This is a genomic window from Thioclava atlantica (assembly GCF_000737065.1).
Taxonomy (GTDB): Bacteria; Pseudomonadota; Alphaproteobacteria; order Rhodobacterales; family Rhodobacteraceae; genus Thioclava; species Thioclava atlantica.
In genome coordinates this window covers 55714-113384 of the sequence record NZ_AQRC01000010.1, presented here as the reverse complement: position 1 = coordinate 113384, position 57671 = coordinate 55714, and the positions used below count along the sequence as shown (strand labels likewise).

Below are 57671 nucleotides of genomic sequence, written 5' to 3'. Positions count from 1 at the left end.
GCCGCGGCGGGCAAGCGCATGAGCGCTCTGAATCCCGACGATGCCTGCGCCAATGACGATGACACGCTCAGCCATCGGAGCTTCCGGAGCGGGCTGAAAGGAGACGGGCGAAAGGGGGTAAGCGCATGATTTCCCTTGCTCTGGCAGATGAGCCGAACGCTATCGGCGGCCCGTGAAAGCGTCAAGCGACGGCGCGTCCCGAGGTTCCGACTGGACTGCCGCGGCTCAGGAGAGTGGCGGGGCGGTCGACCGACCTCGCCCTTCACACGAGAGCCACGGGTCCGCTTTCGGGCTTTCAGAAAACTCTAGGGAAAACCCGCAATTGGAGGTAACGTAAATGTGAGGCGCTTTGCGGGAAGGGTACCGAGAGGGCGCTGACGATAAATAGAGATAGTCTTTAGGGATGGTGGGGGCCATGAAGGACTATGCGATTGCCGGGGAGCCACCCGGCCGGATGCGTGCGATTGAAGCAAGCATGATCGGGGCTGTCGCACAATGGTGCGAATGTCTGCACGGAACCAATCCGTTGCGAACGTCACTGAGATATCTGACCGACAGTATCGGGGCGGAAGCCGTGATCTTGGCGCGCCATTGCCGTCCCTCAGAGGCGCCAGCCAAGGTGCTCGTCCATGATCGCGCCCGCTCGGGCTGCCGGGTCCCGATCGACCGGAGCCACGCAGCGCTCCTGCTCGGCCGTTTTCTCGAGACGGCCAAGCCGGGCTCGACCTGGTACGGTTCGGTGCGCGACGCGGAAATGCATCCTGTCCTTTCCGCAGCGCTCGCACGGCGTCATCTTCAGGATATCGTGGTGATCCCGCTCGAGATCGGCGAGCGTTCCATCGACACGCTCGAGCTGTATTTCACCGAGAAGGTCCGCCATTACCAGCAGGCGGTTCTGAGCACCCTTGCGGAGACGCTCAGCCGGACCTGGCAAAACCGGGCGCGAGGGCTGTTCACCGATACGCTGCTCAAGGCGGTCGCCGCGCAGGTTCCGGTCACCGCAGGCGCGCCGATCCTGAGCGCGGACAATCCCGCACGTCTGAGCCGGGCGGAATATCGGGTCTGCCTGCTGCTGAGCCACGGCCATTCGCCAGAGCGGATGCGCTCGGAGCTCGGGATCAAGGAATCGACCTTGCGCAGCCATCTGAGCAATCTCTACGCGAAGACCGGGGCGCGGAACCTCGCGGAGCTGACCTTCCAGCTGGTATCGGATCTGCCCTTCGACCTGGCCGGCGGCCCAGGAGGACGGTTGGCATGAGCGCGCAGGAGCTCGCACTGGTTTCGAGGGCAGGCGCGCGCGCGGTGCAACCTCCGATCGGTATGCCGACTTTGCTGCCTCTTTGTCACCCCTTCGCGGCGCGGTTCCGCGCGGCAGGATTTGCGCCGGCCCCGGAGGTCTGTAAGGTTTCTCAGTGATTTGTGCCGGATCAATGTGCTACACTTCGATCCGAGCGACAGTTCTCGGGTGCAAGACGAAAAGGGGATAGGCGATGTGGATGCGGTCAGACCGTGTGCTGGTCGGAGGGGTCATTCTCGGGGCAGGATTGCTGTTCGGAACGGTGGGAACGAGCATCGCCCAGGATGCCGGGTCCGCCGTCGCGCCCGCAGCCTCGCAAACTGCGGCGCCAAGTGCCGATCAGCGCTCCGCGCGTGAGCGTGGCGAGGCGAAGATCTGGGGCCTCGACGGCGAGGCGAAAGACCCCGCAGCCGGGGTCGCCCTCCTCGAACAGGCGGTTGCCGAGGGCGATGTGAGCGCGATGCGGACGCTCGGCGATATCCTGATGTGGGGCGGGCCGGTGCCCGCCGATCCGCAGCGTGGCGTCACATTGCTGGAACGGGCGGTGAAGGCGGGAGACGGCCGGGCGCGCACCATTCTGGGCAAGCATCTGCTGGGCGGCTGGGTCATTCCACGCGATGCCGCGCGGGGCAGGGAACTGCTCGAGGAGCGTGTGGCCGCGGACGATCCGGACGCCCAGACCGCGCTTTCGCAATTCTACCTCTACGGCACCGGCCTTCCGAAGGACTGGACCAAGGCGCGCGCGCTGGCCGAGGCCGCCGCCAAGGCGGGCAAGGGCGAGGCGCTGTGGAAATTTGGCGAGATGCTGATGTGGAGCGAGCGCGATCCGCAGGCAGCGCAAGCAGCGCTCGAGCGTGCGGGCGAGTTGGGAGAGGCCGGCGCTTGGGCCACGCTCGCGGAAGGGGCGATGTATGGTTTTCTCGGCGGGAGATCGACCTCGCGCGCGAAATTCGCGGGGTATGCCGCGAAAGCGAGGGCGGCCGGCAATGACCGCATCGAGGTTCTCGACGCGATCCGCCAGATGTGGGGCATCACTTTGCGCGCGAGCGGCCCGAAGACGATCGAGAGGCTCACTGAGGCGGCCGATGCGGGAAATGGTGAAGCCGCGCATTACCTCGTCGCCTTGCTGCGCGACGGTAACCAGCTCAATATCCGCAAGGACCGCCCCGCCGCGCAAGCGGCGCTCGACAAGTACAAGACGCTTTTCACCGATGGCGATTACGAACGCTATGCGCTCTCCATCGAGGCTGCGCGTCGGCGTGACCCGGCGGGGCTTGCCGCGATGGCGGAGCGGGTCCAGGCGGAGCCCGGTGCGCTGAGCGGCGACGGGGCGAAGCAGCTCTACGCGGCCAATCCCAATCTCGCGATCTACCTCATCCAGCAGGATCTGAAGAAGCAGGGCCTCTATTCCGGCCCGCTCGACGGGTTGGCCGGAAAGCGGACAATCCGGGGGATGGCGCGCGTGTGCCGGACGCTGCCGGGCGATCTCGATTGTCGCGAAAAGATCCTCTCGCCCTCCGTCGTGGGTGCAATTCTGACACGAGAATGACCGATTTTCGCCCAGCCCTTGCGGTAGATCATTTCAAGATGTTCACATAGTTGTTAACTTTATTAACGGCGAATGGGACAGGGCTGTTCCTGCCTGCGCAATCGGTGCGGGTGAGGAGAGGGTGGCGAGAACGAGGATTTGTATGTCGGACAAGCGCGCTTTGGAGGCTCCGTTCCCGCGCAAGGGAGCGGCGAGCGGTGACGATCTCCCGACGGGGCGCACCGTCCTGATCGCGGGCGGCGCCGGGTTCATCGGTTCCAATCTGTCCCGGCGCTTGCTGGCCCGGGGCGATCGCGTGATCTGCGTCGACAATCTCGAGACCGGGCGGACCGAGAACATCGCGGGGCTTTTGACCAACCCCTCCTTCGCCTTCATCCTGCATGACATCATCGAAGCCTTCACGGTCCACGGCCCGGTCGATCGCATCTACAACCTTGCCTGCCCTGCTTCGCCGCCGAAATATCAACGAAATCCGCTGCATACGCTCGAGACGTCGTTCATCGGGGCGCTCAATCTGCTCGACATCGCCGAGAAGAAAGGCGCGCGTATCCTGCAAAGCTCGACCTCCGAGGTTTACGGCGACCCCGATATCTCGCCCCAGGCGGAAGACTATCGGGGCCTGGTGAACACGGTCGGCCCCCGCGCCTGCTATGACGAGGGCAAGCGGGTCACCGAGACGCTGTTCTACGAGGCGCATCACAGCAGCGATATCGACGTGCGCATCGCGCGGATCTTCAACACCTACGGTCCGCGGATGGACCCGGAGGACGGGCGCGTGGTGTCGAATTTCGTGGTCCAGGCGCTGCGGGGCGAGCCGCTCACCGTCTATGGCGAGGGCACCCAGACGCGGTCCTTCTGCTATGTCGACGACATGGTCGACGGTTTGATGGCGCTGATGGAAGCCGATGAAGTGGAGCCGACGATCTTCGACCCGGTCAATCTCGGCAATCCGGGCGAGTTCACGATGCTCGAACTGGCCGAGCTTGTGCTCGAATTGACGGGCTCGGCCTCGACGCTCAGCTTCCATCCCCTGCCGCAGGACGATCCGCTCCAGCGCCGCCCCGATATCAGCCGCGCCAAGGCCTTGCTCGACTGGGAGCCCAAGGTGTCGCTCTACAAGGGGCTCGCTCCGACGATCGCGTATTTCCGCGAGGAGATCGCCCAGCGACAGCAAGAGCTCGGGCGCACTGCATGAGCAAACCCGCGGTCCTCGTCACGGGCGGAGCGGGCTTCATCGGCTCTCATTGCTGCAAGGCGCTGGCCGCGGCGGGGCGTGTCCCGGTCGTCTATGACGATCTCTCGCGCGGACATGCGGATGCGGTGCTCTGGGGGCCGTTCGTGGAGGGCGATCTGCGCGACCGGGATCTGCTCGCGCGCACGCTGGCCGCGCACGAAATCGGCGCGGTGATCCATTTCGCGGCCCTCGCCTATGTCGGCGAGAGCGTGGGCGCGCCCGAGCGCTATTACGACAACAATCTGTGCGGGATGGTGTCGCTTCTCGGCGCGGCCGAAGCGGCGGGCATCGACAAGATCGTCTTCTCCTCGAGCTGCGCGACCTATGGCGTGCCCGACAGGCTGCCGATCTCGGAAGACCTGCCGCAAGCGCCGATCAACCCCTATGGTCGGACCAAGCTCGCCTGTGAATGGATGTTGCGCGATGCGGAGGTGGCGCATGGCCTGCGCTTTGCCGCGCTGCGCTATTTCAATGCCGCGGGGGCCGATCCCGCGGGCGAGATCGGCGAGCGGCACGATCCCGAGACGCATCTGATCCCGCTGACACTGATGGCAGCCTCGGGGCAGGGCGGGCCGCTGAAGATCTTCGGCACCGATTACCCGACGCCCGACGGCACCTGCATCCGCGACTATATCCATGTCGATGATCTCGCCCGCGCGCATCTGCTCGCGCTCGATCATCTCGAGGGCGGCGGGGGGAGCCTCGCGCTCAATCTCGGCACCGGGCAGGGCGCCTCGGTTCATCAGGTCGTGGCCGCGGTCGAGCGGGTGACCGGGCGCAAGGTGCCCGTGGAACTCGCGCCGCGCCGGCCCGGCGATCCCGCCGAACTGACCGCCGATCCCTCCCGCGCGGCCGAGGAACTGGGCTTCACCGCGCGCTACCGCGATCTCGACGAGATCGTCGCCCATGCCGCGCCCTGGTTCGGGCATTAGCGCGCAACTGACCAACCGTCATCCGGGCTTGAGCCTCGCGCCGCGACCTCTATCTTGCCGGTAAGTCAAATCAGGAGGCATTCATGGCAAGTGACGGCATCGACGCGCAAACTCTCGACAAGCTCGCGGAGGTCGCGGTCCGGGTCGGGCTCAACCTTCAGCCCGGGCAGGATCTGGTCCTCACCGCCCCGGTCGAGGCATTGCCGCTCGTGCGCAAGATCGCGGCCATCGCCTATCGCGAGGGTGCGGGCACCGTCACGCCGCTCCTGAGCGATGCCGAGGTGACGCTCGCGCGCTTCGAGAACGCGCAGGACGAGAGCTTCGACCGCGCACCCGGCTGGCTCTATCAGGGCATGGCCAAGGCCTATGAGAGCGGTGCGGCGCGCATGGCGATCGTGGGCGAGGATCCGATGCTGCTCTCCGAGCAGGACCCCGAGAAGGTCTCGCGCGCGGGCAAGGCCAATTCCATCGCCTACAAGCCGGCGCTCGAGAAGATCTCGAATTTCGATATCAATTGGTCGATCGTGAGCTATCCGACCCCGGCCTGGGCCAAGCGCGTCTTCCCCGACCTGCCCGAGGATCAGGCGGTGGCGAAACTGGCCGCGGCGATCTTCGCGGCCTCGCGCGCCGATCAGCCCGACCCGGTCGCGGCCTGGGAGGCCCATAACGCCGCCCTGCGCACCCGCCGCGAATGGCTCAACGAACAGCGTTTCGCGGCGCTGCATTTCAAGGGCGCGGGCACCGATCTGACCGTGGGTCTCGCTGACGATCACGAATGGAACGGCGGCGCCTCGGTCGCCAATAACGGCGTGACCTGCAATCCGAACATTCCGACCGAAGAGGTCTTCACGACGCCCCATGCCGCGAAGGTCGAGGGCGTGGTGTGCGCGACCAAGCCGCTTTCGCATCAGGGCAGCCTGATCGAGAATATCGAGATGCGGTTCGAGGGCGGGCGCGTCGTCGAGGCGAAAGCGTCGCGCGGCGAGGCGGTGCTGCAAAAGCTGCTGGAGACGGATGAAGGCGCGCGGCGGCTGGGCGAGGTGGCGCTGGTGCCGCATGGCTCGCCGATCTCCAAATCGGGCCTGCTGTTCTACAACACGCTCTATGACGAGAATGCCGCGTGCCATATCGCGATGGGGCAGTGCTATTCGAAATGTTTCCTCGGCGGTGGCGAACTGAGCCCCGAGGACATCGCCGCGAAGGGCGGCAACAGCTCGATGATCCACGTGGACTGGATGATCGGTGGCCCCGAGACCGATATCGACGGGATCACCGCCGATGGCGCGCGGGTTCCGGTCTTCCGCAAGGGCGAATGGGCCGTCTGAGCGCGGCCTTTCACGCTCGACCGACACCGGCAGGAGGCGGCGCTTCGCGATTCGACGGAGCGCCGCCTCTTTCACATCTGCGTGGCGACTGAAATTTCGGCGCTGTGGGTGGGCGTGATGAAAATTTGGGCGTTTCGTCCGGACGAGGCCCGGTTTGCGCTCCCCCTCGCGAGGCGCGTTTCAGGCGAGGATTGACGCTGAAACCGCGACGCGAGAACCTTATTCTACAGGGGCAGAAAGGGATTTGCTCCGAATTCAGATTTGAGCTCGCGTTCATTCCTGCACACAAAGCAAACCGCTCGGCCCGGCGCCTCTCTTCCTCCTCCTCCCTTGGAAGCGCGCCCTGGCTGAGCGGTGTTTTGTTCGACAGGGCGCTTTGCGTCACATCCCGCCGGTTCCGAGGCTCCGCGAGATGAGGGCCGCCCGCCTGTCGCTCAGCGAGGGATGCAGCAGGGCGTTCTCGATCGCGGCCACCTGTTCGAAGCTGAGATTGCCGAGCGAGGCGTTGCCCGCGAAGGGCTGAATGCGCGACTGATCGAGCAGGCTCAGATGCGGATCGGCGGGCAGGTAATAGGCCGGGTTCGGCCCGGACGGTGCCTGAGCTTGGGTATTGGGCATCAGTTCCGGAGGGCGCAGGCTCGCGGCTTGCGCCGCGGTGGCAGCTCCCGCCGCGAGGGCGAAGGTCAGGAAAAGACCGCTCATGGTCGTCATGGTCTTCATTGGCATCCTCTCTTCCGTGTAATGCGAAGGTGGGGACCTTGGATTCGGGGCCGGCGGCGCTCTTCGCCATCCGGGCCAGCGGTTTCGCAAGGTCTTCCATCCCGCAGGCGGTGTCTGCCTGAAGAAATACGGCCAGAACCGGCAAGCGGTATAGTCCAAACGGGCCGGCCGAGCACACGAGGCCCGCAACTTCCGGTGAGGTCACCTCGCAATCAGTTTCCCTTAAGGTCAATCATGAGGGATTCCCTTTGCCGGTTTGTTTTGGTACATACGAAAAAAAGGAGCTGAAAAAGCTTCCAATAAAACAATCGGGCAGGATGGGGCAGCATGAAGGCCGGCTATCAGGGCACCTTCGTCATTTCTTGGGGCCAGACCGAAATCGACGGCACTTCCGCGCCGCCGCCTGAAATCGTCACCGTGGGGGCGTGCTGGCGGTGGTCGGGAAACGCGGTCTGCGTCGACGGGCCGAACGACCGGCTGATCCTGCGCAATGCGCGCGGCGAGGAAGAACGGCGCGTCAAGGCCGCGCGGGCGGTACGCAAGCTTCTCGGCGAGGTGGTGGGGCGGCGCTCCTCTGCGTGGGAAGCGGATGAAGGCCAGACCCCGGACCAGAGCTTCACCGTGACCGACGGCTATCACGCCTATGTGGTGACGCTGCTCGAACTGCCCGAAAGCGGCACCCGCATCCTGATGTTCGCAAGCCGGATGCCGCCGGCCGATACCGATCTGTGGGTGGTCGAGCGAGCGCTCGACCTGCGCCCGAAGAGTGCCCGGAAAGGGCCGGCCGGGGTGATCTGCTTCACCCCCGGCACGCTGATCGAGACCGAGCATGGCCGCCGCCCCGTCGAGGCGCTGCGCGAGGGCGACCGGGTGCTCACCCGTGACGACGGCGCGCAGCCCGTCTGCTGGATCGGCCAGCGCCGGATCTCCGGGGCACGGTTGCATGCCTTGCCGCATCTGCGCCCGGTGCGGATCTCCGCGGGAGCCTTCGGGATCGAGCGCCCCGACCGCGATCTCATCGTTTCCCCGCAGCATCGGATGCTCGTGCGCGGCCAGGCCGCCCGGGCACTCTTTGCCGAGGAGGAGGTGCTCGTGCGGGCTTGCGACCTCGTGAATGGTCGCCAGATCCGTTTCGAGGCGCCGCTGCCAGAGCTGCATTACATTCACCTGATGTTCGAGCGTCACCAGGTGCTGCGGGCGAACGGGCTCGAGACCGAGAGCTTCCACCCGGCCTCGACACGGCTCGAGATGATCGCACCGGCGCAGCGCGCGGGGCTCGAGGCGCTCGTCCCCGAAGTGGCGCAGAACCCGCTCAGCTATGGCGCCTATGCGCGGCGTGCGCTCAAGCCCTCCGAGGCGGTGATCCTGCGCCATGATCTCGCGGCCTGATCGGCGCGCCGGAGACTCACCTCACGCACAGGGTGATGCGCATTATGCGCCTTTTCTCACGGGCTTCCGCGGCATAGCTTCAGGCGTAAGGAGAGTTTCATGACCAGACCCATTGTCGGCATCATCGGAAACCGAGGCCTCGTGAATGACCGCTACCCCGTCCACGAGGGCGGGCAGCTCAATTCCGAGGCGGTGAGCAAGGTCTCCGACTGCATCCCCCTCCTGATCCCGGCCGATCCGGAATTCGTCTCGATCGACGAGCTCTGCGAGGTCTGCGACGGCTTCCTGCTGACCGGCGGGCGCCCGAACGTGCATCCCGAGGAATATGGCGAGGCGCCGACCGAGAAACACGGCACCTTCGACCGCGCCCGCGACGCGATCACCCTGCCGCTGGTGCGCCGCTGCGTCGAGACGGGCCAGCCCTTCTTCGGGATCTGCCGCGGCTTCCAGGAGGTGAATGTCGCGATGGGCGGCACGCTGCATCCCGAGATCCGCGAGCTGCCGGGCCGGATCAATCACCGGATGCCACCCGAGGGGACGCTCGAGGAAGGCTTTTCGAACCGTCACAAGGTGCATTTCACGCCGGGCGGGAAATTCGCCCGTCTTCTGGGTGCCGAAGAGGTGATCACCAACACGTTGCACGGGCAGGGGATCTGCCAGCCCGGTCCGCGGATCGTGATCGAGGGCCGCGCCGAGGATGGCACGCCCGAGGCGATCTGGGTCAAGGACGCGCCCGGATTTACGCTTTCGGTTCAATGGCATCCTGAATGGAAAGCCGCCGAAGACCCGGTGTCGCGCCCGCTTTTCGAAGCGTTCGGCGATGCCGTGCGCGCCTGGGCGCGCGGTGAGCGCCCGGCCGCCTGCGTGGCTTGACCTCGCGCGCCCGACGCGCCATTCACATCCCGTCCGCAAGAAACCGGGGGAAGCGATGAAACGCTCGCGCGTCAACGAGATCATGGCCCAGGCCGAAGAGATGATTCAGGAATTCGGCTTCCGCCTGCCGCCCTTCGCGTGGTGGAGCCCCGCCGAATTCAAGGCCCGCCTGCCGCAGGCGCAGCGCATCGTCGAAGCCGCGATGGGCTGGGATATCACCGATTACGGGCAGGGCGATTTCGACAGGCTCGGCCTGTTCCTCTTCACCCTGCGCAATGGCGATCTGCGTGACCTCCAGGCCGGGCATGGCATGGCCTATGCCGAGAAGCTGCTGATCTCGCGCCGGGACCAGATCAGCCCGATGCATACCCATGTCATCAAGGCCGAGGACATCATCAACCGCGGCGGTGCAAATCTCGCGATCGAGCTTTACGGCTCCGACGCGGAGGGGAATTTCGACGAGACGGCCGGTGGTCGGGTGATGTGCGACGGGGTTCCGCGCATCTTCACCCCCGGCGAGGTGCTGATCCTGCGCCCCGGCGAGAGCGTGACCCTGCGCCCCGGCGACTGGCATGCCTTCTGGGGCGAGGGCGGCGACGTGCTGATCGGCGAGGTCTCGACCGTCAATGACGACAAGACCGACAACATCTTCCGCGACCCGATCGGCCGCTTCTCCGAGATCGAGGAAGACGAGGCCCCGCGCCACCTGCTGGTCAGCGATTACGACAAGTTCCTCTGATCAGAGGAACCTTCCGGCCTCCTTGCGGGCGAAGGGCTTGAGTCTTTCGCCATGCTCGGCGAGCCAGGCCCGGACCCGCTCGGGATCCTTCTTCGACAGATCGCGCAGCCACCAGGCGATCGCTTTCTGGATGAACCAGTCGCGATCCTCGGCAAGCTGTGCCGCCCAGCCCAGAACCTCGTCGCGCACCGCTTCGTCTTCGGGCTTGGGATTGCGCTGCTTGGTCCAGGGCAGGGTGAAGACGAAAGCCGCGCGCCGGGTCCACATGTGATCCGAGCGCACCCACTCCGCGACCTGATCGAGCCGTGCAGGCTCGGCCATCAGTCGCCGCCCGCCCGCCTTCGCCACATGATCGGCGATCGCCCAGGCATCGAATTGTGGCACCCAGGACGCGATCAGATCCCAGGCGGCCTCATCGGGCTTGAGCCGTGCCTGCGTGAGCAGCTTCGCCGCCGCGATCCGGGCCTCGTGAATGTCGCTGTCCCAAAGCCCGCGCGCCAGTTCCACCCGGCCCGGCACGTCCAACTGCCCGCGCCAGAGCGCGACCATGTCGTCGATCGCGGGCACCGAGCCCCCCAGATAGCGCCGCTCGGCCTTGTGATAGGCGGCCATCTCGGCGGCCTTTTGCGGATCCTCCCAAGCCTCGAGAGCATAAAGCGCATCCTCGAGAGAGGGTGGGGGCGCGAGTGTCTCTTCGTTCTCCTCGGCCTCCGCATAGCTTTCATAATCCGCATCCGAGGCCGCATAGGCCTCGGCCTCGGCAGTCAGCCGGGCCTCTTCCTGCGGGTCGAGCGGGGCGAAATCCTCGGTGCGGGGCCGGGCGATCCGCTTCTTGCCGCGCTTGCGGCTCATTCGACCGTCACCGATTTCGCGAGGTTGCGCGGCTGGTCGACATCCGTGCCTTTCGCGACCGCCGTGTAATAGGCCAGAAGCTGCGCGGGCACCGCATAGAGGATCGGCGCGAAAGGCTCGGCAATCTCGGGCAGCTGCAGCGTCGCCCAGGTGCCTTCGCCCGCCACCGCAAGCCCTTTCGCATCCGAGGCCAGCAGCACCATCCCGTGGCGCGCCATCACCTCCTGCATGTTCGACACGGTCTTGTCGAAGAGCCGGTCATGCGGCGCCATCACGATCACCGGCACCATGCGGTCGATCAGCGCGATCGGGCCGTGCTTAAGTTCGCCAGACGCATAACCTTCGGCATGGATGTAGCTGATTTCCTTGAGTTTCAGCGCGCCTTCGAGGGCGAGCGGGAACATCGGCCCGCGCCCGAGGAAGAGAATGTCCTGCGCCTCGGCCAGTTGCTCGGCCAGCCGCGCGATCGGCTCGGAAAGCGTGAGCGCCTGGTTCATCAGGCCGGGCAGGGTGAGCAGCGTATCGCTATGGGCGGCGATCTGCTCGGGGCTGAGCGTGCCCCGGTCGTTCCCCGCCTTGAGCGCCATCACCGCGAGCACCAGAAGCTGCGCGGTGAAGGCCTTGGTCGAGGCCACGCCGACCTCGACGCCCGCGAGGATCGGCAGCGCGATATCGGCCTCGCGCGCGATCGAGGAGGTGGGCACGTTCACCACCGCGACAGTCTTGGCGACGCGCTCGGAGCAATAGCGCAGGGCGGCGAGGGTATCGGCCGTCTCGCCCGACTGGCTGACGAAGACAGCGAAACTGCGCTCCGAGAGCGGCGGCTCGCGGTAGCGGAATTCCGAGGCGACGTCGATTTCGACCGGGATCTGGGCGAATTGCTCGAACCAGTATTTCGCGACCGCACAGGCGTAATGGGCGGTGCCGCAGGCGATGAGCGTGATCCGGTCCACGCCCGAGAAATCGAGGTCCGCGGGCAGGTTGAGCCCGGTCTTGGGCAGGTAATGGCGCAGGGCGTCGGCCAGAACCACCGGCTGTTCGGCGATCTCCTTGGCCATGAAATGCTTGTAGCCGCCCTTTTCGACCTGGGCCTGGCCCAGATCGATCCGGCTCTCGTCGCGATTGGCGCGCCGGCCGGCATGGTCGAAGATATCGGCGCCTGCGCGGGTGATGAAGGCGTAATCGCCCTCTTCGAGATAGGTGATGCGGTCGGTCATCGGCGCCAAGGCGATGGCGTCGGAGCCTACGAACATCTCGCCATCCCCGTGCCCGATGGCGAGCGGCGAGCCCTTGCGCGCCGCAATCATCAGGTCGTCCTCGCCATCGAAGAGCCAGAGCAGCGCGAAGGCCCCCTCGAGCCGGCCCAGCGTTTCCACCGCCGCCTCGCGCGGGGACATGCCGCGCTCCATGTAGAGGCGGGTCAGCAGCGCGACGGTCTCGGTATCGGTCTCGCTCTCGGGGGAGATCCCGGCCTCGGCCAGTTCGGCGCGCAGGTCGCGAAAGTTCTCGATGATGCCGTTATGGACGACCGAGACGGGCCCCGAGCGGTGCGGGTGGGCGTTGACCGCGGTCGCCGCGCCATGCGTCGCCCAGCGGGTGTGCCCGATCCCCGACTTGCCCGCCAGCGGCTCGTGTACCAGCAGGTCGGACAGGTTCCACAGCTTGCCCACCGCCCGGCGGCGGTCGAGCTTGCCATTGTTCACCGTCGCGATCCCGGCGCTGTCATAGCCGCGATATTCGAGCCGCTTGAGGCTCTCGACCAGAAGCGGTGCGACCTCGTGCTTGCCAAGAACGCCAATAATTCCACACATTTAATCTGCTTTCTTCATGCGCCGTGCTTTCTCGGCGCGCAATTTTGAGAAAAGTTTCGTCGCCACGCCGGGACGGTTCACCTGCTTGGAACGCTCCACAGCGATCGCCTCGGCGGGGACGTCCTCGGTGATCACCGAACCCGATCCGGTCAGCGCACCATTGCCCACCGTGACCGGCGCCACGAGCATCGTGTCGGATCCGATGAAGGCGTTCGCGCCGATCGTGGTGCGGTGCTTCATCACCCCGTCGTAATTGCAGGTCACGGTGCCCGCCCCGATATTCGTGTGCTCGCCGATATCGGCATCGCCCAGATAGGTGAGGTGGCCGACCTTCACGCCTTCGGCAAGGATCGAGTTCTTCACCTCGACGAAATTGCCGATATGCACATCCTCGGCCAGTTCCGCGCCGGGACGCAGGCGGGCGAAGGGACCCACGGTCGCGCCGCGCGAGATGTGGCAGCCCTCGAGATGGCAGAAGGCCTCGATCACGGCGCCGGATTCGATGGTGACGCCGGGGCCGAAGACCACGTTCGGCCCGATCACCACGTCGCGCCCGATCCAGGTGTCGAGCGCGAACCAGACGGTGGCCGGTTCGACCATCGTCACGCCGTTCTCCATCGCCTCGGCGCGCATCCGCTCCTGGAAAAGCGCCTCGGCGCGGGCCAGTTCGGCGCGGGTGTTGATGCCGAGCGTCTCGGTTTCGTCGCAGGTCACGACGCGCGCCGAAAGCCCCTTGGTCCGGGAGGCCGCGACGATGTCGGTGAGGTAATATTCACCCGCCGCATTGTCATTTCCGAGCCCCGCGACGAGCTCGCCCAGAAGTACCGCATCGCAGGCAATAACGCCGGAGTTGCAAAGCGTTATCGCGCGTTCCTCATCCGTTGCATCCTTGAATTCGACGATCCGTTCAAGCGTGTCGCCCGTCGCCACCAGCCGCCCGTAGCGTCCCGGATCGGCCGCCTCGAAACCAAGCACGGTGACGGCGGCGTCGGACGCCGCGAGCCGTTCGAGGGTCTCGGGGCGGATGAAGGGCGTGTCGCCGTACAGCACGATGACGCGGCCCTCGAACCCGTCGAGCGCGGGCAGGGCCTGGGCCACCGCATGGCCGGTGCCGAGCTGCTCCTGCTGCAGCACGATCTCGGCCTCGGGGTCGATCTTGGCGACGGCTTTTTTCACCAGATCCGCGCCGTGGCCCGCGACGACGACCACCCGCTCGGGCTCGAGCGCCCGACCGGCCGCGAGCGCATGCGCCACAAGGGGCGCGCGACCCACCTGATGGAGCACCTTGGGCAGGTCCGAATTCATGCGGGTGCCTTGCCCCGCGGCGAGAGTGATCAGTGCTGTGGCCATGAGAGATGCCTTTTCTTCTGCTCGCCCCCGTTTTACGCATTGGCAACCTTGCCGCAAGTGGGGCGTCTTCACGCTTCCTTTCGCGGTGTTACGGGACGCAAATTCAGGCCGAAGGAGAGCCCATGCGCACGGTGGTATTCGATCTCGACGGGACGCTGGCGGATACGTCGGGGGACCTGATCGCCGCGGCCAATGCCTGCTTCGCCCTGCGCGGGCACGAGGCGTTGCTCGATCCTGCGGGTGATGCGCTGATCGCCTTTCACGGCGGGCGCGCGATGCTCAAGGCCGGCTATACCCGGCTCGGGCTTGCCGCGGCGCAGGTCGAGGATCTGGTCGAGGCCGATTACCTCGCGCTTCTGGCCCATTACGGCGCCAATATCGACCGCCATACCCGGCTCTATCCCGGCGCTGCGAATGCCGTGCGGACGCTTCGCGATCAGGGCTTTGCGACCGCGATCTGCACCAACAAGCCCGAGGGGCTCGCGCGCGATCTGGTCGACCGGCTCGGGGTCGCGCCGCTCTTCGATGCGCTGATCGGCGCCGATACGCTGCCCCTGCGCAAACCCTCGCCCGATCCCTATCTCGCCGCGGTCGAGCGGGCGGGCGGGGCGGTGGCCTCCTCACTTCTGGTGGGCGACACGAATACCGATCGCGAGACCGCGCGGGCGGTCGGGGTTCCCTGCATCCTCGTGACCTTCGGCCCGGAGGGACAGGGCATTTCGCGGCTCGCGCCCGAGGCGCTGCTCGATCATTTCGACGCGCTGCCGGAAATGGTCGTGCGGATGCTCGGCTGAGCGCGCTTGACAGGGGCGCGCCCGCGCCGCAGCTTGCGCGCGCATTGCCCGAGGTCTCATGGACAGCCCGCCTCTCGATCCCGTTCGCCGCCATGCCATCGCCTTCGTCCTGATCGCGGTGTTTCTCGACATGGTCGGGTTCGGGCTCATCATCCCGGTCCTGCCTTCGCTGATCGCGCAGGTCGGCCATCTCGATCTCGCGCAGGCGAGCCGGATCGGCGGCTGGATGTTCGCGGCCTTCTCGCTCGCGCAGTTCCTTTTCGCGCCGCTGATGGGAACGCTCTCGGACCGGTTCGGACGCCGGCCGCTGCTGCTGCTCGCGATCGGCGGGCTTGGTGTCGATTACGTCCTGCACGCCTTGGCGCCGACGCTGGCCTGGCTCTTTGTCGGGCGGATCATCGCGGGGATATGCGGCGCCTCCTACGTGATCGCCAATGCCTATCTCGCCGATATCACGCCGCCCGAGGGTCGCGCGCGGGCCTTCGGCCTGATCGGCGCGGCTTTCGGCTTCGGTTTCATCGCGGGACCGGCTCTCGGGGGCTTCCTCGGTGAGCTGGGCCCGCGCGTTCCCTTCTTCGCCGCGGCGGGGCTCTCCGTTCTGAACCTGGTCTACGGCATCTTCGTTCTGCCCGAGAGCCTGCCCGGCAGCCGCCGCCGTGCGATCCGCTGGGCCTCGTGCAACCCGTTCGGCACGCTCACCGTGTTCCGGCAATATCCGGGCGTGCTGCCGATGGGCGCGGCGCTTGGCGTCTATCTCTTCGCCTCCGCGGTCTATCCCGCAATCTGGCCTTATTGGGGCATGGCGAAATTCGGCTGGTCCGAGGGTGTGGTCGGGATCACGCTCGCCGCCTACGGCATCGTCGCGGCGGCCTTCCAGGGCGGTCTGGCCGGGCCGCTCGCGCGTCGTTTCGGCGAGGCGCGGGTGGCGATGACGGGCCTCTGGCTCGGGGCGGTGCTGGCCGTCGCGCTCGGGCTGTCGCAAAATCTCGCGATGGTGCTCATCATCCTTGCGGTGACCGGGATCGAGGGGCTGGTGCAGCCGATGGTGGGGTCGCTGATGTCGAATGCGGTTCCCGAGGATGCGCAAGGCGCTTTGCAGGGCGGGATATCGGCGGTGATGAACCTCGCGATGCTCGCGGGCACGCTCTTCTTCACCCAGATTTTCGGGATCTTCCTCGCCGAGGGCGCCCCGATCCGCACGCCCGACATGGCGTTCTACGTCTCGGGCGCTATTTTGCTGGTCGCGCTGGTCCTGTTCCAGCGCGCGCGAAAGGTCTGAAAGATGGCAGAGAATTTCACCGGCAATTTCACCCAGCAGGAGCCGATCCCCGAAGAGGCGATCGCGCGCGCCGTCGAGGTGATGCGCTCGGGCCGGCTCCATCGCTACAACACCCTGCCCGGCGAGGCGGGGGAGGTGGCGCTGCTCGAGGAGGAATTCGCGGAGTTCACCGGCGCGCGCTACTGCCTCGCGGTCGCCTCGGGGGGGTATGCGATGGGATGCGCCTTGCGCGCGCTCGGCGTTCAGCCCGGCGACGCGGTGCTGACCAATGCCTTCACGCTGGCCCCCGTGCCCGGCGCGATCGCCTCGGCGGGCGCGCGGCCGGTCTTCGTCGAGACCACTGAGGGGCTCACGATCGACCTCGACGATCTCGCCGCAAAGGCCGAACAGGCGCGGGTCTTGATGCTGTCGCATATGCGCGGCCATATCTGCGACATGGACCGGCTGATGGAGATCGCGCAGGCCCATGATCTGAGCGTGGTCGAGGATTGCGCCCATACGATGGGGGCGAGCTGGGCCGGTGTGCCCTCGGGGCGGCATGGGGCGATCGGCTGCTACTCGACCCAGACCTACAAGCACATGAATTCGGGCGAGGGTGGGCTGATCGTCACCGATGACGCGGAGCTGGCCGCGAAGATGGTGATCCTGTCGGGCAGCTACATGCTCTATGAGCGCCACCGCGCGGCCCCCGGGCCGGAAGCGTTCCAGCGGGTCAAATACGACATGCCCAATGTCTCGGGCCGGATGGACAACCTGCGCGCCGCGATCCTGCGTCCGCAATTGCCGACGCTGCGCGACCGCATCGCGCGGTGGAATGCGCTCTACCGGGCGATGGAGACGGGGCTCGAGGGCACGGAGGGGCTCGCTCTGATCGCGCGCCCGCAGGCGGAAGGCTATGTCGGCTCGTCCTTCCAGTTGCGACTGCCGGGCCGAGACGGGGCGGCGATCACGGATCTCGTCGCGCGCTGCGCGGCGCGCGGGGTGGAGTTGAAATGGTTCGGCGCGCCGGAGCCCGCGGGCTTCACCTCGCGCCATGACAGCTGGCGCTATGCAGGGCGCCAGGACCTGCCGAAGACGGACGAGGTGCTCGCGACGCTTCTCGATCTGCGCCTGCCGCTGAGTTTTTCCGAGGCCGATGTCGCCCAGATCGCGCGTATCATCCGCCAGGAGGTTCTGGCCTGAACCCGCGCGCGGAAGTCGGGCTCAGTTGAACCGGTGGAGCGCCTCGGCCGCAGGCTGCTTTTCATGCCCCTGCCGATAGGCCATGACCGCGGCGACCCGGTTCTTCACCCCGTATTTCTGCATGATATTCGTCATGTAGAACTTCACCGTCCGCTCGCTGATCGAGAGCGTCGAGGCGATTTCGCGGTTGGTCCGGCCCTGTTCGAGCTCGTGCAGAACCTGAAGTTCGCGATGGGTCAGCGACGCATCGCTGTCATGGCGCTCCGCGTTCGACTGCGCCGCGCGCAAAAGGGCGGTCGCGAAACTGGGCGAGACAAAGGTCCCGCCACGCAGAACCGCCTCGATCGCCGAATCCAGTTCGGCAATGCCGACGCCTTTCAGGATGTAGCCGCGCGCGCCGATATTCATCGCCTCGATCGCTGTGTCCGGCGCGTCGCAGGCCGTGAGCAGCACGCAATGCGTGCCAGCGTCCGCCTGCGAGATCGTGCGCAGCGCCTCGAGCCCGCCTCCGGGCATCGTCAGATCGAGAAACAGGATGTCCGGCCGATGCCGGGTCGCGATTTCGAGCGCGTCGCGCGCGCTCGACCCTTGATGAACCGTCGCGAAGCCGAAATCCTCCGCGAGGATCGTCTGCAGGCCCTGCCGGAAGATCGGGTGATCATCGACAATTCCGGCGGTAAATTCCCCATAGTTACTCATAAATCCAAATCCCACATAAACGGGGGCGCCGGAATCAGTACAAAGATGACAGATACAATGTCGGCCGGATGAAAACCCCGACAACGAACGGAAGCCCCCACTTCCCCTGGGAATCAGGGTGAACGAGTGGCGGAAAAAAGCAACGTGAAACGCCTGAGGGCATTTTCAACCTGAGCGCGAGTGCTGCGCCCAAAGAGGTATCGTAGATGCAGCTTAGGACGCGCGCGCCGAGGTCGGGATATGACAGATCACCTCGGTGCCGCGCGGCTCGCGGGGACGGATGATGAGCGTGCCGCCAAGCGCCTCGGCGCGAAACCGCATGCCCGGGATGCCCAGACCGTCCTCGGTCTCGCGCAACGCCTCGGCCCCACCGCTGCCGCCATCGTCCGAGACGGTCAGAACAAGCTCGTCATCCTCTTGCTGCAAAAGGATTTTCTGCGTGGATCCTGGGGCGTGTTTGGCCGCGTTGTTGAGCGCTTCCTGCACGATCCGGCCGATCGTATGGCGCACCCCCTCGGTCAGCGGGAGATCCGGACCATCGAGCTCAAGCGAGACCTGCGCACCGTTGCGGCGCCGGTGCTCTGCCGCGACCATCTCGAGCACCTGATGCAGGCTGCGGGCGCTCGCGACCTGGGGGGAGGAGAGGCCGCGGGAAACGGCACGGATTTCTTCCATCGTCTGATGTGCGGCACTGCGGATATCCTCAACAATCCTGGCCGCTTTCGCGCGATCGGTGCTGGTGGAGGAACGAATCAACTCCGCCAGCCGGTCGGTCTCGAGCGCGAGAAAGGCGAGCAGCTGGCAGGCGCCGTCATGCAGTTCCGCTCCGAGACGCCGTTTCGCCGTCTCGTCGATCCGGGCCGCGTTCTGCATCGCCTCGCTCGCGCGTCGGCCCAGATCGGCATTGGCCAGCAAAAGCGTCTCGCGCTCGGCGAACTGCGCGCGCAGCGCGCGGTTCTGCTGTTCGATCGTCAGACTGCCGCGTCGCACGATGAGAAACAGCATCGCGAAGACCGCCAACGCCGCCGGGGCCACGAAGAGCCATGTCTTCTTCGCCGACTGGATGAGCGCGGAGCTGATCACATCGGCGTTTTGGTAGAATTCGCCGACTGCGAGGATCTTGCCCGTCTCGCGGTCGAAGAGCGGTGCGTAGATCTCGTAGAGGCGCACCCCGAACGCGCGCTCGGCTCCGTGTTCCCCGTCCTCCAGATCGGGATAGCGCCCGATGATCTTTCCGCGCATCACCGCGGCGATCTCGTCGGGCGGGTGGGCCTCGACCAGCGAGGTGCTGGGCGCGAAGATCAGTGAGCCGTCCGGTCGCCAGATCTTGATCGCGAGGAAGTTGCCCTGATGGCGGAACCCGTCGGCGAGAGCGCCGAGCGCGTCGAGATCCGCCGCGGAAAGCCGGGGCGAGGCGGCCAGGGTCTGCACATGCGGCTGGAGCAGGTTCTGCAGGTAGTAGGCGGCGGTTTCCGCGCTCGCATCGAGAAGCCGCGTCGTCGCGCGGCTGTTGAGCCAATAGGCAAGCGAGGCGAGGGCGAGACTCAGCACCAGCCCGAGCACGAGGAGGAATTGCAGCGACAGGCTGGCACCCAGAAACCACTGGACGGGACGGCGCAGAATTCCCGCCCGCCGGCCATTTTCCCCAACCTTCGTTCCGGTCGTACTGGACCAAAGTCGCATGACCACCCCCGTCCTAAGGCCATGTGCATCCCCAACCTTAAGGGGAGAAAATCGTTCGACCTAAGACAATTTTGCCCGACCCCCCGCTGTGGCCTGATGGACTCAAGGAAACGTGCCGTGCGCTTGTGGGGGGCAGCGGCATCGCGGAAGGGGGCGCCATCTGGCGCCCACCTTCCAGCGAGCCTCCCGAACCTGACAGGCGATCGGCCTCGATCTCTAACCGTGCTGCGCGCGATGCGCCGCCAACGAGCCCGTCGGGGGATACCATGATCAATTTGTCACAAGCCGATCTCAACTACCTGCTCCAGCAGGTGAACATTCTCAACGACTATTCCCGCCTCACGAGCGCGCTCGATCCAAGCGGCGTGCGCGAGGTCTCGGGCTCGAACAACAACCTCGTGGGCGGCTACACCGTGGCGGCCGACGGCACGATCGTCTGGGAGGGCGGCAATGTGCATCCCGACTGGGGGCAGGCCGACACCGCCTTCCTTCGGATGTTCACGACGAACCATCCTGACGAGCTCGCTTACGGCACGACTTATGGCACCGTCCAGAAAATGTGGGTCACGCTCAACCTGCCCGATTCCGAGGGGCGGATGCCGGGCGAGGCCGATTACGTGGCCACCACCAAGCAGGTGCTGGTCGACAATCCGATGTCGATGTCGCCGGCGATGTTCGTCGCCGATGCACAAGGCCGGGCCCCGGGCGATGCGGATTATGTGCCCACGCTCGATATGGGGCCTTACATGGCGGCTCTCATGGAGAACGCGCCGGCGGAATATCAATATGCGGGCGACGGCTCGACCCTCGACGGGCTGAGTTCCTCGATCGTGGTGGATTCGACGCCGCGCCTGATCTCGGAGCTCATCGCGAGCTCGAATGTCGATCTCTCCGATCCGAACCACAACCCGGCTGCGGTCGCGGCGATGAACAATCTGGGCGGCGAGGCGGTCGGCGTCTCGAATTCCGTCGTGGGCGACATCTCGACCGCCTTCATGCCCAATCCCGGCATCCTCGGCGGCGTGACCTATAACGAGTGGTTCGTCGCCTTCGGGCAGTTCTTCGATCACGGGCTCGACTTCATCCAGAAGACGGGCGGGGTGGTGATGATCCCGCTCAGCCCGAACGACCCGCTCTGGATCGACCCGGCCGATCCCGCCTACATCCCCGGCGTATCGAACATGATGATGCTCAGCCGGGCCAAGCTGTCGAACCCGGACAGCGATTTCGACGAGCAAGGCAACCTGCTGCCCGGTGTCACCCCGGTCTACACGAACAATACCGGTCTCATGATCGATCAGAGTCAGACCTACGGCTCGCATGAATCGACCAACGTGCTGGTGCGCCAATACGATGCGACCGGCGGCGTGACGGGCCTTCTGATCACCGGGGCCGAGGACGGGATCGTTCACCGTTTCGACGCGGCGGGAAATCTCGTCGAGGTCGATGTCTCGATGGGGGCGGCCGCCGCGCCCGACGGGTCGATGGTCGACGGGACCGAGGAGCTTGCGACCTGGGCCGACATGAAGGTCAATGCGGCGCGTCTCGGGATCGGCCTGATCGACACGGATGTGCTCGACACCCCGTGGATCCGCGCCGACGCGATCGGGCGCATCGAATTCACCGCGCAGCAGGACTTCCTGTTCAGCTCGGACCAGAGCATCGCCGATCTCGAGGCGATCGGCGCGACCACCGGCATCGAGATCGCCGGAACCGTCTATGGCAGCTATGCCGAGATCGCCGAATACGACCCGTTCCTGCGCTGGAGCCTCGAGGACGCGATGGCGGGCGAGTGCTCCGCCGCGCAGATCGGCGAGGTGCGGTTCACCAATCAGGCGATCCTGATCGACATCGCGCATGGCGCGGCTCCGGGGACCGATGCTCAGGGCAACGAACTCGACCCGGCCTCCGATCCATATGCGGGGGGCTTCACCTATGACGATGCGCTGCTCGCCCGCCACAAGGTTTCGGGCGACGGGCGGGTGAACGAGAATATCACCCTGACCTCGGTGCACCACGTCTTCCACGAGGAACACAATCTCCAGTCCAACGCGATCAAGCTCGCCGCGATCCGCGATGCGGCGGCGCGCGGCGATCTGACGGCGCTCAACGGCGACGGCGCCGATGTGGGCGGCTGGCTCGCCCAAGATGTCGATCAGGCCACGCTCGCTGGCTGGATGGCGCAGGATCTCTCGGACGATGCGGTGGTGCAGGCGATCGCGGATGGGCTGAGCTGGGACGGCGAGAAGCTCTACCAGGCGGCCCGGATCATCACCGAGACCGAATACAACCATATCGCCATCGACCAGTACGTCACCGGCCTCTACCCGGCGCTGCCCGAATTCGTTTCCTACTCGGCCGATATCAATCTCGATATCTCGCTCGAATTCGCGCAGGCCGTGTTCCGGCTCGGCCATTCGCAGCTGCGCGAAACCGTGCAGCTTGCCGTCGAGGATGCGAACGGGATCAAGCCGGGCGAGCCGGGCTATACGCCCACCTATGTCGAGAAGGGGCTTTTCGACGTCTTCCTCAATCCCGACCAGTACGACGCCTATGGCGCGGCCGGGATCGCTGCGGGTCTGCTGACCCAGGAAGGCAACGAGATGGACGAGTTCGTCACCGCCGCGCTCCAGCAATCGCTGGTCGGCGTGCCGCTCGATCTCGCGGCGCTCAACATCGCGCGCGGCCGCGATGTCGGCCTGCCCACGCTCAACGAACTGCGCCAGGAGGTGTTCGACGGGCTGACCCAGAACACCGCGAACAATGCCAACGGTTCGGGCATCGCTCCCTATCATAGCTGGGAGGATTTCGGCGCCCATCTGAGGACCCCGGAATCGCTGGTGAACTTCATCGCCGCCTATGGCCGCGACGCGGATGGCACCTTCGGCCTTCAGGCCGCACGCGACGCCTATCAGGCGGGTACGGGCGAATTGTGGCAGATCCGCGAGATCGCGCAGGGCATCATCGACGCGGCGGCCGATGCGGCCGATCCGATGCATGACGCGGCGGTGATGTTCATGCGCGGCTCGGGCGAGCCCACCTACACGCCGGGCGTCGGCTGGACGATCAGCGGCGGCGCGGGCGATCAGGGCTTCTGGGATATCGATCTCTGGATCGGCGGGCTGGCCGAGCAGCCGCTCTTCGACGGGCCGCTGGGCACGACCTTCAGCTTCATCATCCTCGATTTCGCGCAGCGCCTGCAGGATGGCGACCGGTTCTACTACCTCTACCGGATGCCGGTCGGTCACCATCTGGGCGACCAGATCATCGGCGAGCAATTCGCGGATCTGATCATGCGTGCGACGGGGCTGGAGCATATTCCCGATGCCTTCGGCAAGCCCTCGGCGACCTATACGCTCGACGGCACGACCTCTTCGGGCAGCTATCACGAGGATGCCCGCGACAATGGCAGCGGCGATCCCTATGGCGATAATGACTATTTCAACGCCACGCTGGAGCGGCTGCCCGACGTCGTGACCCGGATCGATGTCGGCAATGGCAGCTTCGAGGCCCCGGCCATGGGCGATGGCGTCGGCACCACGAATACCAACGGCACCTATCTCAACGGCGCGCCCGAGGGCTGGACCCTGACCGATGGCGGCACGTGGGCGCCCGAGACCGAGGTGCTCTCGGCCGATCCGAACCCGCCCGTGGACGGTGCGGTGCTGACCGGGGATCAGGTCGCCTATCTGAACGGCGGCGCGATCCTTGCCAAGACCGTCTCGATGGCGCTGGTCGAGGGCGCGACCTACACGCTGAGCTTCGACGTCATCGACCGCTTCGATCGCGAGGCGACCGGCGGCGAGGCGAAGCTCTTCGACGAAAATGGCGTGCTGCTCGGCTCGGTCATCTTCGATCCGCCCGCCGAGAATGGCGGCAAGATCACCGTCACGCTGGTCACCGGGGCGATCCCGGCCGGCTCGGCGGGTCTGGATCTGCGCATCGTGATCGAGAAATTCGACCTCGCGGGCTCGAACGACCAGATCCTGATCGACAATGTCGAGCTGACCGAGACCGTGCCCGGCGGCCCAGCCAATGACGGCCATATCACCGTGATCGGGCTCTCGGGCGACGACTTCATCGTCGGCGCGCTGGGCGATGACGTGCTCTATGGCGACGAGGGCAATGACGTCATCGAGGGCGCGCAGGGCAACGACCATATCTATGGCGGCGACGGCGACGACTACATCACCGATTACGAGAATGACGATTTCATCTCCGGCGGGGCGGGCAATGACACGATCTTCGCCGGGCCGGGCGTTCTCGACACCGCGCATGGCAACGCGGGCGATGACGAGGTCCATGGCGGCGACGGGATCGACGAGGTCTTCGGCGACGATGGCGACGACCGTCTCTATGGCGAGGGCGACACCGACCTGATGATGGGCGGAGACGGCAACGACTACATGGAGGGCGGCGACGGCGTCGACGAGATGTTCGGCGGGAACGGGTCCGACTGGATGGTCGGCGGCGTCGGCGATGACAATATCAACGGCGGCTCTGGCAATGACCTGCTCGAAGGCGGGCTCGGCCCGACCGCCAATGATGGCGACCGCCTGAACGGGGACAGCCCGGCGCAGCTCAACCCGGTGATCGAGTTCAATGGCGACGGTACCGAGGGCGATATGGATATCGGCTCCTATGAGAACGCCTTTATCAACATCATCGCCAGTCTCCAGACCTCGAACAACGCGGGCACCGGGTCGAACCTGATAGACCAATATGCCTTCCTAGAAGGGCTCGTCGGGTCGCAATATAATGACGATCTGACCGGGGCGGACGCCAATGCCGTCGGCTCGAACGGGCCCAACAACTACCTCGTGGGCGGTGGCGGCGATGACCGTCTCACCGGTCTGGGCGACGAGGGCGATCAGGCCACGGGCCGCGTCGATTACCTCTTCGGCGACCGCGCGATCGTGGACAGCAACCTCTACTGGATCGGTGATGTGCGCCATGACCCGGCGGTGACCGTCGAGGGCTTCATCGAGAACTGGTACGGCACGGGCGACACCCGCGTCCTGTTCTCGGATGGATCGCTCGGCCATATCCTGGGCGAAACCGGGGTGGAGGGGAGCGATACGGCGGTCTATCGCGGCAATCGCGACGATTACCGGATCGAGATGGTCATGCTCAACGGCCAGCAGGCGATCCGCATCACCGACCTGCGCCCGGCGACCGACGGAAACGGCAACGCGACCGAGACCGACGGGGTCGACATCCTCGTCGGCATGGACCGGGCCGAATTCGCCGATCAGACGGTTTCGCTCGATGTCGGGCCGATGTCGGACATCTCCTGGGAGGCGCTCTCGGCGGGCGGAAGGATCGCGCGGCTCTCGACCGATGCGCCCTTCGACACCCAGGCGAGCTTCGAGCTGCTCTCCACCAGCAATGCGTCGATCACGCTCACGCCCGGCGACGGGACGAATAACGAGGTCCGGCTGCAGAGCGGGCTTCCGGGCGGCAATGTCGAGACGGTCGAGATCCGCGCCACCGACATCGGCGGCACGCAGGTCACCGAGACCTTCGAGATCGTCACCGGGCGCGCCACGGACGACGTGATCGACCGGTCGGCGTCCAGCAATGACAACGTGATCTATGGCCGCGCCGGAAATGACACGATCACCGGCGGGTCGGGCAATGACGCGATCCTCTGGAACGTGACCAATCCGCGTCCCAACCGGCCCGCACGCAGCGATGGGCGCGATTTCGTCGATGGGGGCGGCAATGGCGCGGCGGGCGACCGTTTCACCATCACCGGCAACCGCACCAGCGAGACCTTCGCGATCTACACCGTCGCGGCCGCGATGGCGGCGGGCCTCAGCGTCGAGAATGCGGCGGCCGAGATCGTCGTCACCCGCAATGGCGAGGTGATCGCAGAGCTCGCCAATGTCGAGGAAATCACGATCAACACCCGCGACGTGACCGCGAATGACAATAATGGCGGTCTCAATGGCGGGGGGGGCGGCGGACGCGGCGATACCGTGCAGATCGTGGGCGATTTCAGCGGCACCAGCCTCAACTACTCCACGATCACCGTGAATGGCGACGAGGGCGACGACACGGTCGATATCTCGGGGCTCGCCTCGGACCACCGCATCGTCTTCCACGGCGGCGGCGGCGACAATGTCGTGATCGGTCAGAACCGGACCCAGGACGTTCTGGAAAATGCCCGCCACGAGGCTTCGTCCGCGCAAGAGGGCGAGGATGGCGATGATGGCGATGACGCTTCCGCGCCCGATGCTGGCATGCCCCAGACCGACGGGCTGGTGTTCGTGGGCGACGCGACCGGAGAGACCTTCATCGGCGCGGGGATGAACGACGTCGTCTTCGCAGGCGACGGCGCCGACAACGCGCTCGGCAATGCGGGTGACGACCTTCTCTTCGGGGATGGCGGCAATGACCGTCTCTTCGGCGGGGATGGCGATGACGTGATCGAGGCCGGGGCAGGGGACGATATGGTCTTTGCCGATGACGGCGACGATCTCGTGATCGCGACCGAAGGGGACGGGCGCGACAGCTACTGGGGCGGCGAGGGGACCGATACGATCGACTACGCCGCGGTCTCGGCCTCGGTCGAGGTCGATCTCGGGCACGGGGCGATGGGGCATGGCCAGGTGATGATCGGAACCGAAGCCGACCAGATCTACAGCTTCGAGAACGTGATCACCGGCAGCGGCGACGACAAGATCACCGCCAATGCCGCGGTGAACGTGATGGATGGCGGGGGCGGCAACGACACCTTCGTCTTCGGCTCGGCCGCGGATGCGGATGGCGACCGGATCCTCGGCTTCGCGCCGGGCGACAAGATCGACCTGAGCGGGATCGACGCCGATCAGGGCACCGCGGGGAACCAGTCCTTCGTGCTCTTCGCCGCCGGCGATTTCAGCGCCGCGGGCCAGCTCCGGATCAGCCACGAGATGCGCGGCGACGGGGAGCACACGCTCATCACGGGCAATGTCAACGACGACCCGGATGCCGATTTCGAGATCGATCTGCTGGGGCATCACGACCTCGACGGGTCGGACTTCAACGGCCTGAACTGACGCGACGCGCCCGGGGCGTGGACCCCGGGCGTGCCGCTTGCCTGATTTGCTCGCAACCTTGCCGATCCGAAGGGGGATCACATGAGCACCAAACGCCGCCGCTTCCAAGCCAGCGAGGAGATCGTCTCGCAACGTCTGGGCCGATATCGCGGTCTCGTCACCTTCCTGCTGGCGCTGTCCTTCCTGATCAGCCTGCTGGCGCTGACGGGGTCGTTCTACATGCTCCAGATCTATGACCGCGCGCTCACCAGCGGCTCGGTGCCGACGCTGCTCGCGCTCTCGGTGCTGGCGATCGCGCTCTATCTGTTCCAGGGGCTCTTCGACGTGCTGCGCAACCAGATCCTGGTGCGGATCGGCGCGCGGATCGACACCCGCCTCGCCCCGCTCGCGCACCGGGTGACGATCGAGATGCCGCGCTTCGGCTATTCCTCGGCCGAGGCGCTCGAGCGCGGGCGCGACGTGGACACGATCCGCAGCTTCGTCTCGGGGCCGGGCGCGGTGGCGCTGCTCGACATTCCGTGGATGCCGCTCTTTCTGGGCTTCGTCTACATGCTCCATCCGCTTCTGGGTCTGCTCACGCTGGGCGGTGCCTGCGTGCTGATCACCATGACCGTGATCACCGAGATCCTGTCGCGCCGGGCCGGCCGCGAATTGCAGCGCGCGAGCGTCGCACGCTCAAGCATCGCCGATACCAATACCCGCAATGCCGACGTTCTCCAGGCGATGGGGTTCGGTCAGCGCGCCGTTGCCCGGTTCGATGCCGCCAATGCCGAACACCTTCAGCTCCATGCGCGCACCAGCGACATCACCGGAACGCTCAGCGGTCTGTCGAAGGTGATGCGGATGATGCTGCAATCCGCGCTTCTGGGGCTCGGCGCCTATCTGACGATGGTGGGCGAACTCTCGGCCGGCGCGATCATCGCCTGTTCGGTCGCGGCCTCGCGCGCGCTCGCGCCCATCGAGCTGGCGATCGGTAACTGGAAAGGCTTCGCCGCCGCCCGGCGCAGCCTGACGCGGCTCAAGGACACGCTCGCCACGATCGCGGAGGATGACGAGATCGTCGAGTTGCCCGCACCGCGCGTCTCGCTCAGCGTCGAGGGCGTCACCATCGTCGCCCCGGGCAGCGGGGCCGTCCTGATGAGCGACGTGAATTTCGCGCTGCGCGCGGGTGATGCGCTCGGGTTGATCGGACCGAGCGGCAGCGGCAAGACGACGCTCGCCAAGGGGCTCGTGGGGGTCTGGCCGCTCCTGCGCGGGCATGTGCGCCTCGACGGGGCCGCGCTCGATCAGTGGCGTGCCGATCAGCTCGGACGCCATGTCGGCTACCTGCCGCAGGAGGTCTCGCTGATGGAGGGCTCGATCGCGGAGAATATCTGCCGCTTCGAGGAGGGCGTGGCGCCCGAGAAGATCGTGGCGGCTGCGAAGGCGGCGGGCGCGCATCAGACCATCATCCATCTGCCCGACGGCTACCAGACGCAGCTCGGCCCGCATGGCACGGCGCTCTCGGCCGGTCAGCGGCAGCGGGTGGGGCTGGCTCGGGCGCTTTTCGGCGATCCCTTCCTCGTCGTGCTCGACGAACCGAACTCCAATCTCGACGCGAACGGGGAGGCGGCGCTGACCGAGGCGCTGAACTCGGTGCGCGCCCGGGGCGGGATCGTGATCGTGATCGCGCATCGGCCGCGCGCGCTCGAGGCGGTCAATCTGGTGGGGTTCATCCAGGGCGGCAAGCTGGTGGCCTTCGGCCCGAAGGACGAGATCGTCAATCGCGCGGTCTCGCTCAAGCCGCTGCCGAAACGTCCGGGCGAGGACGGGCCGGGCGAAGAGGTGGCGGGCGCGCCGGCCGGAGAAACCAGACAGGCTGCGGGGTGAGGCATGGACGACAAGCTCAAACTCGGAATTCCCGATGACGAGGCCGCGAGCGCGCCGCGCCAGCGCTTCCGCAGCGACGAGCGGGCCTCGTGGCTGGCGCGCGCACTCCTTCCCTTCACCGCAGTGCTCTGGGGGGGGCTTGCCAGCCGGTTCTTCGGCGGCGAGGAAGCGCTGGCCGATACGCGGGGCGAGGATCGGGGCGCGCCGCCGCACGAGCCCGAGGCGCCAACTGGGCCGCGCCATCCACCCGCGATGCTCGATGCGCCCGAGATGGCGCCCACCCGCGCGCCCGAACAGGAAGACGGCCCGCCCGGTTTCGCCGAGAATGTCGTGCCTTTCCCGATGCAGCGTCACCTCTCGCCCTCCCGCGCTCTTTCGCGGGTTCATGAGCGCGAGGCCGTCATCGCAACCGACGACGAGACCTTCTTCTTCCCACAGAATTCGGCGGGCCGCCCCGAGCGCGGTCAGCCGGCCCCCCCGGCCACGCCCCCCGAGATCCCCACTTCCGCGGGAACGGGGTCGGGGGTGGAACGCGCAGCGGCCGAGAATGCGGACGCACAGACCGAGCGCAACCATCGTCCCCAGCTCCGCGGCCCCGTCCGGCTCGCGCCGGGCCGGAGCGACGAGGCGGTCATCCTCACGGCTGCGGTGCTGCTGGCGGGCGCGATCGATCCCGATGGTGACCCGCTCCATGTCGAGGATCTCGCTGTCGAGGGCGGGACCGTGCTCGCGCGCGGGGACGGAAGCTGGCTCTTCACGCCCGAACAGGGCTTTGCCGGCGAGGTCACGTTTTCCTATCGGATTTCCGACGGCGAGGAGTCTGTCGCGCAGATCGCCCGCGCGGATTTCCTGCCCGCGCCGGGACGCGATGTGAGCGGCGGGCCGGGCGACGATCTGCTCACCGGAACGCCTCGGGGAGATGCGATGCGCGGCTATGGCGGGCACGACATCCTCTACGGGCGCGAAGGCGCCGACATGCTCGATGGCGGCGACGGGAATGACGTTCTGCTCGGCGGCGCGGGCGATGACGTGATCTATGGCGGGACCGGCGATGATCTCGTCTTCGCGGGCGCGGGCAATGACATCGTCTTCGGCGGGGCCGGGGATGACACGCTGCATGGCGGGGACGGAGACGACCTGCTCGACGGGGGCGCGGGTGACGATGTGCTCGCAGGCGATGCCGGGTCGGATACGCTCATCGGCGGGGAGGGCGACGACCGGCTCGACGGCGGCGCGGGGGCGGATGCGCTTTCCGGCGGAGCCGGTGAGGATCGCTTCCTGATCGCGCAGGCCGAGGAGTGCGACGGCGACAGCTATGACGGCGGGGAAGGCGAGGACACGCTCGACTTCTCGGCGATCGCGGCCGATGCGCGCGTCGATCTGCGGTCGGGGACGTTCGAGGTCGAAGGCGGGCAGGGGACGCTGGTGGGGATCGAGCGCGTCGCGGCGGGCGCGGGCGACGATTGCCTGATCGCGGACGAGGACGCCAACACCTTCTCGGGTGGCGCGGGCGAGGACCGTTTCGTCTTCACCAGCGTCAGGTCTCTCACGAATGACGGGGCCGGGAACGACCGGATCACCGATTTCGAACCCGGCGACCGCATCGATTTCTCGCAACTCGACCCGGGCGGGGAGGGCTATGCCGCGCGCAAGCTGTATTTCGCGGGTGGGGGGGATGCCCCGCCGGAAGCGGAGGGCGCGGTCTTCTGCGTCTACGAACAGCAGGACGGGGACGGCTCGGAGCTGACGCTCGTGCGCGGGCGGCTCGGCCCGGGCGGAGAGGACGAGGACGCCTATGACTTCGAGATCGAGCTCGAGGGCCACCACGACATGACGGAGCAGGACTTCGTCTTCGATGGCGACGCGCTGAGCTGACACGCATCACGGCGGGAGCCGGGAGGATAAGATGGGACATGCAACACAACCGGATATTCAGCTGTTCTCGGTCCGCTCGCGGATCGTCTTCGCCGCGCTCTTCGTCTTTACGCTGGTGGCGATCTGCGGCGGCTGGGCGGCACAGGCGAAGCTGGCGGGCGCGGTGATCGCGCCGGGTCAGGTGGCGGTGCGCGCGCAGCTCAAGAAGGTGCAGCACCCCGATGGCGGCATCATCCGCGAGATCCTGGTGGAGAATGGCGATCTCGTGGCGGCGGGCGATATCGTGATCCGGCTCGATCCGACGCAGCTGAAAGCCGAGCTCGGCATCGTCGAGACCCAGATCCGCGAACTGACCGGGCGGCGGGCGCGGCTCGTCGCGGTGCGCGACATCGCCGAAAAAATCACCTTCCCGACCGGGTTTGACGCCACGCCCGAGGGCGCCGCGATCGCCGAGGGCGAGCGCCGGTCCTTCGAGCATGACCGCTCGATGCTGGAGTTGCGCCGCGACCAGCTCCTGCTGCAGATCGAGCAATATGACGACGAGGTGCACGCGCTCGAGGCGCAGGCGCGGGCCAACGGGATCGAGCGCAAGCTTCGCGAGGAGGATCATGCGCGGCTCGCCACCCTTCTCGGCAAGGGGCTGACCGAAAAGGGCGCGATCAGCGAGACCGAGCGCGACATCGCCCGGCTCGAAGGCGTGGGCGGAGAGATCGAGGCGAATATCGCCCGTGTCCGGGGCCAGATCAACGAGGCGAACCTGCGTATTCTCGAGCTCGATCACCAGATGCGGACCTCCGCGCAAAAGGAGTTGCGCGAGATCGAGGCGCGGCTTTCCGAGCTTCATGAACGCGCGATCGCCGCCCGTGACAGGCTCTCGCGCACCGAGATCCGCGCGCCGATCGGGGGCGTGGTGAACGAGCTGGGCGTGCATACCGTCAATGGCGTGGTCGCGCCGGGCGAGACGGTGATGGCGATCGTGCCCGATGGCGAGCTGCTGATCGAGGCGGAGCTTCCGATCACCGATATCGACCAGGTCGCGCCCGGCCAGCCCGTCCGGCTGCGCTTCACCGCCTTCAACCAGCGCACCACTCCCGAAGTCGCGGGCGAGGTGCGGGTCGTGGCCGCCGCCGCCAGCAAGGACCCCGCGACGGGCCGGCCCTATTACCTGTGCAGCATCCTGATGACCGAGGAGGCGCAGCTTCCGGGCGGGCGCAAGCTGGTGCCGGGCATGCCGGTCGAGGTCTTCTTCCAGACCGGGGAACGCACCGCGCTTTCCTACCTGCTCAAGCCGGTGACCGACCAGATGCAGCGCTCGATGCGCGAGGAATGAGCCCGGGTTCGCGTCGCGCGATTGTCAGCCTCTGGCAATTGCGCGGCGCGCGGCACTCCCTATATCCATCTCGGTTTCGACGATCCCGAGAGGATGGAGGTTGCACGCGATGGGCTATGTCAAGACGGCCATGCTGATGGCGGCGATGACCGCGCTGTTCATGGGGCTCGGCTACCTGATGGGGGGCACGGGCGGGACGGTGATCGCGCTCGTGGTCGCGGCCGGGATGAACGCGTTCTCGTGGTGGAATTCCGACAAGATGGTCCTGCGGATGCACAATGCGCAGCCGGTGGGACCGAATGACCGCTCCGGCCTGTCCGATCTGGTGGCGGGGCTCGCGCGCAATGCCGGCCTGCCGATGCCGGCGGTCTATCTGATCGACACGCCCCAGCCCAACGCCTTCGCGACCGGGCGCAACCCGGAAAATGCCGCCGTGGCGGTGACGACGGGGCTGATGCGTTCGCTCTCGCGCGAGCAGCTCGCGGGCGTCATCGCGCATGAACTCGCCCATATCCGCAACCGCGACACCGCGATCATGACGGTGACCGCGACCTTCGCGGGCGCGATCTCGATGCTGGCCAATTTCGCGCTGTTCTTCGGCGGCTCGCGCGAGCGCATGGGGATCGTCGGCACGCTCGCGATGATGATCCTCGCGCCGATGGCGGCGGCGCTGGTGCAGATGGCGATCTCGCGCACCCGCGAATACGCGGCCGACAAGACGGGGGCGGAGATCTGCCGCAATCCGATGTGGCTGGCCTCGGCTCTGGAGCGGATCGAGGCGGGGGCCGCGCGCGTCGACAACATCGCCGCCGAACGGCATCCGGCCACCGCGCATATGTTCATCATCAACCCGCTGCACGGGCAGGGGGCGGATAATCTCTTCGCCACGCATCCCTCGACCGCGAACCGCGTCGCGGCGCTGCGTGCTATGGCGGGCCCCCGCGCCGAGCCCGCGCCCGCCGCCGCCCCGTGGGGCGCGCCCGAGCCGCGCGATCCGTCCGGCCCCTGGGGCTGAGACGCGTCGCGCATGGCGGGCCGCGCCTGCGCAATTCACCTCCCCGTGTGCCTCTGGCCCTTGACGCGACTCGCTTTGCGCGCATAAATGAACGGGCGTTCAATAAAGCGGGGGAGGAGATCCGATGTTCGCAGGCTCGATGGAGTTCGATCTGGGCGAGGATATCGCGGCGCTGCGCGACATGGTGCGCCGCTGGGCGGCCGAACGTGTCGCGCCGATCGCGGCGAAGACCGATCTGGACAATGAATTCCCCAATGAGCTCTGGACCGAGATGGGCGAGCTCGGTCTGCTGGGGATCACCGTTCCTGAGGAATATGGCGGGGCAGGGATGGGCTATCTCGCCCATGTGGTCGCGACCGAGGAGATCGCGCGGGCCTCGGCCTCGATCGCGCTGTCCTATGGCGCGCATTCCAACCTCTGCGTGAACCAGATCAAGCTCAACGGCTCGGACGAGCAGAAGCGCAGATACCTCCCCGGCCTGATCTCGGGCGAGCATGTCGGCGCGCTGGCGATGTCGGAATCGGGCGCGGGCTCGGACGTGGTGGGCATGAAACTCAAGGCCGAGAAGCGCAACGGCTACTACGTCCTGAACGGCCACAAATACTGGATCACCAACGGCCCCGATGCCGATACGCTGGTGGTCTATGCCAAGACCGACCCGCAGGCGGGCTCCAAGGGGATCACCGCCTTCATCGTGGAAAAGGATTTCAAGGGCTTCTCGACCTCGAAGCATTTCGACAAGCTCGGGATGCGCGGCTCGAACACGGCGCAGCTCTTCTTCGAGGATTGCGAAGTGCCCTTCGAGAACGTGCTGGGCGAGGAAGGCCGAGGCGTGCGCGTGCTGATGTCGGGGCTCGATTACGAGCGCGTCGTCCTCTCGGGTATCGGCACCGGCATCATGATGGCCTGCCTCGACGAGGTCGTGCCCTATTGCAAGGAACGCGAGCAATTCGGCCAGCCGATCGGGAATTTCCAGCTCATGCAGGGCAAGATCGCCGACATGTATGTCGCCATGAACACCGCGCGGGCCTATACTTACGAGGTCGCCAAGGCCTGTGACCGGGGCGCGGTGACACGGCACGATGCGGCCGCGACCGTGCTCTATGCCTCCGAACAGGCGATGGTGCAGGCTCATCAGGCGGTGCAGGCACTGGGCGGGGCCGGGTTCCTGAGCGATTCCAACGTCTCGCGCCTGTTCCGCGACGCGAAGCTGATGGAGATCGGCGCGGGCACCTCCGAGATCCGCCGGATGCTGATCGGTCGCGAGATCATGGGAGGCGCGTGATGCGCTGGCTGATGCTTGCCCTTCTGCCGCTCACGGCCGCGTATCCGGCCGCGGCGCAGGACCTGTCGGTCGATCCCGACACGGTGCACGCCTGTCTCAAAGATGCGACAGGCGTGCTGCCCGATTGCATCGGCGATGCGGCCAAGGCCTGCCAGTCGCAGCCGGGCGGCGAGACGACGCCGGGAATTTCCGCCTGCCTGCAGGGCGAGGCGCAGGTCTGGGACGATCTCCTGAATGCCCAATACAAGGGCGCACGGGCGCGGATGCTGGCACAGGGCGGGACCGATCTGGCCGATCAGCTGCTCGAGGCGCAGCGGGCCTGGATCGCCTTTCGCGACGCCGATTGCGGCCTGACCTACGCGGTCTGGGGCGCTGGCTCGATCCGTACGGTGATGGCGAGCGATTGTTACTTGCACAAGACTGCGCAGCGCGCGCTCGAACTGCGTGATCTGGGGAACATGGAATGAAACTGACTTCCTCTGCCTTGCCCTCATCCGAGGGCTTCCAGGCCAATCGCGCGGCGCATCTGACCGCGCTCGAAACGATCCGCGAGGCCGCCGACGCGGCCGCGGCGGGCGGCGGGACCGCGGCGCTCGAACGCCACCTGGGCCGCGGCAAGATGGCGCCGCGCGAACGCGTGGCGGGGCTTCTCGATCCCGGCGCGCCCTTCCTCGAGATCGGCGCGACGGCGGCGCATGACATGTATGGCAATGCCGCGCCATGTGCGGGCGTGATCGCGGGCGTCGGCCGGGTGATGGGGCAGGAAGTCATGGTGGTCGCCAATGACGCCACCGTGAAGGGCGGCACCTATTACCCGATGACGGTGAAGAAGCACCTGCGCGCGCAGGAGATCGCGGAGGAATGCAACCTTCCCTGCATCTATCTCGTCGACTCGGGCGGGGCGAACCTGCCCAACCAGGACGAGGTCTTCCCCGATCGCGACCATTTCGGGCGCATCTTCTACAATCAGGCGCGGATGTCGGCCAAGGGCATCGCCCAGATCGCGGTGGTGATGGGCTCGTGCACCGCGGGCGGCGCCTATGTGCCCGCGATGTCGGATGTGACGATCATCGTGAAGGAACAGGGCACGATCTTCCTCGCCGGCCCGCCGCTGGTGAAGGCCGCGACCGGCGAGGTGGTGACGGCCGAGGATCTGGGTGGCGGCGACGTGCATACGCGGCTCTCCGGTGTAGCCGATTACCTGGCCGAGGATGACGCCCATGCGCTGGCGCTGGCGCGGCGGGCGGTCGGCTCGCTCAACCGGAGGAAACCCGCGGGCGTGAACTGGCAATCGCCCGAAGAGCCCGCCTATGATCCCGAGGAGATCCTCGGCGTCGTGCCCGCCGACCTCCGGACCCCCTACGACATCCGCGAAGTGATCGCCCGTCTGGTGGACGGCTCGCGCTTCGACGAGTTCAAGCCGCGCTTCGGCGAGACCATCGTGACCGGCTTTGCCCATGTGAAGGGCTGCCCGGTGGGGATCGTGGCCAATAACGGTGTGCTGTTCTCGGAGGCCGCGCAGAAGGCCGCGCATTTCATCGAACTGTGCTCGCAACGCGCGATCCCGCTCGTCTTCCTGCAAAACATCACCGGCTTCATGGTGGGGCGCAAATACGAGAACGAAGGCATCGCGCGCCACGGCGCCAAGATGGTGACCGCCGTCGCCACCACCTCGGTGCCGAAGATCACGATGCTGGTGGGCGGCTCCTTCGGGGCGGGCAATTACGGCATGTCGGGGCGCGCCTACAGTCCCCGTTTCCTCTGGACCTGGCCCAATTCGCGGATCTCGGTGATGGGCGGGGAGCAGGCCGCGGGTGTGCTCGCCACTGTCAAGCGCGACGGGATCGAACGCAAGGGCGGCCAATGGTCCGCCGAGGAAGAGGCCGAGTTCAAGCGCCCCACCATCGAGATGTTCGAGCGCCAGTCGCACCCGCTCTACGCCTCGGCGCGGCTTTGGGATGACGGTATCATCGACCCGCGCAAATCGCGCGATGTGTTGGCGCTGTCGCTTTCGGCCGCGCTCAACGCCCCCATCGAACCGACCCGCTTCGGCGTGTTCCGGATGTAAGTTTTTTGCCTCCGGCGGGGATATTTGAAGCATTTGGAAGAGCTCCGTTTCTTCCTTCCAAATGCCTGAAAATATCCCGGGGGCACGGGGGCAGAGCCCCCGCCGTTTTCACAGGGAGACCGACATGTTTTCCAAGATCCTGATCGCCAATCGCGGGGAGATCGCCTGCCGGGTGATCGACACCGCGCGCAAGATGGGCGTGGCGAGCGTCGCCGTTTATTCCGAGGCCGATGCGGGGGCGCGGCACGTCGCGATGGCCGACGAGGCCGTGGCGATCGGCGGGCCGGCGCCGAAGGACAGCTATCTGCGCGGGGACGCGATCATCGAGGCCGCTTTGCAGAGCGGCGCGCAGGCGATCCATCCGGGCTACGGCTTCCTCTCGGAAAATCCCGATTTGGTCGAGGCGGTGGAAGCGGCGGGGCTGACCTTCATCGGCCCCTCGGCCGAGGCGATCCGGGCGATGGGGCTCAAGGATGCCGCCAAGGCGCTGATGGAGCAGGCCGGTGTGCCGGTGGTGCCCGGGTATCACGGCGAGAACCAGGATCCCGAGCATCTGGCCGGCGCGGCCGAGACGATCGGCTATCCGGTGCTGATCAAGGCGGTCGCGGGCGGTGGCGGCAAGGGGATGCGCCTGGTCGAGAAACCTCGGGATTTCGCCGAAGCCTTGGCCTCGGCCCGGGGCGAGGCGCAGACGGCCTTCGGCAATCCCGCCGTTCTGATCGAGAAATTCATCGCCAGCCCGCGCCATATCGAGGTGCAGGTCTTCGGCGACGGGACGCAGGCGGTGCATCTCTTCGAACGGGACTGCTCGCTCCAGCGCCGCCACCAGAAGGTGATCGAGGAAGCGCCTGCGCCCGGGATGACGCCGGAGATGCGCGAGGCGATGGGGCAGGCGGCGGTGCGCGCGGCCGAGGCGATCGGCTACAGGGGTGCCGGCACGGTGGAATTCATCGTCGACGGCTCGGCCGGGCTGCGGCCGGACCGGTTCTGGTTCATGGAAATGAACACCCGTCTTCAGGTCGAGCATCCGGTGACCGAGGCGATCACCGGGATCGACCTCGTCGAATGGCAGTTGCGGGTGGCCTCGGGCGAGGCGCTGCCCTGCGGCCAGGACGATCTGACCATCACCGGTCACGCTTTCGAGGCCCGGCTCTATGCCGAGGATGTGCCGGCAGGTTTCCTGCCTGCGACCGGCACGCTCTCGCATCTGCGCTTTGCCGAAGGCTGCCGCGCCGATACCGGCGTGCGCGCGGGCGATACGATCAGCCCGTGGTACGACCCGATGATCGCCAAGATCATCACCCACGGCCCCACCCGCGACGTGGCGCTCGGACAGCTGGCCCGGGCGCTCGAGCAGACGCAGGTGGCGGGCACGGTGACGAACCTCGCCTTCCTCGCCCGGCTGGCCCGCCACGAAGGTTTCGGCGCGGGGCAGGTGGATACCGGCCTGATCGGGCGCGAGATCGACACGCTCGCCGCGCCGGCCGAGCGGACCGAGGCGGCGCGCGCGCTTGCGGTGATCGCGGCGGCGGGGCTTTGGGAGGGTACGGGCGAGGGCTTCGCGCTCTGGGCACCGCTGCGCCGGCCCGTGCCCTTCGAAGAAGAGGCCGCGCTCCGCGTGATCGGGCCGGGCCATGTCTCGGTCGAGGTGGCGGGCGCGTCGCATGACTGCCTGCGCGGTCCCGATGGCTGGCGGGTCGATGGCGCCAAGACCGGGGCGGCGATGCATCGCGATCCGGGCGCGGTCACGATCTTCATGGACGGGGCGCATCGCTTCGAGATCCCCGATCCGCTCGAGCGCGGCAGCGCGACCGAGACCTCGGATCTCACGCTGGCGCCGATGCCGGGTCTGGTGAAGGCGGTCTTCGTCGCGGAGGGCCAGAGCGTGGCGGCGGGCGACCGGCTCGCGATCATGGAGGCGATGAAGATGGAGCACACCATGCGCGCCGCGCGCGACGGCACCGTCGCCGAGGTGCTGGTGGCCGAGGGCACGCAGGTCGAGGCGGGCGCGGCACTGATCCGGTTGGAGGAGGAGGCATGATCACCCTTCACCACGTGCCGGGCTCGCGCTCGATGCGGGTGCTGTGGCTGCTCGAGGAGATGGGGCTCGAATACGCGCTGCGTCACTGGTCGCTCACCGATGGCGGGCTGCGCGGCCCCGAGTTCCGCGCGCTCTCGCCGGCGGGGCGGATCCCGGCGATCGAGATCGACGGGCGGACGATCTTCGAAAGCGGCGCGATCATCGAATATCTCACCGAGACGCGACCCGAGGCGGGGCTCGCGCCTTCGCCCGGCGAGCCCACGCGCGCCGATTTCCTCGAATGGGTCCATTTCGCGGAAACGCAGGCGAATATCCTGCAAAACCTCAATATCCACCACATCTTCCTGCGCCCGGTCGAGGCCCGCTCGCCGGTGCTGACACGGCTCGACACGAAGCGGCTCGAGGTGACGATGCGGGCGCTCGAGGCGCATCTCGACGGGCGCGAATACCTGATCGGGCCGTTCTCGGGCGCCGATTGTATGCTGGGGTTCAACATCGACGCGATGTTCCGCTTCGTGCGGCCCGAGCCCTTCCCGAACATCTCCGCCTATCGCCAGCGCGTGCAATCGCGCCCCGCCTATCGGCGCGCGGTCGCGAAGGGCGGGGGCGACAGCATCTACAGTCAGGATTTCTACGAGTTGCCCGATGTCTGAAACGGTCGAGATCTTCGAGATGGCCCCGCGCGACGGGCTGCAGAACGAAAAGCGCGCGATCCCGCTCGATGAGAAGATCGCGCTGGTCGATTGCCTGAGCCGCGCGGGGTTCAAGCGGATCGAGGTCGGCTCCTTCGTCAGTCCGAAATGGGTTCCGCAGATGGCCGACTCCGCGGCGGTGTTCGCGGGGATCACCCGCAGGCCCGGCATCTCCTATGCCGCGCTCACCCCGAACCTGAAGGGCTACGAGGCGGCGAAAGCGGCGCGCGCCGACGAGGTGGCGATCTTCGCCTCGGCCTCGGAAGGGTTCTCGCGCGCGAACCTCAACTGTTCGATCGCGGAAAGTCTCGAGCGCTTCGCGCCCGTCGTCGAGGCGGCGAAAGCCGACAATGTGAAAGTGCGCGGCTACGTCTCGGTCGTCACCGACTGCCCCTTCGACGGGCCGACGCCGCCCGGAAACGTGGCGCGGGTCGTCGCCGCCCTGCGCGAGATGGGTTGTTACGAGATCTCTCTGGGCGACACGATCGGCCAGGGCACGCCCGAGAGCGTGACGGCGATGCTGGAGGCGGTGATGAACGAGGTGCCGGCCGCGCGGCTCGCCGGGCATTATCACGACACGGCCGGGCGGGCGCTCGCGAATATCGAGGCGAGCCTCGCGCTCGGGCTGCGGGTCTTCGACGCGGCCGTGGGCGGTCTTGGCGGCTGCCCCTATGCGCCGGGGGCGGCCGGCAATGTCGCGACCGAGGCGGTGAATGCGCGGCTGATCGAGCTGGGCTACGAGACGGGACTGGATGCGCAGGTGCTCGCCGAAGCGGCGGGGCTGGCGCGGAAGATGAAAGGGCAGGGCGATGTTTGAGACGATCCGGATCGGCAAGGACGACCGCGGGATCGCGCGGCTGACGCTCGCGCGCTCGGAGAAGCACAACGCGCTTTCCGAACAGATGATGGATGAGATCACCCGGGGCATCGGAGCGCTCGGCGAGGACGCGGAGGTGCGCGTGGTCATCCTCGACGCCGAGGGCCGCAGTTTCTGCGCCGGGGGCGATCTGAAATGGATGCAGGCGCAGATCGCGGCGGGGGCCGAGGAACGCGCGGCGGGTGCACGCAAGCTCGCGGGGATGCTCAATGCGCTCAATACTTGTCCCAAGCCGGTGATCGGGCGGGTGCAGGGCAATGCTTTCGGCGGCGGGATCGGGATGATGTCGGTCTGTGATGTCGCGGTGGGCGCCGAGGGCGCGCGCTTCGGGCTGACCGAGACGAAGCTCGGCCTGACGCCCGCGACGATCTCTCCCTATGTCGTGGCGCGGATGGGCGAGGCGCGGGCGCGCCGGGTCTTCATGTCCGCACGTCTTTTCGACGCGCAGGAAGCGCGCGATCTCGGCCTGCTGGCGAAGGTCGTGGCAGCGGAAGATCTCGACGCGGCGGTGATGGCCGAGGCCGAACCCTATCTCGCCTGTGCGCCCGGGGCGGTGGCCGAGGCGAAGGCGCTGGTGCGCGCGCTCGGGCCGCGGATCGACACCACCACCATCGACATGACGGTCGAGGCGCTGGTGACGCGGTGGGAGTCGGAGGAATCCGCAGAGGGCATCGCGGCCTTCTTCGAGAAGCGCGAGCCGAACTGGAAACGGTGATTCTGTGCGGAACCTGCGCGGCCAAACCGTTTTGACCGCTTGGAAAAATGCATAATCGATGCAGGAAACGCATGAACTAGGACGCATCGTCGCAGTTCGGTCTCAAATCGCATGCATCGGTATACAAAATCGCTTTCGGACCCGCTCCGAGGCGATTTTCCCGCACCGCCTCGGTTGACCCGCCCGGGGCACGGGTCTATTGCTCCCCTAGCCGGAACCTGCGCGACGATGCGTCGCGATCTTAGGGAGCCAAAGCCCATGCATGACATGCTGCGCGAATATCTTCCCATCCTCATCTTCCTCGCCATGGCGACCGCTCTGGGCCTTGTGCTCATCCTCGCCGCGGCGGTGGTCGCAGTGCGCAACCCCGATCCCGAGAAAGTCTCGGCTTACGAATGCGGGTTCAATGCCTTCGACGACGCGCGGATGAAGTTCGATGTTCGCTTCTATCTCGTCTCGATTCTCTTCATCATCTTCGACCTCGAAGTGGCGTTCCTGTTTCCCTGGGCGGTGGCCTTCGGAAAGCTCTCGATGGTCGGTTTCTGGTCGATGATGGTCTTCCTCGCGGTTCTGACCGTAGGATTTGCGTATGAGTGGAAGAAAGGGGCGCTGGAATGGGCGTGATGACCTCTGCCAATACTGCGGGCGCTGACCGTGAAGTCGCGACGCAGGCTCTGAACTCGGAGCTGCAGGACAAGGGGTTCCTGCTCACCACGACCGAAGACCTGATCAACTGGGCGCGCAACGGCTCGCTGCACTGGATGACCTTCGGTCTCGCCTGCTGCGCCGTCGAGATGATGCAATGCTCGATGCCGCGCTATGACCTCGAACGGTTCGGCACCGCGCCGCGCGCGAGCCCGCGCCAGTCCGACGTGATGATCGTCGCGGGCACGCTCACCAACAAGATGGCGCCGGCGATGCGCAAGGTCTACGACCAGATGCCCGAGCCGCGCTACGTGATCTCGATGGGCTCCTGCGCCAATGGCGGCGGCTACTATCACTACAGCTATTCGGTGGTGCGCGGCTGCGACCGCGTCGTGCCGGTGGATATCTACGTGCCGGGTTGCCCGCCCACGGCCGAGGCGCTGCTCTACGGTATCCTCCAGCTGCAACGCAAAATCCGCCGCACCGGCACGCTGGTACGCTGAGGAGAGGCGATGATGGACGTGAATGCCCTTCAGGAACTGGCCGCCCATATCGAGATGAAGCGTCCCGAGGACGTGGTCTCGACCGAGATCGCCTATGGCGAGCTGACGATCACGATCACCACCCAGTCGGTCACGGGGTTCGTGGAATTCCTGCGCGACGATCCGAACTGCCTGTTCTCGTCGCTGGTCGACATCACGGCGGTGGACTGGCCCGAGCGCCCGCAGCGCTTCGACGTGGTCTGGCACTTCCTGTCGATGTATCGCAACCAGCGCATCCGGGTGAAAACCCCGATCCGCGAAGAGGACATGGTGCCCTCGATCGTGGGCATTCACCCATGCGCGAACTGGTTCGAACGCGAGGTGTTCGACATGTTCGGGATCCTCTTCTCGGGGCACCCGGATCTGCGCCGCCTGCTTACCGATTACGGCTTCCGCGGCCATCCGCTGCGCAAGGACTTCCCGACCACCGGCTATGTCGAAGTGCGCTACGACGAGGTTCTCAAGCGCGTCGTCTACGAGCCGGTGAAACTCACGCAGGAATATCGGCAGTTCGATTTCCTCTCCCCCTGGGAGGGCGCGAAATACATCCTTCCGGGTGACGAGAAGGGAGAGGCGAAATGATGGACGGCGATATCCGTAACAATGTCTATGATGACGGCTCGCGCGACCAGCTGACCGACGAGCAGCGCATCCGCAACTTCAACATCAACTTCGGTCCGCAGCACCCCGCGGCGCATGGCGTGCTGCGCATGGTGCTCGAGCTCGACGGCGAGATCGTCGAACGCGCCGACCCGCATATCGGGTTGCTCCATCGCGGCACCGAGAAGCTGATGGAGAGCCGCACCTACCTGCAGAACCTGCCCTATTTCGACCGCCTCGACTACGTGGCGCCGATGAACCAGGAACATGCGTGGTGCCTCGCGATCGAGCGTCTGACCGGCACCGTCGTGCCGCGCCGGGGCTCGCTGATCCGCGTGCTCTATTCCGAGATCGGCCGGATCCTGAACCACCTTCTCAACGTCACCACGCAGGCGATGGACGTGGGCGCGCTCACGCCGCCGCTCTGGGGCTTCGAGGCGCGCGAAGAGCTGATGGTCTTCTACGAGCGCGCCTGTGGCGCACGCCTGCACTCGGCCTATTTCCGGCCCGGCGGCGTTCACCAGGATCTGCCGCCGAAGCTGCTCGACGATATCGAGGAATTCTGCGGCCGCTTCCCGAAACTGCTCGACGATATCGAGGGGCTGCTGACCGAGAACCGGATCTTCAAGCAGCGCAACGTCGATATCTGCATCATCTCGGAAGAAGAGATCCAGCAATGGGGCTATTCGGGCGTGATGGTGCGCGGCTCGGGCCTCGCCTGGGATCTGCGCCGCGCGCAGCCCTATGAATGCTACGACGAGTTCGACTTCCAGATCCCCGTCGGCAAGAACGGTGACTGCTACGACCGTTATCTGTGCCGCATGGCGGAGATGCGCGAGTCGACGAAGATCGTCCTTCAGGCGATCGAAAAGCTCCGGATGCCCGAGAACCAGGGCGACGTTCTGGCGCGCGGCAAGATCACCCCGCCGTCGCGGGGCGACATGAAGACCTCGATGGAGAGCCTGATCCACCACTTCAAGCTTTACACCGAGGGCTTCCACGTTCCCGCGGGCGAGGTCTACGCCGCGGTCGAGGCGCCCAAGGGCGAGTTCGGCGTCTATCTGGTGGCCGACGGCACGAACAAACCCTATCGCGCCAAGATCCGCGCGCCGGGTTTCCTGCATCTGCAATCCATGGATCACGTCGCCAAGGGCCACATGCTCGCCGACGTTTCTGCAATCATCGGCACGATGGACATCGTGTTCGGGGAGGTTGACCGCTAATGCTCCGTCGTTTGCATCCCGAGCAACCCGACAGTTTCGAATTCACGCCCGCCAATCTCGAATGGGCCCAGGCGCAGATCACGAAATACCCGGTGGGCCGTCAGGCCAGCGCCATCATCCCGCTCCTGTTCCGTGCTCAGGAACAGGAGGGTTGGCTGAGCCGCCCGGCGATCGAATATGTCGCGGACATGCTCGACTTGCCCTATATGCGGGCGCTCGAAGTGGCGACCTTCTACTTCATGTTCCAGCTCGCCCCGGTCGGCTCGGTGGCGCATCTGCAGATCTGCGGCACGACCTCGTGCATGATCTGCGGCGCCGAGGACCTGATCGGCGTGTGCAAGAAGAAGATCGCGCCCGAACCGCACCAGCTTTCCGCGGACGGCAAATTCTCGTGGGAAGAGGTGGAATGCCTCGGCGCCTGCGCGAACGCGCCGATGATGCAGGTCGGCAAGGATTACTACGAGGATCTGACCGAAGAGCGTCTGGCCGAGATCATCGACCAGATGGCCGAGGGCAAGGTGCCGCGTCCCGGGTCGCAGACGGGGCGGTTCTCCTCGGAGCCCGCGACCGGTCTGACCGCCTGTTCCGAAACGGGCGGCGCGAAGGAAGAGCATAACGGCTCCGTCGCGCTCGCGGTGTCGATCGGTGACACGATCAAGCGCATCGACGGGACCGAAGTGCCGCTCACCGCGCCGTGGCAGAGCTCGGGCCAGCACGGCCCGATCGGTACCATGGGCACCGAACGCCCCCGTTCGGCCGCGCAGCAGGACGAGGCCCGCAAGGCCGCCAAGAAGACCGAGGCCAAACCCGCCGCGGGCAAGCCCGCCGACAAGACCGGCGTGACCGAGGCCGAGGCGCAGGCCGCCTCGAAGGCCAAGCCGCGTTCGAAATCCGAGCCCAAGGGCGTGAGCGCCGACGAAGCTGCCGCCACCGGCGAGAAGCCCGCGATGCTCGATGCTCCGCGCGAGGGTGGGGCGGACGATTTGAAACTGATCAGGGGGGTCGGGCCGAAGCTCGAGCAGATGCTCAACGCGATGGGGCTCTATCACTTCGATCAGATCGCGGCCTGGAGCGAGACGGAACTCGCCTGGGTCGACGCGAACCTCGAGGGCTTCAAGGGCCGTGCGAGCCGCGACAACTGGATCGGCCAGGCGAAGAAACTGGCCAGCGGGGAAGAGACCGAGTTTTCGGCCCGCGCGAAGAAAGACGGTATCTACGAGTAAATCAACGGTAACGGGGACCCCCAAGGTTGGGGAAATGGAGTGACGGGAATGGGAGATCAGATGCAAGGCTGCCGCGGAAAGGCGGGGATCTGGGCGGGGATCACGGGGCTTATCGTGGCCGTGTTCCTCATGGTCGTGGCACATGAGCCGTTCTATGTGGCGGTCTTCATGGGGCTGCTCACCGTCCTGCTGTTCGGCGGCTTCCTGATCTGGGCCTTCTGCACGGGCCGCGACGTGCCCGAAGCGGCGCGCCCCTCGTCCGCGCCTGCGAAGGAGCCCGCCATCCCCGAAAGCCCGGTCGAGACCTTCAACGCGCAATCGCCCGAAGGCGCGGCGGCCCACGCGCAGGCCGCGGCTGCGGTTCCGGCCTCCGAACCCGCAGCGGCTGCGCAACCTGCGCCCGAACCGAAACCCGCGCCCGCGCCGGCGCCTGCTGCGGCGGAAGCGCCTCAGGTCGAGGTGAAGGCCGAGGCGGCCAAGCCCGCGCCGGTCGAAGAAACCGCTCCGAAAGCCGCCGCACCGGCTGTGGGGCAGCCTGCCGCGGCCGAGGGGCCCGGAAAGAAACCGCGCGGGCTCAAGGCACCGCGCAAGGCCGGGGCCGACGATCTGAAGAAGATCGAGGGCATCGGGCCGAAACTCGAAGAGACGCTCAATGGCTGGGGCATCTACCATTTCGACCAGATCGCGAAATGGGGCCCCGAGGAAGTGGCCTATGCGGATCAGAACGTGCCGCGCTTCAAGGGGCGCTGCACCCGAGACAAATGGGTCTCGCAGGCCCGGATCATCGTCGAGGACGGCATGGATGCCTTCCTCGAGCGGGCAAAGACGAACGACTACTGAGCGGGGGTAAATGAGCGAGAACCGTGACACGGATCGGCGAGAGGGGCGCAAGGCGGCCCTGATCATCGCCCTCACGACGGTTCTCTGGCTCGCCCTGCAATGGGTCGGAAGACAACAAGGCTGGTCGGCGCAGGTGGCGCTGCTCGGCGATTTCGCGGCGCTGGCCGCCTATATCTACGCGCTGGCTCTGGTCTGGCGCATCTGGCGCCGGGGCTCCGGCAAGTGAGGGAAGCGATATGCTGAAGGATCAGGACCGGATCTTCACCAATATCTACGGGATGCATGACCGCTCTCTGGCGGGCGCCAAGGCGCGCGGCCATTGGGACGGAACCGGCGAAATCCTGTCGAAGGGCCGCGATTGGATCATCGATCAGGTCAAGGCCTCGGGGCTGCGCGGCCGCGGCGGCGCGGGCTTCCCGACGGGGCTGAAATGGTCCTTCATGCCGAAAGAGAGCGATGGCCGCCCGGCCTATCTCGCGATCAATGCCGACGAATCCGAGCCCGCGACCTGCAAGGACCGCGAGATCATGCGCCACGACGCGCATACGCTGGTCGAAGGCGCGCTGATCGCCGGCTTCGCGATGGGGGCGGCGGCCGCCTATATCTACATCCGCGGCGAATATATCCGCGAGAAGGAAGCGCTGCAGCGCGCGATCGACGAAGCCTATGAAGACGGGCTGATCGGCAAGAACGCCTGCAAATCGGGCTTCGATTTCGACGTCTATCTCGCGCATGGCGCGGGCGCCTATATCTGCGGCGAGGAAACCGCGCTTCTGGAAAGCCTCGAAGGCAAGAAGGGCATGCCGCGCATGAAGCCGCCATTCCCGGCCGGCGCGGGCCTCTATGGCTGCCCGACCACGGTGAACAACGTCGAATCCATCGCCGTTGTCCCGACGATCCTGCGCCGCGGCGCGGATTGGTACGCCTCCTTCGGCCGGCCGAACAATACCGGCGTGAAGCTGTTTGCGATGTCGGGCCATGTGAACACGCCCTGCGTCATCGAGGAGAGCATGTCGATCTCGATGAAGGAACTCATCGAGAAGCATGGCGGCGGCGTGCGTGGTGGCTGGAAGAACCTCAAGGCCGTCATTCCGGGCGGCGCATCCTGCCCGGTCCTGCCCGCGCATCTGTGCGAAGACGCGATCATGGATTACGACGGCATGCGCGAGCTGAAGTCCTCCTTCGGCACCGCCTGCATGATCGTGATGGACCAGCAGACCGACGTCATCAAGGCGATCTGGCGTCTGGCCAAGTTCTTCAAGCATGAGAGCTGCGGCCAGTGCACGCCGTGCCGCGAAGGTACCGGCTGGATGATGCGGGTGATGGACCGCCTCGTGCGCGGCGAGGCCGAGATCGAAGAGATCGACATGCTCTTCGACGTGACCAAACAGGTCGAAGGCCACACGATCTGCGCATTGGGCGACGCGGCCGCCTGGCCGATCCAGGGCCTGATCCGTCACTTCCGCGAAGAGATCGAAGACCGCATCAAGGCCCGCAAGACCGGACGCATGGGGGCGATGGCCGCGGAATGATGCGTGCGGGCGTCATATCGGCCGGCGCGCTGGCGCTGGCGGGTTGCGCGGCGGTGCCGGGCGGCAACGAGGCCTCGAAAGGCCCCGAACGCCTGACGCCGATCGTCGGCTACACGGCCGCGCAAGATGCGGCAGGGGCGCTTGTCGTGACCCGCGATGCGACGCCTTTCGCCTATGACGAGGGGGCCGAGGCCAAGCGCGCCGCGAATGCGATCTGCGGCGGGGCGGTGGCCTCGTCGATCGACGACAGATACCGGGAAGGCGCGTGGATCTTCCCCCGGGGCTGCGCCTGAGCGCGCCCGCAACTGGAATAACCGCGCCGGGGCAGGGCCCTTGCGCCCGAAGCAGAGTGACGGATAGCCATGGCTGACCTGAGAAAGATCATCATCGACGGCCACGAGGTCGAGGTTGACCCCAACCTGACGCTGATTCAGGCGTGCGAACAGGCCGGGATCGAAGTGCCGCGCTTCTGCTATCACGAGCGGCTCTCGATCGCGGGCAACTGCCGGATGTGCCTGGTGGAAGTCGTGGGCGGCCCGCCCAAGCCCGCCGCTTCCTGCGCGATGCAGGTGCGCGACATGCGCCCCGGTCCCGAAGGCCAGCCGCCGGTGATCAAGACGAACTCGCCGATGGTCAAGAAGGCCCGCGAGGGGGTGATGGAATTCCTGCTCATCAACCACCCGCTCGACTGCCCGATCTGCGATCAGGGCGGCGAATGCGATCTGCAAGATCAGGCAATGGCTTACGGGGTGGATTTCTCGCGCTACCGCGAGCCCAAGCGCGCCGCGACCGAGCTCAATCTCGGCCCGCTGGTCGAGACCCACATGACGCGCTGCATCTCCTGCACCCGCTGCGTGCGCTTCACCACCGAAGTCGCGGGCATCACCCAGATGGGCCAGACCGGGCGTGGCGAGGATGCGGAGATCTCGAACTATCTCAACATGACGCTCGACAGCAATCTGCAGGGCAACATCATCGACCTGTGCCCGGTCGGCGCGCTGGTCTCGAAACCCTATGCCTTCACCGCGCGTCCGTGGGAGCTGACCAAGACCGAGTCCATCGACGTGATGGATGCGGTGGGCAGCAGCATCCGCGTCGACACGAAGGGCCGCGAAGTGATGCGCATCCTGCCGCGCAACCATGACGGGGTGAACGAGGAGTGGATCTCCGACAAGACCCGCTTCGTCTGGGATGGCCTGCGCCGCCAGCGTCTCGACCGGCCCTATATCCGCGTTGACGGCAAGCTCAAGCCCGCAAGCTGGGGCGAGGCGCTCGCCGCCGCGGCCGCGGCGCTGACGGGCAAGAAGGTTGCCGCTCTGGTGGGCGATCTGGCCTCCACCGAGGCGGCCTTCTCGCTCAAGCAGCTCATCGAGGGGCTGGGCGGAAATGTGGAATGCCGCACCGATGGCGCGCGGCTGCCGGCGGGCAACCGCTACGGCTATGTCGGCAACGCGGCGATCGAGGATCTCGACGGCGCGAAAGAGGTCGTGCTGATCGGCACCAACCCGGCTGTCGAGGCCGCGGTGCTCAATGCGCGCATCCGCAAGGCCTGGACCAAGGGCGCGAATGTCTCGGTGATCGGCGAAGCCTGTGACCTGACCTATGACTATGCGCATCTGGGCAGCGACCGCGCGGCGCTCTCGAAGCTTGTCGCCGACGCGGCACCGGTCGAGGGCGGCGTGGTGATCGTGGGGCAGGGCGCGCTGAACGAGGCCGATGGCGAGGCCGTTCTCGCGCATGCGATGAAGCTCGCCGAGGCGATGGGCGCCAAGCTGATGGTGCTGCACACCGCCGCCGCCCGCGTGGGCGCGATGGATGTGGGCGCGGTGACCGAAGGCGGCCTGCTCGCCGCGATCGATGGTGCCGAGGTGATCTACAACATGGGCGCCGACGAAGTGGAAATCACCCCGCGCGCCGAAGGCGGCCCCTTCGTGATCTATCAGGGCAGCCATGGCGATCGCGGCGCGAACCGCGCCGACGTGATCCTGCCGGGCGCGGCCTATACCGAGGAGCACGGCCTCTTCGTGAATACCGAAGGCCGGCCGCAGCTTGCTTTCCGCGCGGGCTTCCCGCCCGGCGAGGCGAAGGAGAACTGGGCGATCCTGCGGGCGCTCTCGGCCGAGCTGGGCGCCAAGCAGCCCTGGGACACGCTTGCCGGTCTGCGCCGGGCGCTGGTCGAGGCGGTGCCGCTTCTCGCGCAGCTCGACCAGGTGCCGGAAAACGAGGTCCAGCCGATCGCCGCGCGCGACATGGGCAACGCGACCTTCCGTCTTCCGATCCGCGAATTCTACCTCACCAACCCGATCGCACGCGCCTCGGTGGTGATGGCCGAATGCGCGGCGCTGGCGAAGGCAAGGGCGCAAGCCCCGGTGGCGGCGGAGTAAGACGCATGGCCCCGAACCTCTCCCGGATCGCCCCGCTCGCTCCCGGCCTTCTGGCCGGGCTGGCGGCCTGCGCGCCGAGCGAGGGGCACAGCGCCAAGGCCGATCTCGCGAAGATCGACTATCGCGGGGTCGATACGCGGCTCCTCGACAGCGATCTCGTGGAGTTCCGCGCCGCCCTGTCGGGCGAGGGCGCGGGCGAGGAGGCGGCCACGGAATACGCACGATGCGCGGCAGCGGAATATGCGCTGATCCGCGGCTACGGGTTCGCGCGCCATGTGCGCACGAATGTAACGCAAGAGGGTGGCATCTGGCGGGCGGATGCGGTCTACACCATTTCGCCCGCCCTGCCGCAAGGGCTGAAGACGATCGACGCTGAGGTGACGGTCGGCGACTGCGCGGATCGGGGAATTCCGACGGTTTGAGGATATCAGGGAAACATGGCTGACTTTCTGGCAACACCTTTTGGCACCTTCCTGCTCATCCTTGTGCAGGGTCTCGGCATCATCGCCTTCGTGATGATCTCGCTGCTGTTCCTTGTCTATGGCGACCGCAAGGTCTGGGCGGCGGTGCAGATGCGGCGCGGACCCAACGTGGTCGGCCCCTGGGGGATCCTGCAATCGGTGGCGGATGCCCTGAAATACGTGGTCAAGGAGATCGTCGTGCCCGCGGGCGCCGACAAGTTCGTCTTCTTCCTCGCACCGATGCTGAGCTTCGTGCTCGCGGTCCTCGCCTGGGCGGTGATCCCCTTCGCCGATGGCTGGGTGCTCGCAGATATCAACGTCGCGATCCTCTTCGTCTTCGCCGTCTCCTCGCTCGAGGTCTATGGCGTGATCATGGGGGGCTGGGCGTCGAACTCGAAATACCCGTTCCTCGGCTCGCTGCGCTCGGCCGCGCAGATGATCTCCTACGAAGTCTCGCTCGGCCTGATCATCATCGGCGTCATCATCTCGACCGGCTCGATGAGCTTCGGCGATATCGTGAAGGCGCAGGAAGGCTCCTACGGGCTCTTCAACTGGTACTGGCTGCCGCACCTGCCGATGGTGGTGCTGTTCTTCATCTCGGCGCTGGCCGAGACCAACCGCCCGCCCTTCGACCTGCCGGAAGCTGAATCCGAGCTCGTCGCGGGCTTCATGGTGGAATATTCCTCGACGCCCTACCTGCTGTTCATGGCCGGCGAATATATCGCCATCTGGCTGATGTGCGCGCTGATCTCGCTGCTGTTCTTCGGTGGCTGGCTGTCGCCGATCCCGGGGCTTCCCGACGGGGCGCTGTGGATGTTCGGCAAGATGGTGGTGTTCTTCTTCATGTTCGCGATGGTGAAGGCGATCGTGCCGCGCTACCGCTACGACCAGCTCATGCGGATCGGCTGGAAAGTCTTCCTGCCGCTGTCGCTGGGATGGGTCGTGCTGGTGTCCTTCCTCGCGAAATTCGAAATCCTCGGGCATTTCTGGGCCCGCTGGACGATGGGGGGCTGATCATGGCTTTCGACTATACCCGCGCCGCCAAGTATTTCCTGCTGGTGGACTTCATCAAGGGCTTCGGACTGGGGATGCGCTACTTCTTCGCGCCCAAGCCCACGCTGAACTACCCGCATGAGAAGGGCCCGCTCTCGCCCCGCTTCCGCGGCGAACATGCGCTGCGCCGCTATCCCAATGGCGAAGAGCGCTGCATCGCGTGCAAGCTGTGCGAGGCGATCTGCCCGGCCCAGGCGATCACCATCGACGCCGAACCGCGCGCCGACGGCTCGCGCCGCACCACGCGCTACGACATCGACATGACCAAATGCATCTATTGCGGCTTCTGCCAGGAGGCCTGCCCGGTCGATGCGATCGTCGAGGGACCCAATTTCGAGTTCTCGACCGAGACCCGCGAAGAGCTGTTCTACGACAAGCAGAAGCTTCTCGACAACGGCGCCCGCTGGGAGGCCGAGATCGCCCGCAACCTCGAACTGGACGCGCCCTACAGATGAACGAGGATTTTCAGAAGCTCTTCAACACAATGATGGAGCAGGGGACCGAGATGGCCCGCCTGTTCAATCCCGCGCTGGAGAGTTTCAACCCTTCCGCGCTGGAGAAGCTCTTCCCCACCATGTCGAAGGACATGATGGAGATGTGGTTCGGCAAGACCTTCAACCGCGAAGGCCTCGACGCGCGCACCCGGCTTCTGGTGACCATCGGGGCGCTGACGGTTCTGGGCGCGCAGGCCGAGCCGCAGCTGCGCCTGACGATCCGTCACGCGCTCGAGGCGGGGGCCACGCAACGCGAGATCGCCGAGGTGATCTTTCAGATGAGCATGTTCGGCGGCGTGCCCGCCATGACCAAGGCGCTTGAAATCGCGCAGACGGTCTTCGATGAGAATTCGGGAGAGAACGCATGACGGTGTTTGCTTTCGCCTTCTACCTCTTCGCCGTTGTGGCGGTGGTTGCAGGCTTGATGGTGGTGATTTCCAAGAACCCCGTTCACTCGGTTCTCTGGCTGATCCTGACCTTCCTTTCGACCTCGGGGCTGTTCGTCCTGCTCGGGGCGGAATTCGTCGCGATGCTTCTGATCATCGTCTATGTCGGCGCGGTCGCGGTGCTCTTCCTCTTCGTGGTGATGATGCTCGATGTCGACTTCGCCGCGCTGAAAGGGGAACTGGCGCGCTACATGCCGCTCGGGCTCCTGATCGGCGTCGTGATGCTGATCCAGCTCGGCGTGGCCTTCGGGGCCTGGCAGACCTCGTCGATGGCCGAGACCCTGCGCGCGGCGCCGATGCCCGCGGGCATGAGCAATGCCGAGGCGCTCGGGCTGCTGATCTACGACAAGTATCTCTACCTGTTCCAGGCGGCGGGGCTGATCCTGCTGGTGGCGATGATCGGGGCGATCCTGCTCACGCTGCGTCACCGCACGAACGTGAAGCGGCAGAACGTGGTCGGGCAGATGCACCGCGATCCGGCCAAGACGATGGAAATGGTGGACGTCAAACCGGGGCAGGGGCTGTGACCGAGAAAGCGCAAGCAAAAGAAGCGGAGCGGAACCAGAGGGTGAGCACATGATCGGATTGGAACATTACCTAGGCGTTGCCGCCGCACTGTTCGTGATCGGCATCTTCGGGATCTTCGTGAACCGCAAGAACGTGATCGTCATCCTGATGTCGATCGAGCTGATGCTGCTCGCCGTCAATATCAACCTCGTGGCTTTCTCGGCCTCGTTGGGGGATCTCGTCGGGCAGATCTTCACCATGTTCGTCCTCACCGTCGCCGCCGCCGAGGCCGCGATCGGTCTCGCGATCCTGGTGGTCTTCTTCCGCAACCGCGGCTCGATCGATGTCGAAGACATCAACGTGATGAAGGGATAAGAGACCATGGAAACGATCATTCTCTTTTCGCCGCTCGTCGGCGCGATCATCGGCGGCTTCGGCTGGCGCGTGATCGGCGAGAAAGGTGCCATGGTTCTGACCACCGGGCTTCTCTTCCTCGCCGCCGCGCTGAGCTGGATCGTCTTCCTCACGCTGGGCGACACCACGCAGCACATCCATATCCTCAACTGGATCTCCTCGGGCGATCTGGACGTGAACTGGTCGATCCGGATGGACCGTCTGACCGCGATCATGCTGATCGTGGTGACCACGGTCTCGGCGCTGGTTCACCTCTATTCCTGGGGCTACATGGCCCATGACGAGAACTGGACCGAGAACGAGAACTACAAGGCGCGTTTCTTCGCCTACCTCTCCTTCTTCACCTTCACCATGCTGATGCTGGTGACCTCGGACAACCTGCTGCAGATGTTCTTCGGCTGGGAGGGCGTGGGCGTCGCCTCCTACCTCCTGATCGGCTTCTACTACAAGAAACCCTCCGCGAACGCCGCGGCGATGAAGGCCTTCATCGTCAACCGCGTCGGCGATTTCGGGTTCCTGCTGGGCATGTTCGGGCTGTTCTACATGACCGGCTCGCTGAAGATGGACGACGTCTTCGCCGCCGCTCCGGCTCTGGCCGACACGCAGCTTCATTTCCTCTGGACGGACTGGAACGCGATCGAGCTGATCGGCGTGCTTCTCTTCGTCGGTGCGATGGGCAAATCGGCACAGCTCTTCCTGCACACCTGGTTGCCGGACGCGATGGAAGGCCCGACGCCCGTGTCGGCGCTCATCCACGCCGCGACCATGGTGACCGCGGGCGTGTTCCTCGTCTGCCGGATGTCGCCGGTCTACGAATACGCGCCGCATGCGAAAGAGTTCATCCTGATCATCGGCGCGACCACCGCCTTCTTCGCCGCGACCGTTGGTCTGGTGCAGAACGACATCAAGCGGGTGATCGCCTACTCGACCTGTTCTCAGCTCGGCTACATGTTCGCGGCGGCGGGCGTGGGCGTCTATTCGGCCTCGATGTTCCACCTGCTGACGCATGCCTTCTTCAAGGCGCTGCTGTTCCTCTCGGCGGGCTCGGTCATCACCGCGATGCATCACGAGCAGGACATGCGCAACTATGGCGGCCTGCGCAAGAAGATCCCGCTGACCTTCTGGGCGATGATCATGGGCACGCTCGCGATCACCGGCGTCGGCATCCCCTTCACCCATCTCGGTTTCGCAGGCTTCCTCTCGAAGGACGCGATCATCGAGAGCGTCTGGGCGGGCGACGCCTCGGGCTACGGTTTCTGGATGCTCGTGATCGCGGCGGTGTTCACCTCCTTCTACTCGTGGCGCCTGGTCTTCATGACCTTCTTCGGCAAGCCGCGGGGTGATCATCATGCCCATGAGCATGCGCATGAGAGCCCCTGGGTGATGACGGTGCCGCTGGTGGTGCTGTCGCTGGGCGCGATCTTCGCCGGGATGATCTGGTACAACGCGTTCTTCGGCGATCATGCGAAGCTGGTGAAGTTCTTCAACCTGCCCGCGCATGAAGAGAGCCAGGCGATGGGCGAGGCGGCCGGTCACGGCACCGAGACGGCGGCAGCGGCGGATCATGGCGCGACCATGACCGACACGCAGGCCGAACAGGTCCAGGTCGAGGAGGCGAAGGATTCCGCAGGCGTCGGCCCCTCGGCCGCGGTGCTCGCGGAAGCCGGCGGGGCGCCGCAGGGCGCGATCTTCATGGGGGCGGAAAACGACGTGATCGATGCCGCGCACCATGCGCCGGCTTGGGTGAAGATGTCGCCCTTCTTCGCGATGCTCGCAGGGCTGATCGTGGCGTGGCTGTTCTACATTCGCGACGTGTCGCTGCCGCGGCGGCTCGCGGAAGCGCAGCCCTCGCTCTATCGCTTCTTGCTCAACAAGTGGTATTTCGACGAGCTCTACGACCGGATCTTCGTGCGTCCGGCGCTCTGGCTCGGGTACCAATTCTGGAAGAAAGGGGACGGTCAGATCGACCGCGCCATCGACGGCATGGCAGTCGGCATCGTCCCCTCGTTCACGAGGTTCCTTAACAGAATGCAATCGGGCTATCTGTTCCACTACGCCTTCGCGATGGTGATCGGGATCGTGGGTCTCATGTTCTGGGTCGTCCTCAACGGGGGGGCGAACTGATGCAACACCTTCTCTCCATCATCATCTTCGTCCCCGCCGCTGCGGCGCTCATCCTCGCGCTGGTGCTGCGGGGCGGCTCCGAGGCCGCCGACCGCAACGCGAAATGGGTGGCGATGACCGCGACGTCGGTCACCTTCCTGATCTCGCTCTTCCTGCTGGCGGGTTTCGATCCCTCGAATCCCGGCTTCCAGTTCATGGAGCATTACACCTGGATCATGGGCTTCCAGTACCGGGTCGGCGTTGACGGGCTCTCGATCCTCTTCGTGATGCTCACGACCTTCATGATGCCCTTCGTGATCGTCGGCAGCTGGAACGTGAAGGACCGGGTGAAGGAATACATGATCGCCTTCCTCGTCCTCGAGACGCTGATGGTGGGCACCTTCGTCACGCTCGATCTGGTGCTGTTCTACCTGTTCTTCGAAGCCGGTCTCATCCCGATGTTCCTGATCATCGGGATCTGGGGGGGCAAGCAGCGCGTCTATGCCGCGTTCAAGTTCTTCCTCTACACCTTCTTCGGCTCGGTCTTCATGCTGGTGTCGATCATCTACATCTACTTCCACACCGGGACGACCGACATGCCGGGGCTCCTGATCTACGAGTTCCCATACACACCGGTGCACATACTCGGGATAACGATCCCCGGCGGGGTGCAAACGCTGCTCTGGATCGGCTTCTTCATCTCCTTCGCGATCAAGATGCCGCTCTGGCCGGTGCATACCTGGCTTCCTGCCGCGCACGTTCAGGCCCCGACCGCGGGCTCGGTGGTGCTGGCCGCGATCCTGCTCAAGCTCGCCGATTACGGGTTCCTGCGCTTCTCGCTGCCGATGTTCCCGGTGGGCAACCTCGTGGTGGGACCCTGGGCGATGTGGCTTGCGGTGATCGCGATCATCTACACCTCGCTCGTGGCTCTGGTGCAGAGCGACATCAAGCGGGTCATCGCCTACAGCTCGGTCGCGCACATGGCCTATGTGCTGCTGGGGATCTTCTCGGGCACCCAGCAGGGCATCGAGGGCGGGATCTTTCTCGTGGTCAGCCACGGCTTCGTCTCGGGCGCGCTGTTCTTCTGCGTCGGCGTGATCTACGACCGGATGCACACCCGCGAGATCGAGGCCTATGGCGGCCTGGTGAAGCGGATGCCGGCCTATGCGCTGATCTTCATGTTCTTCACCATGGCCAATGTCGGCCTTCCGGGCACGGGCAACTTCGTGGGTGAATTCCTCACCCTCGCGGGGACCTTCCAGGTCAATACCTGGGCGGCGATGCTGGCGACGACCGGCGTGATCCTCTCGGCGGCCTATGCGCTGTGGCTCTATCGCCGGGTCGTCTTCGGCGACCTGATCAAGGAGAGCCTGCGCACGATCGACGACCTGAGCACCCGCGAGAAGTGGATCTTCGGTCCGCTCGTGGCCGCGACGCTGATCGTCGGGATCTATCCCAACTCGGTGACCGACATCATCGGTCCGTCGGTCGCGAACCTTGTCCAGAACTACCATGACGCCTTGCCGGACCACCTGCTGTCCGACCTGGTCGAACACTGAGGAGCATGAGGAATGACTTCTGCGGATTTCTCGACCATCCTTCCGGAATTCCTGCTCGCGCTCTATGCGATGGGCGCGCTTCTGGCGGGCGTCTGGTTCGGCAAGGACAAGCTGGCGCTGACCCTGCTCTGGGCGACTGCCGGTGTGATGCTGGTCTTCGCGGCCTGGATCGGGCTGGGCGATATCGGGGCGCATGTAGCCTTCGGCGGGCTCTTCATCGATGACGCCTTCGCGCGCTTCGCGAAGGTGACCATCCTGATCTCGGCGGCGCTCGTGATGGTGATGAGCGCCGATTACATGCTGCGCCGCGGGCTGCTGCGCTTCGAATATCCGATCCTGCTCACGCTCGCGGTGATCGGCATGATGATGATGGTCTCGGCGGGCGACCTGATGTCGCTCTATATGGGGCTCGAGTTGCAATCGCTCGCGCTCTATATCGTGGCCGCGCTGCGCCGCGAGAGCGAGCGCTCCTCGGAGGCGGGCCTGAAATATTTCGTGCTCGGCGCGCTCTCCTCGGGGCTGCTGCTCTATGGCGCCTCGCTGACCTACGGGTTCGCGGGCACCACGCAATTCTCGGGCATCGTGCAGGTCGTGCAGCACGGCCAGCTCCCGATGGGGCTGCTCTTCGGCATGGTCTTCCTGCTTGCGGGTCTGGCCTTCAAGGTCTCGGCGGTGCCGTTCCACATGTGGACGCCCGATGTCTACGAGGGCTCGCCCACGCCGGTTACCGCCTTCTTCGCGACCGCGCCCAAGGTGGCCGCGATGGCGCTGATCGCCCGGCTCGTTTTCGACGCTTTCGGCCAGGTGCCGGGCGAGTGGAGCCAGATCCTCGCACTGCTTGCGGCGCTGTCCTTCGTCTGGGGCTCCTTCGCCGCGATCGCGCAGCGCAACATCAAGCGCCTGATGGCCTATTCGTCGATCACCCATATGGGCTTCGTGCTGCTGGGGCTCGCCGCGGGGTCGGCCGAGGGCGTGCAGGCGATGCTCACCTATATGGCGATCTACGTGACGATGACGGTGGGCGTGTTCGCCTTCATCCTCGCGATGGAGCGCGACGGTCAGCCGGTCACCGACATCCGGGCGCTGAGCCTCTATGCCCGCGCCGAGCCGGCGAAGGCGATGGCGAT

Annotated in this window: 49 protein-coding genes (2 of these 49 only partly in view); 42 read left to right on the top strand and 7 right to left on the bottom strand. The window is 66.1% G+C overall.

Annotation, left to right across the window (positions count from 1 at the left end; translation table 11 throughout):
* Positions 1-75, bottom strand: partial view of an FAD-dependent oxidoreductase gene (locus DW2_RS13010; protein WP_051856044.1) — the start only. 1191 nt of this gene lie to the left of the window's left edge; the window shows 75 of its 1266 coding nt (coding positions 1-75); its start codon is at positions 73-75; its stop codon lies beyond the left edge, outside the window.
* Between the two features lie 451 nt (positions 76-526).
* Here DW2_RS13010 and DW2_RS13005 point away from each other — a divergent pair, with 451 nt between their 5' ends.
* From DW2_RS13005 to DW2_RS12985, 5 genes are all read left to right on the top strand, one after another.
* Complete coding sequence (locus DW2_RS13005; RefSeq protein ID WP_162178898.1) at positions 527-1258, top strand: helix-turn-helix transcriptional regulator; 732 nt, start codon at positions 527-529, stop codon at positions 1256-1258.
* A 238-nt stretch (positions 1259-1496) separates the two neighbouring features.
* Complete coding sequence (locus DW2_RS13000; protein WP_162178897.1) at positions 1497-2846, top strand: tetratricopeptide repeat protein; 1350 nt, start codon at positions 1497-1499, stop codon at positions 2844-2846.
* Between the two features lie 142 nt (positions 2847-2988).
* Positions 2989-4041: a UDP-glucuronic acid decarboxylase family protein gene (locus DW2_RS12995; RefSeq protein WP_081874982.1), complete on the top strand. Its 1053-nt coding sequence runs from the start codon at positions 2989-2991 to the stop codon at positions 4039-4041.
* Positions 4038-5012: a UDP-glucose 4-epimerase GalE gene (gene galE / locus DW2_RS12990; protein WP_038147270.1), complete on the top strand. Its 975-nt coding sequence runs from the start codon at positions 4038-4040 to the stop codon at positions 5010-5012. Before DW2_RS12995 ends, galE begins: the two co-directional genes overlap by 4 nt.
* An 83-nt stretch (positions 5013-5095) precedes the next feature.
* Positions 5096-6337 carry an aminopeptidase gene (locus tag DW2_RS12985; protein WP_038147268.1) on the top strand — a complete coding sequence of 414 codons (1242 nt, stop codon included), beginning with the start codon at positions 5096-5098 and terminating at the stop codon, positions 6335-6337.
* Between the two features lie 381 nt (positions 6338-6718).
* On the opposite strand, the gene DW2_RS12980 is transcribed toward DW2_RS12985, so the two are convergent.
* On the bottom strand, positions 6719-7057 hold the full coding sequence (locus DW2_RS12980; RefSeq protein WP_038147265.1) for a hypothetical protein: 339 nt from the start codon (positions 7055-7057) through the stop codon (positions 6719-6721).
* 327 nt (positions 7058-7384) lie between these two features.
* Here DW2_RS12980 and DW2_RS12975 point away from each other — a divergent pair, with 327 nt between their 5' ends.
* The 3 genes from DW2_RS12975 to DW2_RS12965 all read left to right on the top strand — a co-directional run bounded on the left by DW2_RS12975 (position 7385) and on the right by DW2_RS12965 (position 10058).
* Complete coding sequence (locus tag DW2_RS12975; protein ID WP_038147264.1) at positions 7385-8446, top strand: Hint domain-containing protein; 1062 nt, start codon at positions 7385-7387, stop codon at positions 8444-8446.
* A 99-nt stretch (positions 8447-8545) separates the two neighbouring features.
* Positions 8546-9319: a gamma-glutamyl-gamma-aminobutyrate hydrolase family protein gene (locus DW2_RS12970; protein WP_038147262.1), complete on the top strand. Its 774-nt coding sequence runs from the start codon at positions 8546-8548 to the stop codon at positions 9317-9319.
* A 55-nt stretch (positions 9320-9374) separates the two neighbouring features.
* Complete coding sequence (locus DW2_RS12965) at positions 9375-10058, top strand: D-lyxose/D-mannose family sugar isomerase (RefSeq protein ID WP_038147260.1); 684 nt, start codon at positions 9375-9377, stop codon at positions 10056-10058.
* Here the strand turns inward: DW2_RS12965 and DW2_RS12960 are convergent, their stop codons facing one another.
* The 3 genes from DW2_RS12960 to glmU are packed head-to-tail and all read right to left on the bottom strand — an operon-like array spanning position 10059 to position 14071.
* Positions 10059-10910, bottom strand: coding sequence for a DNA alkylation repair protein (locus DW2_RS12960; RefSeq protein ID WP_038147258.1), 852 nt, complete (start codon positions 10908-10910; stop codon positions 10059-10061).
* Complete coding sequence (gene glmS / locus DW2_RS12955) at positions 10907-12721, bottom strand: glutamine--fructose-6-phosphate transaminase (isomerizing) (protein WP_038147257.1); 1815 nt, start codon at positions 12719-12721, stop codon at positions 10907-10909. The genes DW2_RS12960 and glmS overlap by 4 nt, the downstream gene beginning before the upstream one ends.
* Positions 12722-14071, bottom strand: a complete 1350-nt coding sequence (gene glmU, locus DW2_RS12950) for a bifunctional UDP-N-acetylglucosamine diphosphorylase/glucosamine-1-phosphate N-acetyltransferase GlmU (protein WP_038147255.1) — start codon at positions 14069-14071, stop codon at positions 12722-12724. It lies immediately after the preceding gene.
* Positions 14072-14193: 122 nt separating this feature from the next.
* On the opposite strand from glmU, the gene DW2_RS12945 reads away from it, so the two are divergent.
* Genes DW2_RS12945 through DW2_RS12935 form a run of 3 tightly spaced genes read left to right on the top strand, consistent with a single transcriptional unit; the run spans position 14194 to position 17326 of the window.
* Positions 14194-14865 (top strand): HAD-IA family hydrolase, encoded by a 672-nt coding sequence (locus DW2_RS12945; protein ID WP_038147254.1) that lies wholly within the window; start codon positions 14194-14196, stop codon positions 14863-14865.
* Between the two features lie 58 nt (positions 14866-14923).
* A complete protein-coding gene (locus DW2_RS12940) occupies positions 14924-16144 on the top strand; it encodes a TCR/Tet family MFS transporter (RefSeq protein ID WP_038147253.1) in 1221 nt (406 codons plus the stop codon).
* A 3-nt stretch (positions 16145-16147) separates the two neighbouring features.
* Complete coding sequence (locus DW2_RS12935) at positions 16148-17326, top strand: DegT/DnrJ/EryC1/StrS family aminotransferase (protein ID WP_038147250.1); 1179 nt, start codon at positions 16148-16150, stop codon at positions 17324-17326.
* A gap of 21 nt (positions 17327-17347) precedes the next feature.
* On the opposite strand, the gene DW2_RS12930 is transcribed toward DW2_RS12935, so the two are convergent.
* Both DW2_RS12930 and DW2_RS12925 read right to left on the bottom strand, forming a co-directional pair.
* Complete coding sequence (locus DW2_RS12930; protein ID WP_038147248.1) at positions 17348-18025, bottom strand: response regulator; 678 nt, start codon at positions 18023-18025, stop codon at positions 17348-17350.
* Between the two features lie 213 nt (positions 18026-18238).
* Positions 18239-19708, bottom strand: a complete 1470-nt coding sequence (locus tag DW2_RS12925; RefSeq protein ID WP_081874981.1) for a sensor histidine kinase — start codon at positions 19706-19708, stop codon at positions 18239-18241.
* A gap of 266 nt (positions 19709-19974) precedes the next feature.
* Between DW2_RS12925 and DW2_RS12920 the strand changes: the two genes are divergently transcribed.
* The 31 genes from DW2_RS12920 to nuoN form a co-directional block, all read left to right on the top strand.
* On the top strand, positions 19975-26751 hold the full coding sequence (locus DW2_RS12920) for a peroxidase family protein (protein ID WP_038147244.1): 6777 nt from the start codon (positions 19975-19977) through the stop codon (positions 26749-26751).
* 81 nt (positions 26752-26832) lie between these two features.
* A complete protein-coding gene (locus DW2_RS12915; RefSeq protein WP_038147242.1) occupies positions 26833-28620 on the top strand; it encodes a type I secretion system permease/ATPase in 1788 nt (595 codons plus the stop codon).
* Between the two features lie 3 nt (positions 28621-28623).
* Positions 28624-30495, top strand: a complete 1872-nt coding sequence (locus DW2_RS19120) for a cadherin-like domain-containing protein (protein WP_051856041.1) — start codon at positions 28624-28626, stop codon at positions 30493-30495.
* 31 nt (positions 30496-30526) lie between these two features.
* On the top strand, positions 30527-31825 hold the full coding sequence (locus DW2_RS12905) for an HlyD family type I secretion periplasmic adaptor subunit (protein WP_038147240.1): 1299 nt from the start codon (positions 30527-30529) through the stop codon (positions 31823-31825).
* 109 nt (positions 31826-31934) lie between these two features.
* Positions 31935-32840 carry a zinc metalloprotease HtpX gene (gene htpX, locus DW2_RS12900; protein WP_038147238.1) on the top strand — a complete coding sequence of 302 codons (906 nt, stop codon included), beginning with the start codon at positions 31935-31937 and terminating at the stop codon, positions 32838-32840.
* Positions 32841-32964: 124 nt separating this feature from the next.
* Positions 32965-34125, top strand: coding sequence for an isovaleryl-CoA dehydrogenase (locus DW2_RS12895; RefSeq protein WP_038147237.1), 1161 nt, complete (start codon positions 32965-32967; stop codon positions 34123-34125).
* A complete protein-coding gene (locus DW2_RS12890; protein ID WP_051856039.1) occupies positions 34125-34592 on the top strand; it encodes a lysozyme inhibitor LprI family protein in 468 nt (155 codons plus the stop codon). Before DW2_RS12895 ends, DW2_RS12890 begins: the two co-directional genes overlap by 1 nt.
* Positions 34589-36193, top strand: coding sequence for a carboxyl transferase domain-containing protein (locus tag DW2_RS12885; protein WP_038147235.1), 1605 nt, complete (start codon positions 34589-34591; stop codon positions 36191-36193). The genes DW2_RS12890 and DW2_RS12885 overlap by 4 nt, the downstream gene beginning before the upstream one ends.
* A 124-nt stretch (positions 36194-36317) precedes the next feature.
* A complete protein-coding gene (locus tag DW2_RS12880; RefSeq protein WP_038147233.1) occupies positions 36318-38234 on the top strand; it encodes an acetyl-CoA carboxylase biotin carboxylase subunit in 1917 nt (638 codons plus the stop codon).
* The gene (locus DW2_RS12875) at positions 38231-38887 is read left to right on the top strand and encodes a glutathione S-transferase family protein (RefSeq protein ID WP_038147231.1); all 657 of its coding nucleotides are present in this window, start codon (positions 38231-38233) and stop codon (positions 38885-38887) included. Before DW2_RS12880 ends, DW2_RS12875 begins: the two co-directional genes overlap by 4 nt.
* The gene (locus tag DW2_RS12870) at positions 38880-39743 is read left to right on the top strand and encodes a hydroxymethylglutaryl-CoA lyase (RefSeq protein WP_038147229.1); all 864 of its coding nucleotides are present in this window, start codon (positions 38880-38882) and stop codon (positions 39741-39743) included. Before DW2_RS12875 ends, DW2_RS12870 begins: the two co-directional genes overlap by 8 nt.
* The gene (locus DW2_RS12865; RefSeq protein ID WP_038147227.1) at positions 39736-40518 is read left to right on the top strand and encodes a crotonase/enoyl-CoA hydratase family protein; all 783 of its coding nucleotides are present in this window, start codon (positions 39736-39738) and stop codon (positions 40516-40518) included. Before DW2_RS12870 ends, DW2_RS12865 begins: the two co-directional genes overlap by 8 nt.
* Positions 40519-40776: 258 nt before the next feature.
* The gene (locus DW2_RS12860) at positions 40777-41142 is read left to right on the top strand and encodes an NADH-quinone oxidoreductase subunit A (protein ID WP_038147224.1); all 366 of its coding nucleotides are present in this window, start codon (positions 40777-40779) and stop codon (positions 41140-41142) included.
* A complete protein-coding gene (locus DW2_RS12855; protein ID WP_038147360.1) occupies positions 41142-41666 on the top strand; it encodes a NuoB/complex I 20 kDa subunit family protein in 525 nt (174 codons plus the stop codon). Before DW2_RS12860 ends, DW2_RS12855 begins: the two co-directional genes overlap by 1 nt.
* Before the next feature lie 9 nt (positions 41667-41675).
* Positions 41676-42287: an NADH-quinone oxidoreductase subunit C gene (locus DW2_RS12850; RefSeq protein WP_038147223.1), complete on the top strand. Its 612-nt coding sequence runs from the start codon at positions 41676-41678 to the stop codon at positions 42285-42287.
* Entirely contained in the window at positions 42284-43528 is a 1245-nt protein-coding gene (locus tag DW2_RS12845; RefSeq protein WP_038147221.1) for an NADH-quinone oxidoreductase subunit D, read from the top strand. Before DW2_RS12850 ends, DW2_RS12845 begins: the two co-directional genes overlap by 4 nt.
* Positions 43528-44751, top strand: coding sequence for an NADH-quinone oxidoreductase subunit E (locus DW2_RS12840; RefSeq protein WP_038147219.1), 1224 nt, complete (start codon positions 43528-43530; stop codon positions 44749-44751). The genes DW2_RS12845 and DW2_RS12840 overlap by 1 nt, the downstream gene beginning before the upstream one ends.
* Positions 44752-44799: 48 nt before the next feature.
* Positions 44800-45591 carry a hypothetical protein gene (locus tag DW2_RS19115; protein WP_051856035.1) on the top strand — a complete coding sequence of 264 codons (792 nt, stop codon included), beginning with the start codon at positions 44800-44802 and terminating at the stop codon, positions 45589-45591.
* A 10-nt stretch (positions 45592-45601) separates the two neighbouring features.
* Entirely contained in the window at positions 45602-45817 is a 216-nt protein-coding gene (locus DW2_RS12830; RefSeq protein WP_038147218.1) for a DUF5337 family protein, read from the top strand.
* Between the two features lie 10 nt (positions 45818-45827).
* Positions 45828-47123 carry an NADH-quinone oxidoreductase subunit NuoF gene (nuoF, locus tag DW2_RS12825; RefSeq protein ID WP_038147217.1) on the top strand — a complete coding sequence of 432 codons (1296 nt, stop codon included), beginning with the start codon at positions 45828-45830 and terminating at the stop codon, positions 47121-47123.
* Positions 47120-47416, top strand: coding sequence for a hypothetical protein (locus DW2_RS12820; protein WP_038147214.1), 297 nt, complete (start codon positions 47120-47122; stop codon positions 47414-47416). The genes nuoF and DW2_RS12820 overlap by 4 nt, the downstream gene beginning before the upstream one ends.
* 69 nt (positions 47417-47485) lie before the next feature.
* Positions 47486-49507 (top strand): NADH-quinone oxidoreductase subunit NuoG, encoded by a 2022-nt coding sequence (gene nuoG, locus DW2_RS12815; RefSeq protein WP_038147212.1) that lies wholly within the window; start codon positions 47486-47488, stop codon positions 49505-49507.
* 5 nt (positions 49508-49512) lie between these two features.
* On the top strand, positions 49513-49929 hold the full coding sequence (locus DW2_RS12810) for a hypothetical protein (protein ID WP_038147210.1): 417 nt from the start codon (positions 49513-49515) through the stop codon (positions 49927-49929).
* Between the two features lie 15 nt (positions 49930-49944).
* A complete protein-coding gene (gene nuoH, locus DW2_RS12805; protein WP_038147209.1) occupies positions 49945-50982 on the top strand; it encodes an NADH-quinone oxidoreductase subunit NuoH in 1038 nt (345 codons plus the stop codon).
* A gap of 2 nt (positions 50983-50984) precedes the next feature.
* Complete coding sequence (gene nuoI, locus DW2_RS12800; RefSeq protein ID WP_038127110.1) at positions 50985-51476, top strand: NADH-quinone oxidoreductase subunit NuoI; 492 nt, start codon at positions 50985-50987, stop codon at positions 51474-51476.
* Positions 51473-51883: a carboxymuconolactone decarboxylase family protein gene (locus DW2_RS12795; RefSeq protein ID WP_038147207.1), complete on the top strand. Its 411-nt coding sequence runs from the start codon at positions 51473-51475 to the stop codon at positions 51881-51883. The genes nuoI and DW2_RS12795 overlap by 4 nt, the downstream gene beginning before the upstream one ends.
* Entirely contained in the window at positions 51880-52488 is a 609-nt protein-coding gene (locus tag DW2_RS12790) for an NADH-quinone oxidoreductase subunit J (protein WP_038147204.1), read from the top strand. The genes DW2_RS12795 and DW2_RS12790 overlap by 4 nt, the downstream gene beginning before the upstream one ends.
* 49 nt (positions 52489-52537) lie before the next feature.
* Positions 52538-52843 (top strand): NADH-quinone oxidoreductase subunit NuoK, encoded by a 306-nt coding sequence (gene nuoK, locus DW2_RS12785; RefSeq protein ID WP_038147202.1) that lies wholly within the window; start codon positions 52538-52540, stop codon positions 52841-52843.
* A gap of 6 nt (positions 52844-52849) precedes the next feature.
* Positions 52850-55006, top strand: coding sequence for an NADH-quinone oxidoreductase subunit L (gene nuoL, locus DW2_RS12780; protein ID WP_038147201.1), 2157 nt, complete (start codon positions 52850-52852; stop codon positions 55004-55006).
* Positions 55006-56544, top strand: coding sequence for an NADH-quinone oxidoreductase subunit M (locus DW2_RS12775; RefSeq protein ID WP_038147199.1), 1539 nt, complete (start codon positions 55006-55008; stop codon positions 56542-56544). Before nuoL ends, DW2_RS12775 begins: the two co-directional genes overlap by 1 nt.
* A 12-nt stretch (positions 56545-56556) precedes the next feature.
* Positions 56557-57671, top strand: partial view of an NADH-quinone oxidoreductase subunit NuoN gene (gene nuoN, locus DW2_RS12770; protein ID WP_038147197.1) — the 5' portion only. The gene runs 325 nt beyond the window's last position; 1115 of the gene's 1440 nt are visible here — the first part of the coding sequence; the start codon lies at positions 56557-56559; its stop codon lies beyond the right edge, outside the window.

Bases quoted from the DNA above. Each gene is read 5' to 3' on its own strand.
- DW2_RS12840 (WP_038147219.1), top strand. From the start codon at position 43,528: ATGCTCCGTCGTTTGCATCCCGAGCAACCCGACAGTTTCGAATTCACG.
- DW2_RS12915 (WP_038147242.1), top strand. From the start codon at position 26,833: ATGAGCACCAAACGCCGCCGCTTCCAAGCCAGCGAGGAGATCGTCTCG.
- DW2_RS12920 (WP_038147244.1), top strand. From the start codon at position 19,975: ATGATCAATTTGTCACAAGCCGATCTCAACTACCTGCTCCAGCAGGTG.
- DW2_RS12875 (WP_038147231.1), top strand. From the start codon at position 38,231: ATGATCACCCTTCACCACGTGCCGGGCTCGCGCTCGATGCGGGTGCTG.
- DW2_RS12905 (WP_038147240.1), top strand. From the start codon at position 30,527: ATGGGACATGCAACACAACCGGATATTCAGCTGTTCTCGGTCCGCTCG.
- galE (WP_038147270.1), top strand. From the start codon at position 4,038: ATGAGCAAACCCGCGGTCCTCGTCACGGGCGGAGCGGGCTTCATCGGC.
- DW2_RS12870 (WP_038147229.1), top strand. From the start codon at position 38,880: ATGTCTGAAACGGTCGAGATCTTCGAGATGGCCCCGCGCGACGGGCTG.
- DW2_RS12880 (WP_038147233.1), top strand. From the start codon at position 36,318: ATGTTTTCCAAGATCCTGATCGCCAATCGCGGGGAGATCGCCTGCCGG.
- DW2_RS12975 (WP_038147264.1), top strand. From the start codon at position 7,385: ATGAAGGCCGGCTATCAGGGCACCTTCGTCATTTCTTGGGGCCAGACC.
- DW2_RS12790 (WP_038147204.1), top strand. From the start codon at position 51,880: ATGACGGTGTTTGCTTTCGCCTTCTACCTCTTCGCCGTTGTGGCGGTG.
- DW2_RS12795 (WP_038147207.1), top strand. From the start codon at position 51,473: ATGAACGAGGATTTTCAGAAGCTCTTCAACACAATGATGGAGCAGGGG.
- DW2_RS12845 (WP_038147221.1), top strand. From the start codon at position 42,284: ATGATGGACGGCGATATCCGTAACAATGTCTATGATGACGGCTCGCGC.
- DW2_RS12850 (WP_038147223.1), top strand. From the start codon at position 41,676: ATGATGGACGTGAATGCCCTTCAGGAACTGGCCGCCCATATCGAGATG.
- DW2_RS19115 (WP_051856035.1), top strand. From the start codon at position 44,800: ATGGGAGATCAGATGCAAGGCTGCCGCGGAAAGGCGGGGATCTGGGCG.
- nuoI (WP_038127110.1), top strand. From the start codon at position 50,985: ATGGCTTTCGACTATACCCGCGCCGCCAAGTATTTCCTGCTGGTGGAC.
- DW2_RS12945 (WP_038147254.1), top strand. From the start codon at position 14,194: ATGCGCACGGTGGTATTCGATCTCGACGGGACGCTGGCGGATACGTCG.
- DW2_RS12940 (WP_038147253.1), top strand. From the start codon at position 14,924: ATGGACAGCCCGCCTCTCGATCCCGTTCGCCGCCATGCCATCGCCTTC.
- DW2_RS12830 (WP_038147218.1), top strand. From the start codon at position 45,602: ATGAGCGAGAACCGTGACACGGATCGGCGAGAGGGGCGCAAGGCGGCC.
- DW2_RS12930 (WP_038147248.1), bottom strand. From the start codon at position 18,025: ATGAGTAACTATGGGGAATTTACCGCCGGAATTGTCGATGATCACCCG.
- glmS (WP_038147257.1), bottom strand. From the start codon at position 12,721: ATGTGTGGAATTATTGGCGTTCTTGGCAAGCACGAGGTCGCACCGCTT.
- DW2_RS12960 (WP_038147258.1), bottom strand. From the start codon at position 10,910: ATGAGCCGCAAGCGCGGCAAGAAGCGGATCGCCCGGCCCCGCACCGAG.
- DW2_RS12895 (WP_038147237.1), top strand. From the start codon at position 32,965: ATGTTCGCAGGCTCGATGGAGTTCGATCTGGGCGAGGATATCGCGGCG.
- DW2_RS12865 (WP_038147227.1), top strand. From the start codon at position 39,736: ATGTTTGAGACGATCCGGATCGGCAAGGACGACCGCGGGATCGCGCGG.
- DW2_RS12935 (WP_038147250.1), top strand. From the start codon at position 16,148: ATGGCAGAGAATTTCACCGGCAATTTCACCCAGCAGGAGCCGATCCCC.
- nuoH (WP_038147209.1), top strand. From the start codon at position 49,945: ATGGCTGACTTTCTGGCAACACCTTTTGGCACCTTCCTGCTCATCCTT.
- DW2_RS12985 (WP_038147268.1), top strand. From the start codon at position 5,096: ATGGCAAGTGACGGCATCGACGCGCAAACTCTCGACAAGCTCGCGGAG.
- DW2_RS12775 (WP_038147199.1), top strand. From the start codon at position 55,006: ATGCAACACCTTCTCTCCATCATCATCTTCGTCCCCGCCGCTGCGGCG.
- glmU (WP_038147255.1), bottom strand. From the start codon at position 14,071: ATGGCCACAGCACTGATCACTCTCGCCGCGGGGCAAGGCACCCGCATG.
- DW2_RS13000 (WP_162178897.1), top strand. From the start codon at position 1,497: ATGCGGTCAGACCGTGTGCTGGTCGGAGGGGTCATTCTCGGGGCAGGA.
- DW2_RS12925 (WP_081874981.1), bottom strand. From the start codon at position 19,708: ATGCGACTTTGGTCCAGTACGACCGGAACGAAGGTTGGGGAAAATGGC.
- DW2_RS12885 (WP_038147235.1), top strand. From the start codon at position 34,589: ATGAAACTGACTTCCTCTGCCTTGCCCTCATCCGAGGGCTTCCAGGCC.
- DW2_RS12860 (WP_038147224.1), top strand. From the start codon at position 40,777: ATGCATGACATGCTGCGCGAATATCTTCCCATCCTCATCTTCCTCGCC.
- DW2_RS12995 (WP_081874982.1), top strand. From the start codon at position 2,989: ATGTCGGACAAGCGCGCTTTGGAGGCTCCGTTCCCGCGCAAGGGAGCG.
- nuoK (WP_038147202.1), top strand. From the start codon at position 52,538: ATGATCGGATTGGAACATTACCTAGGCGTTGCCGCCGCACTGTTCGTG.
- DW2_RS19120 (WP_051856041.1), top strand. From the start codon at position 28,624: ATGGACGACAAGCTCAAACTCGGAATTCCCGATGACGAGGCCGCGAGC.
- DW2_RS12890 (WP_051856039.1), top strand. From the start codon at position 34,125: ATGCGCTGGCTGATGCTTGCCCTTCTGCCGCTCACGGCCGCGTATCCG.
- nuoF (WP_038147217.1), top strand. From the start codon at position 45,828: ATGCTGAAGGATCAGGACCGGATCTTCACCAATATCTACGGGATGCAT.
- nuoL (WP_038147201.1), top strand. From the start codon at position 52,850: ATGGAAACGATCATTCTCTTTTCGCCGCTCGTCGGCGCGATCATCGGC.
- DW2_RS12965 (WP_038147260.1), top strand. From the start codon at position 9,375: ATGAAACGCTCGCGCGTCAACGAGATCATGGCCCAGGCCGAAGAGATG.
- htpX (WP_038147238.1), top strand. From the start codon at position 31,935: ATGGGCTATGTCAAGACGGCCATGCTGATGGCGGCGATGACCGCGCTG.
- DW2_RS12810 (WP_038147210.1), top strand. From the start codon at position 49,513: ATGGCCCCGAACCTCTCCCGGATCGCCCCGCTCGCTCCCGGCCTTCTG.
- nuoG (WP_038147212.1), top strand. From the start codon at position 47,486: ATGGCTGACCTGAGAAAGATCATCATCGACGGCCACGAGGTCGAGGTT.
- DW2_RS12970 (WP_038147262.1), top strand. From the start codon at position 8,546: ATGACCAGACCCATTGTCGGCATCATCGGAAACCGAGGCCTCGTGAAT.
- DW2_RS12820 (WP_038147214.1), top strand. From the start codon at position 47,120: ATGATGCGTGCGGGCGTCATATCGGCCGGCGCGCTGGCGCTGGCGGGT.
- DW2_RS12980 (WP_038147265.1), bottom strand. From the start codon at position 7,057: ATGAAGACCATGACGACCATGAGCGGTCTTTTCCTGACCTTCGCCCTC.
- DW2_RS12855 (WP_038147360.1), top strand. From the start codon at position 41,142: ATGACCTCTGCCAATACTGCGGGCGCTGACCGTGAAGTCGCGACGCAG.